The organism is Neorhizobium descurainiae, assembly GCF_051400715.1.
Lineage (GTDB): Bacteria > Pseudomonadota > Alphaproteobacteria > Rhizobiales > Rhizobiaceae > Neorhizobium.
This window is the reverse complement of sequence record NZ_JBLFFK010000015.1, coordinates 56440-113703: the sequence shown is the minus strand read 5'-3', so window position 1 is coordinate 113703 and position 57264 is coordinate 56440. Positions and strand designations below refer to the sequence as shown.

54 protein-coding genes and 1 pseudogene (2 of these 55 cut by a window edge) are annotated in these 57264 nt (G+C 62.5%); 39 read left to right on the top strand and 16 right to left on the bottom strand.

Going from position 1 to position 57264, the window contains the following annotated elements; translation table 11 throughout:
- From ACMGE0_RS22810 to ACMGE0_RS22760, 11 genes are all read left to right on the top strand, one after another.
- Window positions 1-2544, top strand: the 3' portion of a protein-coding gene (locus ACMGE0_RS22810; protein ID WP_436818182.1) for an ATP-binding protein. It extends 834 nt beyond the left edge of the window; the window shows 2544 of its 3378 coding nt (coding positions 835-3378); the start codon falls outside the window, past its left edge; it ends in the stop codon at window positions 2542-2544.
- The gene (locus ACMGE0_RS22805) at window positions 2537-3457 is read left to right on the top strand and encodes a response regulator (protein ID WP_436818181.1); all 921 of its coding nucleotides are present in this window, start codon (window positions 2537-2539) and stop codon (window positions 3455-3457) included. The genes ACMGE0_RS22810 and ACMGE0_RS22805 overlap by 8 nt, the downstream gene beginning before the upstream one ends.
- A gap of 493 nt (window positions 3458-3950) precedes the next feature.
- Complete coding sequence (locus ACMGE0_RS22800; RefSeq protein WP_436818180.1) at window positions 3951-4802, top strand: transporter substrate-binding domain-containing protein; 852 nt, start codon at window positions 3951-3953, stop codon at window positions 4800-4802.
- Window positions 4803-4865: 63 nt separating this feature from the next.
- Window positions 4866-5561 carry an amino acid ABC transporter permease gene (locus ACMGE0_RS22795; RefSeq protein ID WP_436818179.1) on the top strand — a complete coding sequence of 232 codons (696 nt, stop codon included), beginning with the start codon at window positions 4866-4868 and terminating at the stop codon, window positions 5559-5561.
- A 23-nt stretch (window positions 5562-5584) separates the two neighbouring features.
- The gene (locus ACMGE0_RS22790; RefSeq protein ID WP_436818178.1) at window positions 5585-6694 is read left to right on the top strand and encodes a hypothetical protein; all 1110 of its coding nucleotides are present in this window, start codon (window positions 5585-5587) and stop codon (window positions 6692-6694) included.
- Window positions 6695-6697: 3 nt separating this feature from the next.
- Window positions 6698-8239 (top strand): amino acid ABC transporter permease/ATP-binding protein, encoded by a 1542-nt coding sequence (locus tag ACMGE0_RS22785; RefSeq protein WP_436818177.1) that lies wholly within the window; start codon window positions 6698-6700, stop codon window positions 8237-8239.
- Window positions 8240-8507: 268 nt separating this feature from the next.
- A complete protein-coding gene (locus ACMGE0_RS22780) occupies window positions 8508-9281 on the top strand; it encodes a transporter substrate-binding domain-containing protein (RefSeq protein ID WP_436818176.1) in 774 nt (257 codons plus the stop codon).
- A 75-nt stretch (window positions 9282-9356) separates the two neighbouring features.
- A complete protein-coding gene (locus ACMGE0_RS22775; RefSeq protein ID WP_436818175.1) occupies window positions 9357-10058 on the top strand; it encodes an amino acid ABC transporter permease in 702 nt (233 codons plus the stop codon).
- Window positions 10042-10800, top strand: coding sequence for an amino acid ABC transporter ATP-binding protein (locus tag ACMGE0_RS22770; protein ID WP_436818174.1), 759 nt, complete (start codon window positions 10042-10044; stop codon window positions 10798-10800). The genes ACMGE0_RS22775 and ACMGE0_RS22770 overlap by 17 nt, the downstream gene beginning before the upstream one ends.
- A 14-nt stretch (window positions 10801-10814) precedes the next feature.
- The gene (locus tag ACMGE0_RS22765) at window positions 10815-11165 is read left to right on the top strand and encodes a hypothetical protein (protein ID WP_436818173.1); all 351 of its coding nucleotides are present in this window, start codon (window positions 10815-10817) and stop codon (window positions 11163-11165) included.
- Window positions 11166-11301: 136 nt separating this feature from the next.
- Window positions 11302-12396 (top strand): M14 family metallopeptidase, encoded by a 1095-nt coding sequence (locus tag ACMGE0_RS22760; RefSeq protein ID WP_436818172.1) that lies wholly within the window; start codon window positions 11302-11304, stop codon window positions 12394-12396.
- Here ACMGE0_RS22760 and ACMGE0_RS22755 read toward each other — a convergent pair whose 3' ends face one another.
- From ACMGE0_RS22755 to ACMGE0_RS22700, 12 genes are all read right to left on the bottom strand, one after another.
- Entirely contained in the window at window positions 12397-13371 is a 975-nt protein-coding gene (locus ACMGE0_RS22755; RefSeq protein ID WP_436818171.1) for a hypothetical protein, read from the bottom strand.
- A 32-nt stretch (window positions 13372-13403) separates the two neighbouring features.
- Window positions 13404-13769: a cupin domain-containing protein gene (locus ACMGE0_RS22750; protein WP_436818170.1), complete on the bottom strand. Its 366-nt coding sequence runs from the start codon at window positions 13767-13769 to the stop codon at window positions 13404-13406.
- A 33-nt stretch (window positions 13770-13802) separates the two neighbouring features.
- Window positions 13803-15749 carry an oxidoreductase gene (locus ACMGE0_RS22745; protein WP_436818169.1) on the bottom strand — a complete coding sequence of 649 codons (1947 nt, stop codon included), beginning with the start codon at window positions 15747-15749 and terminating at the stop codon, window positions 13803-13805.
- Window positions 15750-15762: 13 nt separating this feature from the next.
- On the bottom strand, window positions 15763-16917 hold the full coding sequence (locus ACMGE0_RS22740; RefSeq protein ID WP_436818168.1) for an NAD(P)/FAD-dependent oxidoreductase: 1155 nt from the start codon (window positions 16915-16917) through the stop codon (window positions 15763-15765).
- Window positions 16914-19160 carry a GMC family oxidoreductase gene (locus ACMGE0_RS22735; RefSeq protein WP_436818167.1) on the bottom strand — a complete coding sequence of 749 codons (2247 nt, stop codon included), beginning with the start codon at window positions 19158-19160 and terminating at the stop codon, window positions 16914-16916. Before ACMGE0_RS22735 ends, ACMGE0_RS22740 begins: the two co-directional genes overlap by 4 nt.
- On the bottom strand, window positions 19157-19963 hold the full coding sequence (locus ACMGE0_RS22730; protein WP_436818166.1) for an amino acid ABC transporter ATP-binding protein: 807 nt from the start codon (window positions 19961-19963) through the stop codon (window positions 19157-19159). Before ACMGE0_RS22730 ends, ACMGE0_RS22735 begins: the two co-directional genes overlap by 4 nt.
- A gap of 8 nt (window positions 19964-19971) precedes the next feature.
- Complete coding sequence (locus ACMGE0_RS22725; RefSeq protein ID WP_436818165.1) at window positions 19972-20640, bottom strand: amino acid ABC transporter permease; 669 nt, start codon at window positions 20638-20640, stop codon at window positions 19972-19974.
- Between the two features lie 3 nt (window positions 20641-20643).
- On the bottom strand, window positions 20644-21309 hold the full coding sequence (locus ACMGE0_RS22720) for an amino acid ABC transporter permease (protein ID WP_436818164.1): 666 nt from the start codon (window positions 21307-21309) through the stop codon (window positions 20644-20646).
- 23 nt (window positions 21310-21332) lie between these two features.
- The gene (locus ACMGE0_RS22715; protein WP_436818163.1) at window positions 21333-22217 is read right to left on the bottom strand and encodes a substrate-binding periplasmic protein; all 885 of its coding nucleotides are present in this window, start codon (window positions 22215-22217) and stop codon (window positions 21333-21335) included.
- Between the two features lie 60 nt (window positions 22218-22277).
- Window positions 22278-23156: a tripartite tricarboxylate transporter substrate binding protein gene (locus ACMGE0_RS22710; protein ID WP_436818162.1), complete on the bottom strand. Its 879-nt coding sequence runs from the start codon at window positions 23154-23156 to the stop codon at window positions 22278-22280.
- A gap of 280 nt (window positions 23157-23436) precedes the next feature.
- On the bottom strand, window positions 23437-24729 hold the full coding sequence (locus tag ACMGE0_RS22705; protein WP_436818161.1) for an NAD(P)/FAD-dependent oxidoreductase: 1293 nt from the start codon (window positions 24727-24729) through the stop codon (window positions 23437-23439).
- Between the two features lie 75 nt (window positions 24730-24804).
- Window positions 24805-25551, bottom strand: a complete 747-nt coding sequence (locus tag ACMGE0_RS22700; protein ID WP_436818160.1) for a GntR family transcriptional regulator — start codon at window positions 25549-25551, stop codon at window positions 24805-24807.
- Between the two features lie 360 nt (window positions 25552-25911).
- Here ACMGE0_RS22700 and ACMGE0_RS22695 point away from each other — a divergent pair, with 360 nt between their 5' ends.
- Genes ACMGE0_RS22695 through ACMGE0_RS22685 form a run of 3 tightly spaced genes read left to right on the top strand, consistent with a single transcriptional unit; the run spans window position 25912 to window position 28874 of the window.
- On the top strand, window positions 25912-26574 hold the full coding sequence (locus ACMGE0_RS22695; protein WP_436818159.1) for an aspartate/glutamate racemase family protein: 663 nt from the start codon (window positions 25912-25914) through the stop codon (window positions 26572-26574).
- Complete coding sequence (locus ACMGE0_RS22690; RefSeq protein ID WP_436818158.1) at window positions 26571-27935, top strand: dihydroorotase; 1365 nt, start codon at window positions 26571-26573, stop codon at window positions 27933-27935. The genes ACMGE0_RS22695 and ACMGE0_RS22690 overlap by 4 nt, the downstream gene beginning before the upstream one ends.
- A 12-nt stretch (window positions 27936-27947) precedes the next feature.
- Window positions 27948-28874: a dihydrodipicolinate synthase family protein gene (locus tag ACMGE0_RS22685; protein WP_436818157.1), complete on the top strand. Its 927-nt coding sequence runs from the start codon at window positions 27948-27950 to the stop codon at window positions 28872-28874.
- A 283-nt stretch (window positions 28875-29157) separates the two neighbouring features.
- On the opposite strand, the gene ACMGE0_RS22680 is transcribed toward ACMGE0_RS22685, so the two are convergent.
- Window positions 29158-29916, bottom strand: coding sequence for an alpha/beta fold hydrolase (locus tag ACMGE0_RS22680; RefSeq protein ID WP_436818156.1), 759 nt, complete (start codon window positions 29914-29916; stop codon window positions 29158-29160).
- Window positions 29917-29961: 45 nt separating this feature from the next.
- The gene (locus ACMGE0_RS22675) at window positions 29962-31737 is read right to left on the bottom strand and encodes a cytochrome c biogenesis protein DipZ (RefSeq protein ID WP_436818155.1); all 1776 of its coding nucleotides are present in this window, start codon (window positions 31735-31737) and stop codon (window positions 29962-29964) included.
- A gap of 242 nt (window positions 31738-31979) precedes the next feature.
- Between ACMGE0_RS22675 and ACMGE0_RS22670 the strand changes: the two genes are divergently transcribed.
- The 14 genes and pseudogenes from ACMGE0_RS22670 to ACMGE0_RS22605 all read left to right on the top strand — a co-directional run bounded on the left by ACMGE0_RS22670 (window position 31980) and on the right by ACMGE0_RS22605 (window position 44680).
- Window positions 31980-33026 (top strand): alpha/beta fold hydrolase, encoded by a 1047-nt coding sequence (locus ACMGE0_RS22670; RefSeq protein ID WP_436818154.1) that lies wholly within the window; start codon window positions 31980-31982, stop codon window positions 33024-33026.
- Window positions 33027-33134: 108 nt separating this feature from the next.
- Window positions 33135-33875, top strand: coding sequence for a response regulator (locus ACMGE0_RS22665; RefSeq protein ID WP_436818153.1), 741 nt, complete (start codon window positions 33135-33137; stop codon window positions 33873-33875).
- Window positions 33872-35215 (top strand): sensor histidine kinase, encoded by a 1344-nt coding sequence (locus tag ACMGE0_RS22660; protein WP_436818152.1) that lies wholly within the window; start codon window positions 33872-33874, stop codon window positions 35213-35215. Before ACMGE0_RS22665 ends, ACMGE0_RS22660 begins: the two co-directional genes overlap by 4 nt.
- A 160-nt stretch (window positions 35216-35375) precedes the next feature.
- Window positions 35376-35792, top strand: coding sequence for an organic hydroperoxide resistance protein (locus ACMGE0_RS22655; RefSeq protein WP_436818151.1), 417 nt, complete (start codon window positions 35376-35378; stop codon window positions 35790-35792).
- Between the two features lie 28 nt (window positions 35793-35820).
- Window positions 35821-35961: a hypothetical protein gene (locus ACMGE0_RS22650; protein ID WP_436818150.1), complete on the top strand. Its 141-nt coding sequence runs from the start codon at window positions 35821-35823 to the stop codon at window positions 35959-35961.
- 160 nt (window positions 35962-36121) lie between these two features.
- Window positions 36122-36334 (top strand): annotated as a pseudogene (locus ACMGE0_RS22645) (LysR substrate-binding domain-containing protein); the annotation flags it as partial.
- A 487-nt stretch (window positions 36335-36821) separates the two neighbouring features.
- A complete protein-coding gene (locus ACMGE0_RS22640; protein WP_436818238.1) occupies window positions 36822-37637 on the top strand; it encodes a DeoR/GlpR family DNA-binding transcription regulator in 816 nt (271 codons plus the stop codon).
- Between the two features lie 47 nt (window positions 37638-37684).
- The gene (locus ACMGE0_RS22635) at window positions 37685-39250 is read left to right on the top strand and encodes an ABC transporter substrate-binding protein (protein ID WP_436818149.1); all 1566 of its coding nucleotides are present in this window, start codon (window positions 37685-37687) and stop codon (window positions 39248-39250) included.
- Window positions 39251-39307: 57 nt separating this feature from the next.
- Window positions 39308-40255 carry an ABC transporter ATP-binding protein gene (locus ACMGE0_RS22630; protein ID WP_436818148.1) on the top strand — a complete coding sequence of 316 codons (948 nt, stop codon included), beginning with the start codon at window positions 39308-39310 and terminating at the stop codon, window positions 40253-40255.
- The gene (locus ACMGE0_RS22625; protein ID WP_436818147.1) at window positions 40252-41271 is read left to right on the top strand and encodes an oligopeptide/dipeptide ABC transporter ATP-binding protein; all 1020 of its coding nucleotides are present in this window, start codon (window positions 40252-40254) and stop codon (window positions 41269-41271) included. The genes ACMGE0_RS22630 and ACMGE0_RS22625 overlap by 4 nt, the downstream gene beginning before the upstream one ends.
- Window positions 41268-42185, top strand: a complete 918-nt coding sequence (locus ACMGE0_RS22620; RefSeq protein WP_436818146.1) for an ABC transporter permease — start codon at window positions 41268-41270, stop codon at window positions 42183-42185. The genes ACMGE0_RS22625 and ACMGE0_RS22620 overlap by 4 nt, the downstream gene beginning before the upstream one ends.
- 1 nt (window position 42186) lies before the next feature.
- Complete coding sequence (locus tag ACMGE0_RS22615) at window positions 42187-43053, top strand: ABC transporter permease (RefSeq protein WP_436818145.1); 867 nt, start codon at window positions 42187-42189, stop codon at window positions 43051-43053.
- A gap of 15 nt (window positions 43054-43068) precedes the next feature.
- A complete protein-coding gene (locus ACMGE0_RS22610; protein ID WP_436818144.1) occupies window positions 43069-43869 on the top strand; it encodes a glycerophosphodiester phosphodiesterase in 801 nt (266 codons plus the stop codon).
- 1 nt (window position 43870) lies between these two features.
- On the top strand, window positions 43871-44680 hold the full coding sequence (locus ACMGE0_RS22605) for an inositol monophosphatase family protein (protein ID WP_436818237.1): 810 nt from the start codon (window positions 43871-43873) through the stop codon (window positions 44678-44680).
- Between the two features lie 18 nt (window positions 44681-44698).
- Here the strand turns inward: ACMGE0_RS22605 and ACMGE0_RS22600 are convergent, their stop codons facing one another.
- Both ACMGE0_RS22600 and ACMGE0_RS22595 read right to left on the bottom strand, forming a co-directional pair.
- The gene (locus ACMGE0_RS22600) at window positions 44699-45190 is read right to left on the bottom strand and encodes a cupin domain-containing protein (RefSeq protein ID WP_436818236.1); all 492 of its coding nucleotides are present in this window, start codon (window positions 45188-45190) and stop codon (window positions 44699-44701) included.
- A 52-nt stretch (window positions 45191-45242) separates the two neighbouring features.
- Window positions 45243-45920, bottom strand: a complete 678-nt coding sequence (locus ACMGE0_RS22595) for a peroxiredoxin-like family protein (protein WP_436818143.1) — start codon at window positions 45918-45920, stop codon at window positions 45243-45245.
- A gap of 232 nt (window positions 45921-46152) precedes the next feature.
- Between ACMGE0_RS22595 and ACMGE0_RS22590 the strand changes: the two genes are divergently transcribed.
- The 11 genes from ACMGE0_RS22590 to ACMGE0_RS22540 all read left to right on the top strand — a co-directional run.
- Entirely contained in the window at window positions 46153-47337 is a 1185-nt protein-coding gene (locus ACMGE0_RS22590; protein WP_436818142.1) for an acyl-CoA dehydrogenase family protein, read from the top strand.
- 19 nt (window positions 47338-47356) lie between these two features.
- Window positions 47357-48475, top strand: a complete 1119-nt coding sequence (locus ACMGE0_RS22585) for an LLM class flavin-dependent oxidoreductase (RefSeq protein ID WP_436818141.1) — start codon at window positions 47357-47359, stop codon at window positions 48473-48475.
- Between the two features lie 124 nt (window positions 48476-48599).
- On the top strand, window positions 48600-49625 hold the full coding sequence (locus ACMGE0_RS22580) for an ABC transporter substrate-binding protein (RefSeq protein ID WP_436818140.1): 1026 nt from the start codon (window positions 48600-48602) through the stop codon (window positions 49623-49625).
- A 12-nt stretch (window positions 49626-49637) separates the two neighbouring features.
- A complete protein-coding gene (locus ACMGE0_RS22575; protein WP_436818139.1) occupies window positions 49638-50654 on the top strand; it encodes an ABC transporter permease in 1017 nt (338 codons plus the stop codon).
- On the top strand, window positions 50648-51445 hold the full coding sequence (locus ACMGE0_RS22570; protein ID WP_436818138.1) for an ABC transporter ATP-binding protein: 798 nt from the start codon (window positions 50648-50650) through the stop codon (window positions 51443-51445). The genes ACMGE0_RS22575 and ACMGE0_RS22570 overlap by 7 nt, the downstream gene beginning before the upstream one ends.
- A 22-nt stretch (window positions 51446-51467) precedes the next feature.
- Window positions 51468-51986, top strand: coding sequence for a YcnI family copper-binding membrane protein (locus ACMGE0_RS22565; RefSeq protein WP_436818137.1), 519 nt, complete (start codon window positions 51468-51470; stop codon window positions 51984-51986).
- Complete coding sequence (locus tag ACMGE0_RS22560) at window positions 51983-53644, top strand: copper resistance CopC/CopD family protein (protein WP_436818136.1); 1662 nt, start codon at window positions 51983-51985, stop codon at window positions 53642-53644. The genes ACMGE0_RS22565 and ACMGE0_RS22560 overlap by 4 nt, the downstream gene beginning before the upstream one ends.
- Window positions 53645-53732: 88 nt before the next feature.
- Entirely contained in the window at window positions 53733-55070 is a 1338-nt protein-coding gene (locus ACMGE0_RS22555; RefSeq protein WP_436818135.1) for an LLM class flavin-dependent oxidoreductase, read from the top strand.
- 43 nt (window positions 55071-55113) lie between these two features.
- Complete coding sequence (locus tag ACMGE0_RS22550) at window positions 55114-56088, top strand: ABC transporter substrate-binding protein (protein WP_436818134.1); 975 nt, start codon at window positions 55114-55116, stop codon at window positions 56086-56088.
- Window positions 56089-56105: 17 nt separating this feature from the next.
- The gene (locus tag ACMGE0_RS22545) at window positions 56106-56999 is read left to right on the top strand and encodes an ABC transporter permease subunit (RefSeq protein ID WP_436818133.1); all 894 of its coding nucleotides are present in this window, start codon (window positions 56106-56108) and stop codon (window positions 56997-56999) included.
- Window positions 56972-57264: the 5' portion of an ABC transporter ATP-binding protein gene (locus ACMGE0_RS22540; RefSeq protein ID WP_436818132.1), read on the top strand. Its footprint extends 472 nt past the window's final position; 293 of the gene's 765 nt are visible here — the first part of the coding sequence; the start codon lies at window positions 56972-56974; the stop codon falls past the right edge of the window. The genes ACMGE0_RS22545 and ACMGE0_RS22540 overlap by 28 nt, the downstream gene beginning before the upstream one ends.

The window sequence follows — 57264 nt, the reverse complement described above, 5'->3', positions numbered from 1 at the left end:
GCGGGCTCGTTCCTGGCCTTCTACGCCTTTCAGCACGGGGTCGGCTACGCCGATGCCGCCGACCCTACCCAGATGTATCTGAGCGTCTTTCGCGAGATGCTTGCCTCGCCGGAATTGGCCCTGGGGTTGACCGGCATCTTCGTCGTGGTCTGCCAAGTCAAGATCAACATCACCAACAGCTATGCCGGTTCGATCGCCTGGTCCAACTTCTTCTCGCGCCTGACCCACAGCCATCCGGGCCGCGTCGTGTGGCTGGTGTTCAACGTGCTGCTCGGCCTGCTGCTGATGGAATTCGGCGTCTACAAGGCACTCGAACAGACGCTCGGCCTCTACGCCATCGTCGCCGTTTCCTGGATGGCGGCGATCGTCGCCGATCTCGTGGTCAGCAAGCCGATGGGCCTGTCGCCGGCCACCATCGAGTTCAAGCGCGCCCACCTTTACGACATCAATCCGGCAGGCTTCGGTGCCATGTGCATCGCCGATCTCGCCGGTCTTCTCGCCTATCTCGGTTTCTTCGGCACTTTCCTGGCTCAGGTCTACATCTACGTGGCGCTTGCCTCGGCCTTCGTGTTGGCACCGCTGATCGCGGCCGCCACGCGCGGTCGCTACTATATAGCCCGGGAAACCAAGGCCGACTGGGCCAATCAGCCGATGATCCAATGTTGTATCTGCGAGCACAGCTTCGACCGCGAGGACATGGCCGGCTGTCCGGTCTATTCCGGGCCGATCTGCTCGCTCTGCTGCTCGCTCGATGCCCGTTGCGGTGATCTCTGCAAGACCGATGCCCGGCTCATGGACCAGGCACGCAGCGCCGCCGCCGCCCTGCTGCCGGCCCGTTTCGCGGTTTGGGTGGAGGGCCGGCTGATGCGCTATGCCGCCATCCTGACGATGGTCACGCTGCTGATCGGAGCGCTATTCTGGCTGATCTATTTCCAGAGTACGATCGACCGGTCACTGCCGGCCGGGCCGATCTCGGCGGTGCTGTGGAAACTGTTCATCATCGTCTTTATCATCTCCGGCATCATCGTCTGGCTTTTCGTGCTGGCCCAGGAAAGCCGGAAATTCGCCGAGGAGGAATCGCGCCGTCACACGCGCCTGCTCATGGACGAGATCAAGGCGCACGAGGAGACCGACAGGCTGCTGCAGAAGGCCAAGGAGGCGGCCGAGTCCGCCAACGTCGCGAAGAGCAAGTATGTGGTGGGCCTCAGCCACGAGCTGCGCACGCCGCTGAGCGCCATTCTCGGCTATGCCCAATTGCTGGAGCGACAGAAGAGCATGCCCGGCTATGTCCACAATGCCGCGCGTACCATCAAGCGAAGCGGCGAGCATCTGGCCGACATGATCGAGGGCCTGCTCGACATTTCCAAGATCGAGGCCGGAAAGCTGGAGATCTACCGCCACAAGATCGCGCTCGGCCCCTTCCTCGATCAGATCGTGGACATGTTCAGCCTGCAGGCGCAGGCCAAGGGCATCAGCTTCGAATTCCGCTCGACCTCGACCATGCCCGACTATGTCTACACCGACGAGAAGCGGCTGCGCCAGGTGCTCATCAACCTGCTCTCCAACGCCATCAAGTTTACCCATGCCGGCAGAGTTTGCTTCAGCCTGTCCTATCGCGGGCAGGTGGCGACCTTCGAGATCGAGGATACCGGTGTCGGGATAAAGGCGGGCGATATCGAGCGGATTTTTCTCCCTTTCGAGCGTGCCGAGGTTGCGGTCGGACATATCAGTCCGCCCGGCACCGGCCTTGGCCTGACGATCACCAAATTGTTGGTGGAGATTATGGGCGGCGAACTCATCCTGAAAAGCACGCCCGGGAAGGGCACGCATTTCACCATCCGTCTCATGCTGTCTTCGGCGGCCAAGCCAGACGACATGGCGGGATTGGCACTTGCCATCACCGGTTATGAAGGGCCGCGCCGGACGGTGCTGATCGCCGACGATGACCCGGCCCAGCGGGCGCTGATGGAGGACGTCCTGGTGCCGATGGGCTTCGCGGTCATCACCGTGACCGATGGACCTGCCTGCCTGTCGCAACTGGCGCTTCATCGCCCCGACATCGTCATCCTCGACATCGCTATGTCGACGATGTCCGGCTGGGAGGTGGCCCGGCGGATTCGGCAGCGCCTCGGCCGCGACCTGCCGATCCTCATCCTGTCCGCCGATGCCGGCACCGAGCGAACCAGGCCCGAGTACGCGGACCTCTATGATTCCTACCTGATCAAGCCCTTCGGCTTCGAGGAGCTCTTCGAACGACTGGCGGCGCTCGTTCCACTGAGCTGGACCTATGACGACGGACGGCCGGAGGAGGTCGAGGTGCCGCCGCGCTTCCTGGATGCGGAACTGCCGGACAGGCAGAAGCTGCGCCAGTTGCGCACCCTCGGCCAGACGGGTTTTGTCCGCTCGATCGAGGCCATGCTGAACGATCTCGAAGTCTCCGCGCCGGAAACGGTGCGGTTCTGCAGACACATGCGTCATCTGGCCACGAGTTATCGCCTGCGCGATTTCCTCGCCGTGATCGAGGAGACCAAGAACAATGCCTGAGACATCCGATTGCAGCAAAGTCCTGATCGTCGACGACTCCCCCGACGCGCTCGCCATGCTCTCCGACGCGCTGAGCCTCGAGGGCATGGACGTGGTTGTCTCCAGCAGCGGCAGGCAGGCGATCACGCTTGCCAACACCACAGCCCCCGATATTGTCCTGATGGATGCGATCATGCCGGGCATGGACGGGTTCGAGACCTGCCAGATCCTCAAGGCCGCGCGGGGGTTCGAGGACCTGCCGATCATCTTCATGACCGGATACAACGAGAGCGAACACGTGGTGAAGGCGCTGGCTTCGGGCGGCGTCGATTTCGTCAGCAAGCCGATCCTGCTCGACCAGCTCTTCGCCCGGATGCGGGTGCATCTCGGCAACGCCCGGCGCGCCCGGTCGGCCCGCAACGCGCTCGATTCCACCGGACGTTGGATCGTCGCCTGCGACGGCAACGGCCGCATCGGCTGGTCGACGCCACAAGCCAGCGAACTGCTCCTGCGGGTCGGGGTGCGGCCCGATGCCGGTGCCTATTTGCCGTGGGAGGTGGCCGGCTGGCTGAGTGAACCGCAACCCCAGGACGGACCGCCATTGCCGCAGGCATTGCGTTACTCCCGCCATTCCCAGGATGTCGAGTTCCGACTGTTGTCGCATAGCCGGGACGGGGAAGTCCTGCTCAGGCTCGTCGACCGTCACCGCGGCACCGACGAGGAACAGCTCGTCAGGGCCTTCGGCCTGACGCTGCGCGAGGCCGAGGTGCTGCTCTGGGTCGCGCACGGCAAGTCGAACAAGGAGATCGCCGACATCCTCGACATGTCGCCTCGCACGGTGAACAAGCACATGGAGCAGATCTTCAACAAGCTCGCCGTGGAAAAGCGTACTTCGGCCGCCACGCTGGCGGTTAAGGTCTTGTGGCGGGAGTGATGGCGATGTCAAAAAAGCCGGTGATGTCGGCGTCGCGAAAGCTGAAGCGTTGATCGGCTGAAGCCACCGTCGCGCATTGAACATGCGGCGGCGGCTGAACAGCTACACAGGGAAGGCGCCACAGAACCAATCAGTGGCGGCTTCAAACTCGCCTCATTCGAGACATTCATATTGGCGCAGGTTACGCCGCCAGCCCCTTAGGCGCACCACCCGGCCTAACAATCTTGCTGCTGCTCCGGAATTTCGGTTTCTTCAATTGGTCTTGAACGCCTGGGATGTGCAGGCCTTTCGGAGCATTGGCCGCTCAATCTTCTTTTCCGGCCTTGGCAAGTTCCGAACTACCATGAGTCGCTGAATTGATATCGAAGCCGGGATGACCCCATGAGTGACAGCGAAGGTCGCCATTGACATGCCTCATGATATATCACAAGATATTCCTCAGCATTTGGGCCGCCTTCAGGTGGATCACAAAGGCGATAAAAGGGGAACTTTCATGACCAAGCATTCCATGTATTTCGCGATAATTCTGACGATGCTTTCGGTAGCTTCAGCAGAGGCAGATGAGCTACCCAAGGGCGCGCTCCTCCAGTCCGGCGAGATCGCAATGGCCGCGGACTTCGCCGCAGCGCCGAACCAGTTCATCAACAAAGACGGCAAGATGGACGGTCTCAACTACGATCTTTGCGGCGGATTGGCCGAAAAGATGGGCCTGAAGATCCAGTGGACGAACCTGGCGTTTCCGGGTCTGGTGCCCGGCCTTCAGGCACGCCGCTTCGATGGACTTTGCACCGCGATATTCGTCAATCCAGACCGCTTGAAGATCATGAACATGGTGCCTTACGTCCAGTGGGGCGAGGGAATGATGGTCGCCAAGGACAGTGATCTCGGCAAATGCGACTTCAAGAGCGGCGACAACGCGTCCTACAATGCCTGCTTCGATACGCTGGCCGGCAAATCCGTATCCGTCGCTGCGAGCGGTACCACCAACAAGAACCTCAAGGATCATAGCCAGCGGATGGTCGCCAAGGGCCTCGCGCCCATCGACATTCGCGCTTTCGACAGCAATTCGGAAGCGATCCAGGCGATTGCGTCGGGCCAGACCGTCGCTGCATATCTCAATGATCCGCAGGCGGCTTACCACATCAACAACACCAACAAGAACTTCAAGCTGTCCTTCACCGGTTATGCCTCCAACCAGCTGGCACTGGCGGTGATGAAGGATAACACCGCGCTTGCCGATGCGCTGGTGAAGGGCCTCGAGGCCCTGAAGGCTGACGGCAGCTATGCCAAGATCCTGGCGAAATGGGGTGTAGCGGAAGTTCCGTCCTTCGCCTACGCAAAGTAAACAGCTCGGCAGAGCAGCGGTGGTCCGCGGTTTGCGAACCGCCGCCATGACCGGGGATTGCCCGTGATATGGGATTTCGATACTTTCTGGACCTACCTGTTCGACCGCGACATCGCGATGGCGGCGCTGGTGACCCTTGTGGTCGCCACCGTCGCCCAGCTTCTTGCGACCGCGCTCGGCTTCGTCATCGCCTTGATGCTGCTTGGGCAGCCGGTCTTGAGGCGGTTTGCCAGGGCCTATATCTGGGCATTTCGCGGCATTCCGCCGCTCGTACTCCTGCTGCTGTTCTATTTCGGCCTCGCCCAGCTCGGGTTTCGCCTTTCGGTGCTTCAGGCAGGGGTCGCCGGACTTTCCCTCTATGCGTCCGCCTACATGGCAGAAATCTTCCGGACGGCTTTCGAGACGATCGATCGCGGCCAGCGCGAAGCGGCCTGGTCGCTCGGATACTCGCGCTTCGAGACGATGCGATCGATCCTGCTGCCCCAGGCGCTGAGGATCATCCTGCCGCCGTTCGGCAATGAGTTCACCTCGATGATGCGAACCACGTCACTTCTGTCGGTGATCTCCTTCCAGGAACTGGTCCGCGTCACCTCGATGGCGATCAACGAGACCTTCCGCCCCTTCGAACTCTATTCGGTGGCTTCGCTCTATTATCTGGCGATGACCACGGGATGGATGGTGATCCAGCATGCTCTTGAACGCGCCGCCCTGCACGGCAATCGGCGCGCCGTTTCCCCCTTGCCCGCAACGCAGCATTGAGCAGAAAAATGACAGGCAATAAAATGAAGAAGGCAAACATCATCCTTTACGGCATCGGCGCGCTGGGAGGGCTCGTGATGAAGGCGCTGCAGACGGATTATCCGATGATCCGGATCGTCGGCGCGATCGACCACGATCCGGCCAAGACGGGCAGGAAGCTTCAGGATCTGTTTCCGGAGAACAAGGGCATCGAAGGCATCACCGTCGCCCCGGATTTTAAGTCCTGGCTCGCGGTCACCGGTGAGAAAGCCGACGTCGTGCTGCACATGACGGAATCGAAGCCCGCCGCCATCGAGGCCCAGCTCGGCGAAATTCTGGAAGCCGGCATCAACGTCGTCTCCGCTGCCGAATCCATGTTTTATCCGCGCCTGCGCTATGCGGGCTTCACCGAGCGGCTGAATGCTCTGGCTGTTTCCAAAGGCGTCACGATCACCGGCGCCGGCATCAATCCCGGCTATATCTTCGACGCCATCCCGCTGACGCTCGCCCGCGCGACCAGCGACGTGAAGAAGGTGACCCTGACGCGCGCGATCGACGTCACCGGTACCGGCCCCGGCGATATCGAACATGTCGGCTACGGTCTCTGGCCTGATGAATTCAAGCAGAAGATCGACGCCGGGCAGATCGAGGGGCATATGGGCATGCCGGAATCGATCGCGCTGATCGCCGAGCGCCTGAACATGGATATCGACACGATCGAAGAGCGATGGGAGACCGAAACGGCTTCCTTTCCGGTCGACTCCGGCGATGCCAGCCTCGGCATTCTGGAGCCCGGCCGCGTGATCGGCATCAGCCAGTTCGCTGAAGGCAAGCGCGGCGACGAGACCATGATTTCCATGAGCCTGATCATGTATTACCAGCCGGAAAAGTTCGGGCTGGAGATTGCGGACCGCATCGACATCCTCGGCGCTCATCACATCAGGGCAAGCCTCGTTCCGGCAGCCCTCTCGCTGTTCGGTGCGGCCAACACCATCGTCAATTGCGTGCATGACGCGCTCTCCGGGCCTCCCGGCATGGCGAACATCCTGGACTTCGGCATGGGCGGCGCAAACCGCAGCGGCTTCACCTACGTGCTTGATCCCGACCGGCCGCATCGCCCGGGCCGCATGGCCCTCGTCAAGGAGGCGATCTAGCGGATGGCCTGGGATTCGGCGTTGTTTTCCGGAATCTTGTTCTCGCCGACCATGGCCTGGGCGGCCTGGACGACGCTCTGGATTGCGACGCTTTGCCAGACGCTTGGAACCCTGATCGGATTCCTCGTGGCGCCGATGCTGATGGGGAAACCGCGCCTGCCGCGGTTCCTCGCCTTCCTGTATCTCTGGATCTTTCGCGGCACGCCGCTGCTGGTGCAGATCCTGTTCTTCTACGCCGTGCTGCCATTGCTGGGCATGCGGCTTTCGGTGCTGACGACCGGCATCCTCGCGCTGTCCTTGAACGAGGGGCCGCGCATGGCGGAGATCATCCGCGCCGGTCTCATCTCGGTTTCCCCAGATCAGCGGGAGGCGGCGGCATCGCTCGGCCTCAGAAAGCTGCAGACCTTCTTCCTGGTCGTCCTGCCGCAGGCTCTGCGCGCCATCATCCCGCCGCTCGGAAACAATTACAGCTACATGATCAAGGCCACGTCGCTGCTCTCGGCGATCTCGGTCAGCGAGCTGCTGAGAAACTCGCAGCAACTGGCGCAATCGACGGGCCATCCGCTGGAAATCTATGCTGCGGCCGCCTGCTGGTACATGGGCATGATAAGCCTCACGATGATCGGCCAGGCCTTCATCGAAAAGCGCCTGCATCGCTCCGAGCAGCAGCGGCACGAGGTCGTACGTGCAGAGCAGCCCGCAAGCCCGCAGGCTCCGGTACTGCATCCTCTCGACCTGCCGTCCAGCGCGCCGCTGCTCGAGGCGAAAAACCTCACCAAGCGCCTGGGCAACACGCTCGCCGTCGATGAGGTGAGCCTCAGCATCCATCAGGGCGAAGTGATCGTCGTCATCGGCCCGTCCGGGTCCGGCAAGTCCACCCTGCTGCGCTGCCTGAATTACCTGGAGCCGCCGGACAGCGGCGAAATTCGCCTGCAGTCGGAGCCCTTTGGCCCGAGCCGCCGGCCTGACGGAAAGACGGCAGCCTTCGATCGCAGGGCTTTCGAGCGGCAGAGGCGGCGGATCGGCATGGTCTTCCAGCGCTTCAATCTCTTCAGCCATCTGAGCGCGCAGGAAAACATCGCGCGAGGTCTCGTCCGGGTGCTTGGCCGCCCGCGCGCCGAAGCGCGAAAGCGCGCCAACGACCTGCTGCGCGACTTCGGCCTCGCCGGGCTTGAACACAAGTATCCTTCCGAACTGTCGGGCGGACAGAAGCAGCGGGTGGCGATCGCGCGTTCGATCTCGATGGAACCGGCGCTGATGCTGTTCGACGAACCCACGTCCGCGCTCGATCCAGAAACGGTCGGCGAAGTGCTCGGCACCATGCAGACGCTGGCGCGTCAGGGCACGACGATGGTCATCGTCACCCATGAAATGGGGTTTGCACGCTCCGTCGCGGATCGAATCATTGTGATGGATCGGGGGCGGATCATCGAGCACGGAACGGCCGCGCAGATATTCGCAAATCCGGTCCACAGCCGGACGCGCTCCTTCCTGGCGCAGCTGGAAGCGGTGGCGCCCAAAAGGCATGTGATACCTGCCGAATAAGGCAGCGAAAGATTATTCTTTGAGCCGTTTTTGACGTCGTCCGCAATCGCGGGCAGCGGCACTTCCAATGTTGCTAAACGCTTCGCTGCAGCGCAGCATAATCTTCATGGAATTGATATTTTTCGTTGGACAATAAAAAAATATCTTGTGATATTTTCTGTGCGTAAATTCCTCGACTGGAAGGGCCTCCGCCATGTCTCTCGCTCGTACAGGAAGTACATTCTCCGCAGCATTCATCTCCCTTTTCATGGGTTATACGACGACGGCCGTGGCAGTCGACTGCCCGATCAAGGTTGCCGATTCCAGCCTTCTCACTCCCGGCGAGGCTGTCGTTTCGATCAACCCCGTCTCCCCGCCCATGCAATATGTCGATCCCAAGTCCGGCGAATTGAAAGGCATGCGCGTCGAGGTGGGCGACGCCATCCTTGAAAGGCTATGCCTGAAGCAGAAAAAGATCCGCGTCGATGATTTCGGCACGATGATTCCAGGACTGCAGGCGGGCCGCTGGGACATGATCAACACCGGCGTCTTCTTCACCGACGCCCGTATCAAGATCATCTACATGGTGCGCTACGAAAACCAGGCGATCGCCGTTTCGACCCGCCCGGGAGACGCTTCCAAGTTCAAGACCGTCGAGGATCTCGCGGGCAAGACGATCGGCGTCGATATCGGCGGCTATGAGGAAAACAAGCTCAAGCAGCTCGATCAGGAGCTGCAGGCGAAAGGCCTGCCGGCGATCAAGATCGCCATCTTCAACGACACCAATATCGACTATCAGGCGCTGAAGGCCGGGCAGGTGGATGCGAACTTCACCATCGAAGCCGTCGCCAAGGAATATGCCGATCGCGGCATTTCCCAGGTGGCGTTGAAGGGCCTCTATCCGTCGCCGGTCGCACTCGCATTCCGCAACAAGGAATTCGCCCAGGCTGTCGCCGACACGCTGACGAAGATGAAGGCGGACGGAAGCTACCAGGCGATCTTCGACAAATACGGGAAGAGCATCTGGGATGGACCGTTCGACGTGAAGGGCCCCGGTATCTGACAAGGCCAGCCATCTGACAAAAGTTGAGCGGCGGGCCAGGGCTGCGCCGCTCGCTGATTTCCGGAGAACATTCAGATGACGGTTTGGAGCTGGTCCGCCTTCTTCGAATATCTGTTCAGCCCCTTTCTGCTTTACGGGGCCTGGACCACGATATGGCTGACCGTCGTTTCGGCGCTGCTGGGGCTTATGCTGGGGGCCGTTGTGGCCGCGGCCCGGATGAGCGGCAGAGGCTGGCTCGAGAAGATCGCCTTCTTCTATGTCTGGCTGATGCGCGGCACGCCGCTGCTCGTCCAGCTCGTCATCATCTATACCGGCCTGCCGCAGATCGGCATCAAATTCGAGGTGGTGACCTGCGCCTTGCTGGGCCTCGCGCTGAACGAGGCTGCCTATCTCTCGGAAATCATCCGGGGCGCGGTGCAGTCCGTCGGCATGGGCCAGCGTAATGCAGCCACCGCACTCGGCCTCACGAAGTTCCAGGCGATGCGCGACGTCATCCTTCCGCAGGCGACGCGCGTCATGCTGCCGATGCTCGGCAACAGCGTCAACGGGCTGCTCAAGACGACGTCGCTTACCTCGGCGATCTCCATGGAAGAGCTCCTGCGCCGGACCAACCTCCTCATTCAGGAGCGGTTCCTGACGCTGGAACTCTTTGTTGTCGCGTCGATCTACTATCTCGTCATGACCTCCGCCTGGTCACTCGTCCAGAACTGGCTGGAGCATCGTTTCGGTCGAGGTTTCGAAGAGGAAGCGAGGTTGGAAAATGCCGAACAGCGTTGATCCGGTCATTTCCGCCGAAAAGGTCGGCAAGCATTACGGCCACTTCCGGGTCCTCCAGGATTGCAGCTTCGAGGTGAAGAACAGCGAGGTCGTGGTCATCTGCGGCCCGTCCGGTTCCGGAAAATCGACGCTCATCAAGTGCCTGAACGGCCTGGAAGGGTTTGACCAGGGCCGGATCGTCGTCGATGGCGTGTCCGTGGGCGATCCCAAGGTAAACCTCACCAAGCTGCGCTCACGGGTCGGCATGGTCTTCCAGCAGTTCGAGCTATTCCCGCATCTGACCGTCGAGGGCAATGTCATGCTTGCCCAGCGGCGCGTGCTGGGGCGCAGCACTGCCGAAGCGCGCGAACGGGCGCGGATGCTGCTCGACCGGGTCGGCCTTCTGGAGCATTCGGCGAAATACCCGAAAATGCTCTCCGGCGGACAGCAGCAGCGGGTTGCGATCGCCCGCGGTCTGGCGATGGATCCCAAGGTCATGCTGTTCGACGAGCCGACCTCGGCGCTCGATCCGGAAATGATCGGCGAAGTTCTCGACGTCATGGTGAACCTCGCGAAGGAGGGCATGACCATGGTCTGTGTCACGCATGAGATGGGTTTCGCGCGCCATGTCGGCAGCAAGATCCTGTTCATGGATCAGGGCAAGATCGTCGAGACAGGCACGCCCGAGAGCTTTTTCAAGAATACGCAGTCCGAACGGGCGCAGCGCTTCCTGAAGAACATCCTTCACCCGATGGGTATCTGAACAGAGAGGGTTTCATGTCGCAGAAGATTCAATGGGTCCGCCAAGAGGACGTCGAAAAGATCTGGCTTTATCCGGACAAGGAATACAGCTACCGGCTGATTACCGAGGCGAAGAACGGTGCGCCGCTCTCCTTCCACCTGACGACTTACCTGCCTGATCTGGATTCGCTCGTCGAAGGCGACGGCCTGCACGATACCGTGCTGTTCTGCCTGAGTGGCTGGGCGCGCCACGTCGATCTCCTCGAAGAGCGCGAATGGGAGTTCCGCCCCGGACAGGTCGTCTATCTCCCGAAGGTCTACAAGTACCGCCGCATCGTCGGTTCCGCCGGAATGACCGTCGCGGTCGCCTGCACGCCTTCTCGGTAATGGTAAGGAAAATGCAGCGGCCCACACAAGTGTCGTTGCATAAAAATATTACGTGATATATCAAAATAGGTGGCCAATCCGGCCGCTTTTATGATCGAATTGAGCCGGGGTGGCGGGAATGATTGCTGGAATTCAAATGGATGTCGATGCGTGCTTTTCCGAGGACTACAAAGGAGCGCGTGCCCTTTTCCTGAAACGCGCCGCTGCGGCAGGGGGTAAGCTTACTTGCTACGAAAACCCCCATTCCGGCCCTTATGGCGAAGCTCTCGCGACGGATTGCGCGTGGTTCGGTCCGGAAGACGCCGAAAAGGTCATGGTGCTTGTTTCCGCCACCCATGGCGTGGAAGGGTTCTGCGGCTCCGGTGCCCAAATGGACTGGATGGCGACCGGCTGCGCGGGCCTCAAGCAGGCCGGCACGGCCGTGCTTCTCGTCCACGCGATCAACCCTTATGGTTTCGCCTGGCTGCGCCGCACCACGGAAGAGGGTGTTGACCTCAACCGTAACTGCATCCCGTTCGAAAATGGACTGCCGGCGAACGAGGGATATTCCGAGCTGGCCAACGCCTTTCTTCCCAGGACGCGGAATGAGGCAACGCTGAAAGCGGCCAAGGAGACGTTGGAAGCCTATCGCACGAAACATGGCGCCAAGGCTTTCTCGGTTGCGCGCAGCAGCGGCCAGTACACCCATCCTGAAGGTTATTTCTATGGCGGCACTGGCCCGACCTGGGCACTGCAGACGATCAATAAGATTTGCGATGATTTCCGGCTGTCTGAGCGCAAGAGCGTCGCCGTCATCGACTACCACACGGGCCTCGGCTCCTTCGGCTATGGCGAGCCGATCGTTGGCCATTCGCCGGGCACGAGCGGCCAGGCCCGCTGCCGCGCCTGGTATGGCACCAGCCTCGGCGAGCCTATGCTTGGCAAGTCGTCTTCAGTGGTCATTGCCGGCCTGACGCAATATGCTTGGGCGCGCAAAATCGGCGATGAGAAGCTGACTTTCATTGCCTTGGAATACGGCACGTTCGACGCGGAAACCGGCGCCGAGGCGCTTCGCGACGAACATTGGCTGCATGCCTATGGCAAGGTGGATTGGTCGTCGGAGGAAACGCTGAAGATCAAGAATGCACTCAAGCGTTTCTACCATCCCGACACGCAGGATTGGAAGGAACTCGTCCTGATGCGCAGCCGTCAGGTCATCGCACAGACGTTGGGCGGCCTGGCTGAACTCTGATCAGCCAAGCTCCATTCCCTTGACACCATTTGCTTCGGCGGCCTCGAGAACCAGAGAGGCCGCCGCAAGATCCTCGATGGGCCGACCATCCGAAAGGAAAACGCGTATGCCTTGGTGTGCCGTGGAAGCGCAGCCGGCTATCGCAGCTTGCATATCCACGAGATGATCAAAATGTCCGCCGAGTTCCGCGCTTGCGGCAGACCACTGGTCCTGCAGCCGCTTCGGCATGTCCGACATGACGGCCGTGGCCATGCGAACCAAGGCAGGGTCGATTTCCGTGTTGCCGGGATGAAAAGGTCCGACCGACGCTACGATCGCATCGGGTTTGACGTCTTCAGGGTGAACAAGAGGAACGTCCGACATGCTGGTCAGGACGATCGCGTCTGAACGGCGAAGCAATTCGGACCGCGATACCGCCTGAATAGGCCTTCCGAGAAGCTCGGAAATTGCCGCAGATGCGCCGCAGGCACGCTCCATGTCTTCATTGGCCGAGGCGATTAGAATGGTTTCCCATTCGGCGACGCAAGTCATAGTCTCGGCATGCGCCCGCATCTGCACGCCGGTACCGATCAGGCCAAGCACGCCGTTCGGCTTGATGCCCAGCGTCCGGCAGGCCAGCGCCGTGGTTGCGGCGGTGCGCAGCGCCGTGATGCGCCGCCCGTCCATCATGGCACGGATGCGTCCTGTCACCGCGTCCATGACGATGATGACCGCATCGATCTTGGGCAATCCCCTGGCGGGATTGCCGAGCACACCCGACAGAACCTTCGTCGTGGCGATACCAGCGGCGGGCCAGTAGGCCGGAAACGCTACATAATTGGCGCCATGCTCATGGGCATCGATGCGCAGCGGCCTTGGCTCGGTCAAAAGGCCGGAGTCCGCGTCTCTGAATGCGGCCTCCAGACGCGCGATGAGCGCAGCCGGCTGAAGCAGCCGGGTTACCTCCCGCTCGCTGAACCAGACGGGAGCACTCATCCAAAAAATCTCCTTGATGGAAGTGGGGGGCGTTACATGTCGCCCGCTTCCTTGCTGGGATTTGCGCAAACGGCGATCACCAGGCCGGCTTCGCCGATGATGTGGCGATAGCGGTAGTTGACGGGGAGATACATGGCGTCGCCCGGCTTGAAGATATGCTCTTCGCCGGTAGCCTCGACGATCTGCTTCGACCAGCCATGCAGGCAATAGAGAATGACCTCGTGCACGCCATCGCCTTCGACCATTACGTCGAAATGGGGCATGTAAGTGGTGATGTGGAAGGAGATCGAGGAGCCGTGCAGCTTCTTCGTGATCAGCCGGTGGCTGAATTCCTGACCGGGATGGACCCAGGTCAGCTTCACGTCTTCCTGTCTCGACCAGCGGATTGCGTCACCCATTGTCTGTTCCTTTCTGTTGTCCATCGATGAGGGTCAGGCCGCGGCCCCGGTTTCGAAGCCGTCGAGAATCGCCGCCTCGATATCACGCGCCGCATAGGCGTCGCCGATGATGGTGGTCTTGATCGATGCCGCCTTGAGAGCTTCCGCTAGGCCCGCCTGCGGTACGCCGGGTGCGGCGATGACGATCGTGTCGTAGCGCTCGGTGCGACAGTCCGTGCGGGTAAAGACATTGTGGAAGGTGACGTTGCCGCCATCGAAGCGGCGCGGCACTACTGTCGGTGTGAAGACGATCCCGGCGGTGAGCGCCTTGGCGTAGAAATAGGTGATGTTCTGGATCTCGAGCTTCTGGCCGACATGGAAGGATGCCGTGCTCATCTCGACGCTGTGGCCCATTTCCGCAAGCATGATGGCCGTAACCATCGCAGGCTGGCGGTCGAGGTAATCGACGACCAGCACCTTCCGACCTGCTTTTGCGGGATCGGCGACAACCTCGTCGACGGTCAGGATCGGGGCCGAGCTTGCACCCTCCACATCCAGCGGCTCGAATGACGTTCCGGTGGCGAGCACGACTTCGTCGGGTTGCAGCGACCGGATGAGATCCGGTGTCGCTTCGGTACCGGTGCGGATATCGACGCCCAAGCGGTCGAGAAGATCGAGCTTGTGAGCCAGCAGCTTCGACCATTCGTCGCGGCCCTTCGGCTTCATCGCAAGCTTCATGCGCCCGCCGAGTTGATCGGACTGTTCGATCAGCGTGACACGATGGCCGCGCCGGGAGGAGACGACCGCAGCCTCTATCCCGCTCGGTCCGCCACCGACGATGACGATGTGTTTGGGGGTCTGAACCGGTTGCAGCTGGGCGTAGGCCAGTTCTCGGCCTGTCACGGGGTTGCCGATGCAGCTGATGTGGCGGCCGCGGTAAAGCCGTCCGAAGCACGCCTGTTCGCAGCCGATGCAGGGCGTGATGTCATGCGCCTGGCCGGTGCGGGCCTTCTTCGGCAGGAAAGGATCTGCGATCAGAGCGCGGCACATGCCGGCCATGTCGGCATCACCCGCGGCGATCATCTCGTCCGCCAGCGCCGGAGTATGAATGCGCGTGCCGTGGATGACGGGCACGTCGATCTCATCCTTGATGCGGCGCGCCACGGATTTGAACGGCGCCGGCTCCAGCCCCATCGGCGGCTCGTGCAGCATGTTGCTGACCAGGTCGCCATCGGTCCCGGCACTGACGTCCACGTAATCGAGCGCGCCGGCCTTCACCAGCAACGGCACGATCTCGGCCATGTCGGCGGCCGTCAGCCCGCCTTCGACCAGTTCGTCGCCGGAGCAGCGGATGCCGACAGGGATATCGGGACCGACACGCTTGCGAACTGCCGCCAGCACCGCCTGCGGAAAGCGCACTCGGTTTTCCACCGAACCGCCATAGAGGTCTGTGCGCTTGTTTGTCAGGGGAGACAGGAACTGCTGGATCAGCAGACCATGGCCGCAATGCACCTCGATCCCGTCCATGCCTGCCTCGACGCAGCGAGCGGCGGCATCGGCATGGGCTTCGACCAACTCCTCGATTTCGTCCACGGTCATCGGGTGGGCGACCTCGCCGTATTTCTGTTCGTAGACCGCTGATGCGGACCAGAGCGCGGTGGGACGCGCCGAAGTCGCCAGACCCATATGCGACAGATAGCCGAAGATCTTGGTACCGTGCAGATGGACCGCATCCGACACGGCCCTGAGGCCCGGAATGATCGTATCGTCGTAGTTGCACAGCAGACCGGTAATGCCGGGCGAGGAGGGGTGGACCTGCTGCGAGCCCAGCATGATCAGGCCGACTTCGCCCTTCGCACGCTGTTCGTAATAGGCGATCATCTGCTCGTTCGGCCGCCCATCCTTGGGCATGCCGGTGCCGTGCCCTGTCAATACGACCCGGTTACGGATCTCGACCTTTCCGAGCTTGATGGGCGACAGCAGATGATGGAACGCGGTCATAGGCACTGGACTCTCAACAGGCGATCGGCTCGGCAACGAAGGTGGCGACCTTTGCAGGGTCGATGCCATCGTGGCGATGCGGTGCGAATGGCGCAAGCAGCGGCTCCTGCCCGGTGAGGATGTCACTTGCGACGCAGGCGCCGATCTGCGGCGAGATCTGGAAGCCGTGGTTCGAGAACCCGGCGGCGAGATAAAGGCCGCCGATGCGGGTGCGGCCGATGAAGGGAAGGCTGTCGATGGACTGCGCCTCGACGCCCGACCACGCCTGTGCGAGCTTGCGGCTCCGGAGCGCGGGCAGAACTGCTGCAGCGCCGCTCCATTGCCTTGCCACATGCGCGTCGACGCAATTGCTGCCGATGCCCGTTGGCGCAGGGGCGGCAATCCAGCGCCCACCGATCATGAATTCGCCCGATGGCGTCTGCTTGAGGGACAGATTGCGCCCGACAGCCGTCACGGTCGGCGCCAGCATCTTCTCTGCCATATCGGAGAGAAGCATTTGCAAGCCGCGCCAACGCAGCGGCAACGCAATGCCAAGCTTCGACAGAAGGTCGATGCTCCAGGCGCCTGTCGCGAGAATGAGTTGGTCGCTCGACAAGATCGTGCCATCGGCCAATACGACACCACTTGCCTTTCCGCCATCCATCTTCACCGTCGCGGCCTGGCCGAAGATCGTCTTCGTGCCGAGTCGTGCAGCGGCGCGGGCGAAGGCACGCGCCGTGCGGCCCGGATGTGCCTGACCGTCGCCGGCCGTATAAGCGCCGACGATGGCGTTTTCGGTCAGTGCCGGCGCGATCGCCCGGAGACGGTTTCCTTCGACCCTTTCGATGGGAAGCCCGGCAGCTGTATCACTTGCAAACCGCTGCTCGATGACCGGAACTTCACTCTCGATTTCGGCGATGTGCAGATGTCCGCCGAACGAAGCCTCAAGGTCGGCGTCGAGCTCTTCCGACAGGGTTTTCCAGCGCGCCGCAGCGAGCTTGGTGATGGGCTGGTCTTCCGCATGGCGACCCTGCGAACGCAGGCCGCCCGCACTCGCCCATGTGGCCGCCGGCTTGGTGGCGGCGTCAAAAGCCTGGTCCAGCAGCGTCACATTCGCTCCGTCGCGCGCCAGATGATAGGCGATCGAGGTGCCGATCACCCCGCCGCCGATGACGATCACGTCGCTCATGCCGCCGCTCCCGTGTTCTGACTGATGATGTGATCCGCAGCGCGCAGCGCGAGCGCAAGAATGGTCAGCGCCGGGTTGACCGGCGGCAGGGAGACGAAGCTCGATCCGCCGAGCACGACCAGACCGGGGGTGTCGTGCACTTCACCGAACCCGTTGGTGACGGAGGTCGCCGGATCGTTACCCATGCGCGTGCCGCCGACGTCATGCGTGCTGATCGGCCCGGTAAGGAACTGGCGGCGCCAGGTGCGGGTCGCGCCCATGCCGAGCGCGATCTTTTCGGCCCGGTCCTGCAGGTATTGCATCAGCTTGCGCTCGTTGTCGCCGATGTCGAACGTGATGCGGATCACCGGCCGGCCGAGCTTGTCCTTGACGTCCGGATCGAGATCGAGCCGGTTGTTTTCGTAAGGCAGGATTTCCGGGTCGATGAACAGCATCGCCGTGCTGTTGTAGGACGACAGGAAGAAATCGCGCCAGGCCTCGCCCCAGCGCGGCACATCCGGCGGCAGCACGCCCGATGCCTCGATGGGAAGATACTGGTTGAAGGCTGCGATGCGACCGCCGCAAATGAAATCGACGTCGCTATGGTCGAAATGGTCGCCGGAGAGATCGGCAATCGCCATGGCCTGCGCCGTGGGTCCGATGAAGCGGTTCAGCCGCTTGCCTTCGAAGGTCGCATAGACGGATGGCTGCTGCCGGGTCATGTAGTGGCGGCCGACCTGATCGGTCTCGTTGCCAATGCCGCGGCCGTGACGCCTGCTGCGAGACAGCAGAAGCAGGCGGCTATTCTCGAAGGCATAGGCCGCGACCACGACGGTACCGCCCGCCTGGAAGCGGGTCTCGCCGTCCAGGCCCAGATAGTTGACGCCGACCGCGCGGCCGCTCTCGTCGGTGACGATTTCCATAGCCCTTGCACCGGAAACGATATGCAGCCGGCCGCTTTCCAAGGCTTCCGGAAGCACCGTGTTCTGCGCGGAAGCCTTGGCGTCGACATGACAGCCGAACCGCGAGCAGAAACTGCAATAGGTGCAGGCGTGGCGGCCATTCCACGACGTGGTGGCGATGGCGGCGGGCAGGGGGAAGGGATGATACCCTTGCGCCTTCGCGCTGTCCGCGAAGAGCTGTCCGAGACCGCTCGTCCTCAGCGCCGGCATCTTGTAGGGATTGGCGCGCGGCGCCTCGAACGGGTTGCCGCGCGACCGCTCCGGGTTCTCCCGATTGCCGGCGTGGCCGGAGACGCCAAGCAGATCCTCGGCCTCTTCATAGAACGGTTCGAGTTCGGCATAGCTCATCGGCCAGTCGGCGAGCGTCGAACCTTCCGGAATGCGATGATCGCCGTATTTCGCGGCCGTCGCGGAGCGGATGCGGAAATCGTCTTCGTAGAAGCGCATCGCGACAGCGCCCCAGGCGATCGAGTTGCCGCCGAGCGCCGTTTCCAGGCCCTGGGACATGACGGCGCGCCGGGCCTTTTCGCCGGGGCGCGTGCGCCATGTCGGCACTTCGTCGTTGAATTTAGCCGCGCCGCCTTCGTTGCGGAAAGCCGTCGCCAGCAGCTCGTCCATGGAGCGTTCGCGGCCCGTGCGAGGAGGGCCTGCTTCGAGGATAACGACCTGAAGCCCGGCGCGCACGAATTTCAGGGCCATGAAATTGCCCACCGCGCCCCCGCCGACGATCAGCACATCCGGATTGGCGGGAATGCTGGCTGTCGAGGGTATCGTCCTCGGCAGGCCGGGAAGGCGGGCATCCTGCGAGACCTGTGTCAGGCTCTGCGGCTGGCGGTCAACCTTATAGTCCAGCTTCTGCTCGTCTTCCCGGAAGCCAAACTGTGCGCCGGGGAACCCGACGGCCTTCCAGCCGGCAAAATCCTTGTTGCCGCCGTGAATCGGGTCGGAGAACAGGCCTTCCCGCAGGTGACGGATGACAAGATCGAAGGTCGTGCGATCCGGATTGCGCAGGAGGCCGGGCAGTTCGTCGCGTTCGAAAGCAGCGACGACGGCAAGCTTGTCCGCCGCGCCGACGAAGGAGCCGCCGGCCGCCTGATCGAGGCTGCCCAGCATCGCGCGGTATTCGCTCACAAAGACAGCGTAGGGGCCTGCAAGGGCATGGTCGATATAATCCGAAGCGCCGATGGTCACAGCACCGGGCGTTGCCGCACCGGGCGGGAACAGACAGTCGCAGAGTGCGTCAAGCGTCGCGCGCTCGCCGGCGGTCAGCGCCGTGATCTTCGGCCCAATTCCCACGTTCATTGTCCACGCCTCAAAAGTCTCTGCATGAAGGCCTTGGTCCGCGGCTGCGCAGGATTGCGCAACACGTCGGCAGGCTTGCCTTCCTCGATGATCTTGCCCTTGTCGAAAAACATCAGCCGGTCGGCCACATCCTCGGCGAAGCCCATTTCGTGGGTGACGACCAACATGGTCATGGACTCACTCGCGAGCCGGCGCATGACGCGCAGCACCTCGTCGACCAGTTCCGGATCGAGCGCCGAGGTCGGCTCGTCAAAAAGCATGACCCGCGGTTTCATTGCCAAAGCCCGGGCGATGGCGACACGCTGTTGCTGGCCGCCCGACAGTTCGGATGGAAAGGCATCCACCTTGTCCGCAAGCCCCACGGAGGCGAGAAGCGCCTTCGCCATCTCGACGGCCTCGGCACGCGCGATCTTACGCACGGCCATCGGCGCTTCGATGAGGTTCTGCAGCACCGTGAAATGCGGGAACAGGTTGAAGTGCTGGAAAACCATGCCGATATCGGCGCGATGATGACGGATTTCGCGTTCGGTCGCCTTGCGGGTTCCATTGACGGTCTCGACCGCGCCCATGAGATGGCCGTTGACCCAGACATCCCCCGCATCGGGCGGATCGAGGTAGTTGATGCAGCGGAGCAGCGTGCTCTTGCCCGAGCCGGAAGCGCCGACGATCGCCACGACCTCGCCGCTTGCAACGGTGATGTCGACGTCATCGAGCGCCTTGACCTGTCCATAGGATTTGAACAGGCCTTTCGCCTCGACCATCGCGCGGTTGCTGCTCGGGTATTCTTGTTCGACAGAGGCCATTGTCATCCTTATCGGGGTGCCAGCCGGTAGGCGCGTGCGATCTTCGCTTCCGCCCAAGACTGCAACAGCGCCAGGAAGCCGCTGATCAGCAGATAGCCGAGCCCCGCGAAGACGATGAAGAGAAAGGGTTCGTAGGTGATCGACGTTGCCCGCGATGCCGCTGCCGTCAGATCCGCGACGGCGACCATCGAGGCGAGCGACGTTGCCTTCACCATGATGATGGCGCGGGTCATGTAGGGCGAGATCGCCAGGGGAAACGCCTGTGGAAGAACGATGCGTCTCAGCGTATGCAGATGCGAAAGACCGAGCGCCTTGGCCGCCTTGTACTGTCCCGAGTCGATAGCCGCGATGCAGCCACGGAAATCCTCGCTCATATAAGCAGCTCCCATGATCGACAGGCCGATCATGGCCGCCGTTAACGGCTGAAGCCGGTAGCCGAGCTGCGGCGTTGCGTAGAAAACGAAGAACAGCACGAGAAGCGCCGGTAGAAGCCGGATGGCATTGACGAGAATTGCGAGCGGTATCGCGACCCAGCGGCTTCCAGTCTCACGGATCAACGCGATGGCCAGCGCAAGCGGTGTCGCGATCAGAAGCGTCACGGCGGAGAGAAGCAGGGTCGTCCACAGGCCCTTGAGCAGGGAGGGATAATATTGAATGAAGAGGTCGTAGTAGCTCATGGGCTATCTCGCCGCTCTGCGTCTGGCGGCCCAACGCTCGCCATACAGCTGGAGAATGAGAAGGCCGGCATCGAGTACCGCATAGATCGCGCCGGCCGCGAGCAGGATCTCGAAAGGCCGGTAAGTAACGACGAAGACCTGCTTGGCCGCATTGGTGAGTTCCGGCACCGCGACCGCTGCCGCCAGCGCCGTCCCCTTCAATATCTCCGTCGCATGCGAGATATAGGGCGGCAATGCGGCGGGTATCGTCTGCGGCAGGATGATCCGGAACAGGGTGCGAGCCGGCGATAGCCCGAGAGCCTTGCAGGCCTGCCATTGGCCGCGCGCTACGCTCTGCAGCCCGGAATGAAAGACTTCACCGAAGTAGAAAGACATATAGGCCGTCATGGCGATCACCGCCGAAGGCATCGGCGGCAATGTCAGGCCGACGACCGGCAGGCCGAAGAAGGCCAGGAATAGCAGAAGAAGCGGCGGGATGCCGCGAAAGATCCAGCTCGCCGCGCGCACGATGGTACGCACCGTGGGCGACGGTGCGGACCGAAGCAGCGCGACGGCAATGCCGCCCGGCGTCGCGCAGAGGAGCACGATAGAGGTCAGGCTGATCGTGACCGTGGTCCCGCGCAGAAGCGCGGGCCAGACAGTTCCCAATATGCTGAAATCCAGTGTCACCTGCGCGTCCGATCCGGCTTGGCTTAGTAACCGATGCGGGTCAGCGCATCGACTTCCGCAGCGGAACCGCCGTACTTGACGACGAAGTTCTTCAGCGTGCCGTCGGCGCGGTAGTTGCCGAGCAGGGTGTTGACGGCGATCAGGAGATCAGGCTGCTTCGGGTTGACGCAGAGACCCTGCGGGAAGACCTGGAGGGCGGGGCCGACAAGCTGCAGCTCGGCCTTATTCGGCGCCGTGTTCAGGACGTTCAGCGCGTTGGACAGGTTCATCGCGACGAGCTTGACCTGGCCGTTCTGGAGCCCGATCAGGGATTCCTGCATGCCCGGGAATTCGGTCGCCGCTGCACCCGGAAGTGCCTTCTTGGCGCCTTCGAAATAGACTTCGCCGCGCACGCCGCCGAGGTCTGCGGACTTGGCGTCCGCAAAGGTCTTGATGTTGGTGTCCTTGCGGGTCACGGCCACGGTGGCGTTGACGGCGGTCGGCGAGGTCATGAAGAACTGGTCGGAGGCAAGGCGTTCCGCCGTCCAGGATGCGCCGTCGCAGGCGATGTCGAAGCGGTTGGCGGCAAGACCCGGAAGAATCCCGGCCCATTCCAGCTGCACGAATTCCGGCTGCAGATCGAGATCCTGTGCCAATTTGGTGAACAGCTCGACATAGCTGCCGGTCAGCTTGGATGTCGCCGGGTCAACGAACGTACGCGGCGGGGAGGCGCCGGTCGTTCCGATGGTCAGCTTGCCGGGATTGACGAGAGCGCGGAACTTCCAGGGCTTAGGAAGCGGCTGATATCCCTTGGTTTCACCCAGCACGGTGTTGAATGTGGAGGCATCCTGTGCCAGCGCCGGCGCATGGACGGCTGAGATGGCCAGCACGGCAGCGGCGACGGTGGCCTGCAAAAATCGTTTCATCATGTTGGTTCCCCTTTTTTGGTTTGCTGAACTCTTGTGGTCCGCCAAGACCGTCCGAAAGCGTCACTTCGGCAACAGGCCTGCCATTCCGAGATGCTTTTCGTACCAGTCCCATTCCCTATCGAGAAAATCCCGAAACGCCCGGCCGGGCAGGAAGGCGTCCGCCTGTCCGTTGCGGGCGAGATAGGCCTTCCACGCATCGGATGTGCGCATCTTCTCGATGATCGCGTGCCAGCGCTTCTGGTCGGCTTCCGGCAGATCCGGCGGCCCCATCAGCCCACGCCAGAGATGGAAGGTCACAGGAACGCCCGCTTCGGCAAGCGTCGGAACGTTCGGAAACGCCTCCGACCGCTCCTCGCTCAAAACGGCGATGACGCGCAGCACGCCGGATTCCACGTGCGGCAGGATTTCGGCCGCGACGCCGCAGCCCCAGTCGATCCGCCCCTCGATCATCGCCGTCCAGACGGCAGGTTCGCTTGGCACGACGACAAACTCGACATCGGCCTTGGCGCCTTCGGCGATCGAAAGCCCGAGCAGATGATTGATGCCGCCCTTGAAATAACCGCCGGTGCGGGTCGTCCGACCGGCGATCCCGGCGAGGAATTCCTTGGCGTCCTTCCACGGGCTGTCGGAACGCACGACGAGGAAAAAGCTGTCGGCGACAAGCCGCGCGACCGGCGTCAGCTGACGATGCGTCAGCGTCATTCCCCGCAAAAGAGGGGCCTGAATGAAGACGGGCGTGCAGGTGGAAATGCTGTTCGGATCACCGCTGCGGGTGATCAGCAGGTTCATCGCATCGACACCCGGATCATCACCCTTGGGGGTCGTGGACCATGCCCGATCGTCGGCAGCCGTCTCACGTACGCCCTTCAGCAGGGCTTCCGCAAGGACGGGCGGGGCGCTTCCGGGAGGGCCGTGGATGATGAAATCTACCGTGTCCATGGTCTGTAAAACGAGCTCCACTCCAAGATTTCCGTGATATTATTTCTGATATCTCAGTTGTCAATCGAAAGCCTGTAAGCACTTGCGATTTTTTGCAATTTTGCGAAAATCGGTATGTGGATTTTTTAGGCAATCGGGTGCCTTTTGGATCAGCACTTCACAGTGCCGATCCGCCCCGGGCGATCATCTTGCGGCATGCAATGTGCTGGGCCGCTTCACCAAACGGCCCAGCCGTCCTTCGTCAGAAATTCACGCATGTGCCTATTTTTGTAGCACATCATCAAACTGGGGCTCTGCCTTCCTGTGCGTCCCGGAATTCGCTCAGCGGCAGCCAGAAGCTCGGGCCAAGTTCTGCGAACCGTCGCATGGGGATGGCCTTCGGCTTTTCCCGCGGCAGGATGAAACCATCCTTGCTCTCGCCCGTATAGTGCCTGGCAAGTTCGCGTCCGAGCGCCGTGGTCAGCGCCACGCCGCGGCCGTTGCAGCCGATCACCGCATCCATGTTCGGTGCGACATCGAAATAGCGCGGATAGGAATCCATCGTCACCGCGATCGTACCCGTCCAGGAAAATTCCGCTTCCGGCTTTTCAATATCGGGAAAAAAGCTCTGCAGCCTGCTGCTGAATTTGCGTTTGGCCCGCTCCAGGGCGCGTGGGCCGAGCACGACGATCCCGCCCGTCAGCAGGCGACCATCCGGAGACCAGCGCACCGCAAAGGTATGACGGCGCGTATCGGCGACCGGCGAGCGGCTAGGCAGAATGCGCCTCTGCGCCTCGGCGTCGTAACGCTGCGTAGCGATCTGGAAAACGCGCGCCGGGATGATGCCGGCATTCACCTCCGGCACCAGCTTGCCGACAAGCCCGTTGGTCGCAAGCACGACCCGCTCGGCGCGGACGGTGCCGGCCGGCGTCCGGGCAAGCCACTGGCTCGTCCGCTCGAAGCCAAGAACGCGGGTCTTTTCGTAGATCTTGACGCCCGCCGCAACGCAGGCATCCGCGAGCGCTCGCGCATAGGCGAGGGGATTGATCTGCCCGCCGGACGGGACGAGAAAGGCCCCGTGATAGACATCCGTTCCGACCTGAGCGGCCGTCTTCCCGCGATCAAGCATCTCGACGTTCTTGCCAAGCCGATGCCATTCGGAGGCCCGGCGTTCGAGCACGGCGAGCATGGCTTTCGAGTGAGCCGGCTGCAGCCATCCGGTCTGCTCGGCGCTGCAATCGAACGAAAGCTCCCGGACAAGGTCGAAGAGAATATTGCCGGAGTCGCCGACGAGGGAAACGAGACGCTTCGCGTAGGTCTCGCCGAGGCGTGAGCTTACGTCGTCCGGCCCGATCATTGTCTTCAGACTCGGAACGACGAAACCGGTATTGCGGCCCGAGGCGCCGAAGCCGATCTGTTCGGCCTCGACAAGCACGACCCTCACGCCGCTTCTTGCCAGATGCAAGGCGGTCGAGAGGCCCATGAAGCCGCCGCCACACACCAGCACGTCAGCGTCCATATCCGCGGCAAGCGCCGCCGAAGGTTCGCGCGGCCGGGTCAGGAATGACCAAACTGACTGGTGGAAGGTATCCATGCGTACTCCGATTGGGTTTTCAGCTGCTTGCAGCATGCCCAACCGAAGCCTGCGCCCTGTCGAGGCGCGGATGGCTCAGAGTGCGATGCTGCTGATGTTTCGAGACGAGGCAAGGGCCTGGAAAAGCCCCTGTCGGGTAAGCTCGTTGTGGCGGATCATGACTGCGCGCGCCGCATCCGGATCGCGCTTGCTCAGGATATCGACGATGGCATGGTGGTCGCTCTGGGTTTCGCCGCTGACGTCGCGCAGGCGGGCGCCGAGATAGAAGAAGCGTTCAAGCTCGTCGATCTGCCGCGTCAGGAGCTGGTGAAGACGCTCGTTGCCGGAAGCCTTCGCGATGGCGACGTGAAAATCGCGGTTAGCCTGAATGAAGCGCTTCAGGCTCGGTTGCTCTGAACGGTCGTAGACGACGTCCGCCAGTCGGTTGAGATTGTCGATATCGGCGTCGGTGATGCGCTTGCAGGCGAGTTCCGCCGCGCCGGCTTCCAGGATCGTGCGCAGGTCGAACAGTTCGTTCATGTCGCCGAACGTCACTGGAACGATCTGGTAGCCGCGCCGCGGGAATGTCCGCACCAGCCCCTCGGAGCGCAGCGTTGCGAGCGCCTCGCGCACCGGCGTCTTGCTGACGTCGAAACGTTCCGCCAGTTCCGCTTCGGAAACTTCCTTGCCGGGCTCCAGAACGCAGGTCAGGATTTCGGTACGCAGCATCGTATAGACTTTTTCGGTCAGTGAACCGGACTTCTTCTTCCGGCGGCCAGCGGCATTTGCCTTTGCGTCGGACCGAGCCGGTTTGATCGTATCTTTTGCGACTGCTGTGGCCATCTGCTCTGCTTCCTCGATCTCGAACCGCTACAGTTTTTCTCCAAAACTGCCGCGTCTATAGACTTTTTTACATATCGCACGATCTTTGATTCGCATATCTGCTGATATTCCAGATGTCGAGATGCAGAGGCAGGAAGGGCATTGTTCCAAGCGCCCGTGGCATAGGCTTAAGGGCGTCTTTAAAATATCACGTGATATATGATAAGTATGCCGCTGGCAACCGGTTTTTCAAATGCGGTGGATAATTTCCATATCGTCCATAGAACATGACATTGCTTTGACAATCATATTTTCGTGGTATATCACGAAGAATATCTTTAAGTCTTTGCCTGCAGATGGCGCGTTCGCCGGGGAGGCCCTTTGGCTCGAATTCTCATCATCAATCCAAACAGTTCGGCTTCCGTCACGCGGTCGATGGAGACCTGCCTGGGGCCTGTGTTCGAGGCCACCCGGCACGACATAGCCTGCACGGAGCTCGCCAAGTCCCCGCCGGGCATCGAAACCGACGCGCATGTCGCCGAAGTCATTCCTCATCTGATCGAGCGGGTCGGCGAGGTTGATGCCGATGCGATCGTCGTCGCCTGCTTCTCCGATCCCGGCATCCGGCAGGTCCGCGAAGCCGCAAAAGTCCCGGTGGTCGGCATCGCCGAGGCCGCCTATCTCGCAGCGCTAGGCCTTGGAGAGAAGTTCGGCATCGTTTCGCTCGGCCAGTCGTCGATCGACCGGCACCTGCGCTATCTGAAGAGCCTGAAGATCGAGGAACGGCTGGCCGGCGACAGGTCGATCGACATGACGGTCGTCGAACTGATGGCCGGCAACGTGGTCGATACGATCGTGAAGACCGGCAGGCTGCTGCGCGACGAGGATGGCGCCGACGTCATCATTCTCGGATGTGCCGGGCTTGGCGGATATCGCGAAGCCCTCGAGGCGGAACTCGGCGTTCCGGTGGTCGATCCCGTTCAGGCGGGTGCGGCTCTCGCCTGCACCAATGTCGATCTCAAGTACCGAAAGAAAGCATCATGACTGCTGAACTTGTCATACGGGGAACGGTCGTTGTCCCCGACGGGCCAATCGAGCGCGGCTGGGTAGCCGTCAAGGACGGCAGGATTAGCGCGATCGGAAGGGGCGAAGCCCCTGACGCGGCCGAAAGTTTCGATTGCGGCGACAGCCTCGTGATCCCGGGCGTCGTCGATGGGCAGACCCACGCTGCCAGCTATGGCGGCCTGCCGGGCATTCGCTCGACGACGGCATCCGCCGTTGCCGGCGGCGTGACCACCATCGTCGACATGCCCTATGACAATCCGGCACCACTGAACACCGTGGAGAGGCTGGCGGACAAGGTCGCTGCCATCAAGGAACATGCCCACGCGGACGTCGCCCTTTATGGAACCGTCATGCCCGGACAGACCATGTCGGAGGTCGAGCCGCTGATCGACGGCGGTGTGGCCGCCTTCAAGATCTCGACGTTCGAAAGCAGCCCCACCCGTTTCCCGCGCATTGCCTCCGACCAGATCCTCGCCGTCTTCTCTGCCCTGTCGGAAAGCGTCATCCCGCTCGGCGTCCATAATGAGGATCAGGAAATCGTCCGCGCCTATATCGCGGCCGCAAAGGCGGCCGGCAAGGACGGTATCGAGGCGCATTCCGAAAGCCGCCCGCCCTCCGCGGAAATGGCGGCCACCGCACAGTTTCTCGAACTCGGCGCTGCGGCCGGTGCGCATGCCCATATCGTCCACCTGACAACCGCGCGCGGCTTCCAGCTCGTCGACAACTATCTCGCCGACGGCTTTCGGGCGACGGGCGAACTCTGCGTCCATTATCTCTGGTTCGACCCGAGCAAGGACGGCGCCGAACTCGGCGCCAAGATGAAGGTCAACCCGCCGATCCGGCCCGGCCAGATCGATGCGCTGTGGGAGGAAATCCTCGCCGGCCGGGTCGCCTTCGTCAGTTCGGACCATTCCTCATGGCCGATCGACAACAAGTTCACCCCCTCCATCTTCGATGCAGGCGCCGGCGTGCCGGGACTCGAAACCCTGCTACCCGCCTTCTATACGGCAGCCGAAAAACGGGGATTGGACCCCGCGGCGATTACCGTCGAGCAGCTTTGCGAACGGCCGGCCAAGTTCTTCGGTCTTTGGCCGCAAAAGGGTGCCATCCGCATCGGCGCCGACGCTGACCTTACGATCCTCTCGCCCGAGATATACACTTGGGATTCCTCCAAGGCGCATGATGAATTGAACTGGAGCCCTTTCGACGGCCGGGAATTCTCCGTCCGGGTCACGAGAACCTATCTCGGCGGCAAGCTCGCCTTCGACGGCAAGAATGTCGTCAACCGGCCGGGTTCGGGACGTTATGTCCGCCGCGGCATCTCCCACTGGTTCGAATAGAAAGCCCTCGCAATGCCGTTGATCCATTCGCACACCAAAGGCGTCTTCGTCATCGCCTGCACGCCCTTCAATGAAGACGGCTCCCTCGATACGCCGAGCGTCGGCCGCATGGTCGACTTTTATTACGACAAGGGCGCCGATGGCCTCACCATCCTCGGCATGATGGGCGAGGCGCCGAAACTGACCCAGGCGGAAGCGATCGAGGTCACGAAACTGACCTTGAAGCATTCCGGGGACCGGCCGGTCGTGGTCGGCGTCTCGGCAGCGGGCCTTGCCGCGATCGGAGAATTGACCAGGGCCGTCATGGATCTCGGCGCCGCCGGCATCATGGTCGCACCGCCGTCCTCGCTGAGGACCGACGACCAGATCGCCGCCTACTATCGCGATGTGGTCGAGACCGTCGGCACGGATGTCCCCATCGTGCTGCAGGATTTCCCGCTCTCGACCGGCGTCCAGATCCCCTCGAAGATATTAGGCATCATTTTCGAAGCGCATCCGAGCATCGTCATGCTCAAGCACGAAGACTGGCCGGGCCTGCAGAAGATCACCGATCTCCGCGAGGCCGAAGCCAAAGGCCGCCGCCGCACATCGATCCTCTGCGGCAACGCGGGCGTCTTCCTGACGGAAGAGATGCAGCGCGGCGCCGACGGCGCGATGACCGGCTTTGCCTATCCCGAAATGATGGTCGAGGTCGTCCGCCTCAGCAACGCCGGCAGGTTCGAGGACGCGCAGGACCTTTTCGACGCTTACCTGCCGCTGATGCGCTACGAACAACAGCCGGGCCTCGGCCTCGCCGTGCGCAAATACGTACTCGCCAAACGCGGGGCAATCGCCAGCGCAGTGCAGCGCCGTCCGGGTGCGGCACTGAATGCAACCGCGGTCCGGGAAGTCGAAAAACTCATCGAGCGACAGGAGCGTAAGCTCGCTCTTCTGAGGTAACGAATGACAGGTATTGTCTGGTACTCGGCATCAGCATCGTCCTCCGGTCAGTTTTTCGGAGGTGGTGTCCAGCCGAACGTCCTTTGGCAAAGGGTATGCGGTGCGGCATTATGGTGTGCTCTAGCTGTTTCGGGCCAAACTGCTGGCTTCGTTCAACAAATGAATAACGCCAGCGCTATGGCGCTTCATTGAAAGGTAGTGCGATGCCCAAGCGCTACGATCATCATTGAAACATGTTCTGGTTTAAGCGGACCGCCGGGTAACTGCGGTCCGCAGTCATGGATCAACGGCTGACCTCGTTCGCCGCTTGTTCGATGACCTCCGCCACCTTTTCCGGCTGCGAGGCGAAGACCGCATGGCTTGCCTTGATCTCGGTCACGTCGCTGCCGGCGCGCTTGGCCATGTCCCGCTCGAGGTCCGGATTGATCGAGCGGTCCTCGGTGGCGATGATCGACCAGCTCTTCTTCGCCTTCCATGCGGGTTCGCCGATCTTGGCCGAGAAAGCTTCCTTGGAGGCGAAGACCTGCGATTTCGCGAGGAATGCGGCCTCGTCCTTCGGCAGATCGGCGGCAAAGTCGTTCGGGAAGGCCACCGGGTCGATGTAGAGGTATTGGCCGTCCTTCGTCTCGCGGATGTTCATGCCGCCGGCGGGCTTCGAACTTGCCAGCCCGAGCAGGCTCTCGCCCTTGTCCGGCTGGAAGGCCGCGACATAGACGAGGCCCGCGACATGCGGGCTATGGCCCGCCTCGGTGATCACCATGCCGCCATAGCTGTGGCCGACGAGCAGGGTAGGGCCATCCTGCAGATCCAAAACCCGGTTGGTCATGGCGACGTCATCGGCGAGCGAGGTGATCGGCTGCTGGACGATCGTGACGTTGAAGCCTCGCTTTTCGAGGATTTCAGTCGCCTTGCGCCAGCCGGAGCCATCGGCCAGCGCGCCGTGCACGATGACGATGTTCTTCACGTCCGCGGCCTGGACCGCGAAGGCGATGACGCTGGTGGTGAATGCGAGTGCGAGGGTTGCGATATAACGGCGGTTCATGGGTTCAACTCCTATGGTTTGAGGGTGGTGTGAGGGAAGGGAAGTTCAGCCGAAGGTGAAGGCGTAGGCTTCGACGCCGGGGTCGAGGAAGCGGATATCGAAGTTCCGCGCCTCCACCTCGCCGGATTGGCGGACGAGCTGGTAGAGCCTGGTCGCGGTCACCGTGCCGTAGCCGTCCTGATCGGTATCGGCGCCGTGGTCTGCTCCGGGCGCCTTGCCGTCGATCGTCACCCGGAAGCGGACGGGCTTGCCGGAAGCGCCGGGCCCAAGGACCAGATGCAGGTCGCGGGCGCTGAAGCGGTAGGCGATGCCGCCATCCGCCTGGTCGAGGGTCGCCTGCTCGGCACCCACGGTCCAGGTGCCCGAGAGGCCCCATTCGTTGAGGTTAGGCTCCTCGACCGAGTATTCGCGGGGCGCATCGGCGCGCAGGGTTTCCCGCGAGGCGAAGTTGGTGGCGCGGCTGTAGCCGAGATAGGTTTCGGCCGAGCGGATATTCTTTACGTCGGGGCCTGCCTCCGCACCCTTCGCATCCGGCGTCACGGTCGAGCTTGCGGCCATCTCGCCGCCGGCCTCGCGCAGCAGATCCTGGATCGCCTGCTCGGTCTGGCGGTAGTTGCCCTCGCCGAATTGGTGGTAGCGGACCTGGCCCCTGGCATCGATCAGGTAGTGGGCCGGCCAGTAGCTGTTCTCGAAGGCGCGCCAGATCCTGTAGTCGTTGTCGATCGCCACCGGATAGCCGATCTGGAAGTCGCCGACCGCCTTTCTGACGTTGTCGATCTTCTTTTCGAAGGCGAATTCCGGGGCATGTACGCCGATTACCACAAGGCCCTGATCCTTGTACTTTTCGGCCCAGGCACGGACGTAAGGCACGGTGCGGATGCAGTTGATGCAGGAATAGGTCCAGAAATCGACGAGGACGACCTTGCCGCGCAGTTGCTCATTGGTCAGCGGTGGCGAGTTCAGCCATTCGACCGCGCCGGCGAGCGAGGGCGCGGGGCCTTCGACCGGCAGGTTGCTGCGGAACGGCCGTGCGATGTCGGCGGTCGCAACCATCGTGCCATTGCTGGCGACTTCCGATGGCGCGCCGGTGGCTTGATCGGCATGCAGCCGGTCGAGCACGGCCTGTTCGAAGGAAGCGGTGCTGGCATAGGAAAGCCGTGCCAGCAGGCCGGTATCCAGGCCGAGCGCGATGACCGCGACACCGGCAAGCACGGCGGTGCCGAGAGCCTGGCGGATGCGTTCGCTGACGCCGAGCGATCGCTTCATGCCGGCAAACACCTTGCCGCCGACCACTAGGGCTACGGCAAGCGAGGTTGCGGCGCCGGCGGCATAGGCGGCGAGCAGCAAGGTGGTCTGGAGGTTGGCACCTTGTAAAGCCGCGCCTGTCAGCACGAGGCCGAGGATCGGCCCAGCACACGGCGCCCAGAGCAGGCCGGTCGCGATGCCAAGGATAAGCGAACTTGCCGCGGTCGGTGCGGAACCGGGCTTGCCCGAGGCGCTCAGCAGCCGGTTGCCGAAATCGACGACCGGTTGGGTGATCGTAGCTGCCACGCGGGGAGAAAGCAGGCTGACGCCGAAGACGGCAAGGAGCAGGAGCGCCGCGAGGCGACCATATTCATTGGCGTGGATGGCCCAGCTTCCGCCGACCGCCGCAAGCGTCGCGACGAGCGCAAACGTGGCGGCCATGCCGATGAGCATGGGCAGCGTGCTGCGGGCAAACGGCTGCCCGGCGCGGGCAAAGACGAAGGGAAGGATCGGGAGGATACAGGGGCTGAGGATCGTCAGCGCGCCTCCGAGATAGGCAATGATAAGAAGCGTCATCATCGTTTCCTTTGAAACCGGGGTTCGGGCTCTGGACGGCGATGCGGCTCGGCCAGCGACGGGGCCAATCTGGTCGACCTGACGTATCCCGGATGTGTCCGGGTTCGGGGGGAATTGTATCGGAACGTATCCTGTCGGCCGGATGCTACATCCGCATTCAATAGAGGCGGCGCGGGACACATGAGGGATACATGCCGCCGGCTTTCTTCCGATCGTGGATCAACACGGATCGGAGAGAACCCATGTCCAACGAAATCAACCATCAGCGCCGCCGTTTCTTCGGCGTTGCCGCCATGACCGCCGCCGCCCTCGAATTCGGCGTCACCTCCCTGGCGAATGCGCGGCCGGCCGCGGCAGGGTCGAAAGCAGTTGCCAAGGCCGGTACGCACACCTCTTTCGAAGCGCTGAAGCAGATCGATGCCGGGGTGCTGAATATCGGCTATGCGGAGGCGGGTCCGGCGGACGGCCCGGCCGTCCTGCTGGTGCACGGCTGGCCTTACGACATCTACAGTTTCGTAGATGTCGCGCCGATCCTCGCATCGGCCGGATATCGCGTCATCATTCCCTATCTTCGCGGCTACGGCACGACGCGCTTCCTCTCCGAAGATACGCCGCGCAACGGCCAGCAGTCGGCGCTCGCCGCCGACATGATCGCGCTGATGGACGCACTCGGCATCGAGAAGGCGCTCGTTGCGGGCTACGATTGGGGCGCGCGTACCGTCAACATCATGGCGGCGCTATGGCCGGAGCGCTGCAGGGCAATGGTCTCGGTGAGCGGCTATCTGATCGGAAGCCAGGAGGCGAACAGGAAGCCGCTGCCGCCGGCGGCGGAGCTTTCCTGGTGGTACCAGTTCTATTTCGCCACCGAACGCGGCCGCCTCGGTTATGAAGCGAATACGCGCGAATTCGCCAAGCTGATCTGGCGGACGGCCTCTCCGACCTGGAATTTCGACGACGCGACCTTCGAGCGATCGGCTGCCGCCTTCGACAATCCGGATCATGTCGCGATCTCCATCCATAACTATCGCTGGCGGCTAGGGCTCGCGGAGGGCGAGGCGAAATATGACGCCTATGAAGAAAAGCTCGTGACGGGACCGGTCATCACCATCCCCACGATCACGATGGAGGGCGATGCGAACGGTGCGCCGCATCCCGATCCGGCTGCCTATGCCGGGAAGTTTTCCGGGAAATACGAACATCGCACCATCGACGGCGGTATCGGCCACAACCTGCCGCAGGAAGCGCCGCAGGCTTTTGCCCAGGCGGTTCTCGACGTCGCAAAATTCTAGGAGGTCATCGGCTGCCGCGAGGACATTTCTCCGCTTCGCGGCAGTCCCTTCCAAGGGTAAGAAGAGCGGAGTGCGCCGCGATATGAAGCGAGGATTTGAAGACCGTCCATGGAGCATGTCGACCACATCCTGATCGTCGATGACGACCGCGAGATCCGCGAGCTGCTGTCGTCCTACTTGAAGAAGAACGGCTTGCGGACGTCGGTGGCCGCCGATGGCCGCCAGATGCGCAGCTTCCTGGAAGCCAACGCCGTCGATCTGATCGTCCTCGACGTGATGATGCCGGGCGACGACGGGCTGGTGCTCTGCCGCGAACTGCGCGCCGGCAAGCACAAGGCGATCCCGATCCTCATGCTGACGGCCCGCAGCGACGAGATGGACCGCATCATCGGCCTCGAAATGGGCGCCGACGACTATCTCGCCAAGCCCTTCGCCGCGCGCGAACTGCTCGCACGCGTCAAGGCCGTGCTGCGCCGGACGCGCATGTTGCCGCCCAACCTGCAGATCAGCGAGGCCGGACAGGTGCTGGCTTTCGGAGATTGGCGGCTCGACACCGTCGGCCGCCATCTCCTCAACGGGCAAGGCACGGAGATCGCGCTGAGCGGCGCCGAATACCGACTGTTGCGGGTGTTCATCGATCACCCGCAACGCGTCCTCAACCGTGATCAGCTGCTGAACCTCACCCAGGGCCGTGACGCCGACCTGTTCGACCGCTCGATCGACCTTCTCGTCAGCCGGCTGCGCCAGCGGCTCGGCGACGATGCGCGCGAACCGACCTATATCAAGACAGTGCGGGCGGAGGGCTATGTCTTCTCCGTGCCAGTCGAGATTTCGGAGCCCAGGACATGACCGGGAGCATCACCGGCGGGGCAAGGGACAGCAGCACGTCCGGCCGTGGCTGGTGGCCGAGCACGCTTCGCGCCCGGCTTTTCCTCATCCTGTTCGCCGGGCTGGCGATCGCCTATGGGCTCTCCTTCAGCATCCTCTTCCTCGAACGCTACATGTCGGCCAAGGCCGTCATGCTCGGTACATTGGAGAGCGATCTCGCCACCTCGATCGCCGTCATCGACCGGCTGCCGGCCAACGAGCGGCCGGATTGGCTGGATCGCCTGAGCCGCGGCAACTACCGTCTCGTGCTGGGGCCGGGATTGCCCGGCGTGCCGGATATGTCGGGCCGCGGCGCCGAGATCGCGGAGCGGGTCCAGGAGGCCGCCGGGCGCAGGTTCCCCTTGCGCATCGAGTCCATTCCCGGCGACGGAAAGCGGCTGCAGGCTCATCTGACGCTTTCGGACGGCTCGCCGCTGACGATCGACGTCACGCCGAGGGGCGTGATGCCGATCGCCGAATGGCTGCCCTGGGTTCTGGCGGTGCAAATGGGTCTGCTGGTTCTTTTCACCCTTTTCGCCGTCCGCCAGGTGATACGCCCGCTCGGAGAACTCGCGGCGGCGGCCGAGGCGCTCGATCCGAACAGGAAGGGCTCCCCGATGAGCGAGGCCGGCCCCACCGAGGTCGCCCACGCGGCGCGGGCCTTCAATGCCATGCGCGAACGCATCGCCCATTATCTCGAGGAGCGGGTGCAGATCCTCGCGGCGATTTCGCACGACCTTCAGACACCCATTACAAGGATGAGGCTGCGCGCGGACATGGCGGAGGACTCACCCGAGAAGGACAAGCTCGTCAGCGATCTTGCCGAGATCGAGCGGCTGGTGCAGGACGGCATCGCCTACGCCCGCAGTTCGCATAGCAGCGGCGAAAAGACCTCCCGCATCGACCTTTCCTCCTTCATCGACAGCATCGCCTATGATTATCAGGATATGGGAAAAGCGGTCGCGGTTTCGGGTATCGTGCAGGGCACGGCCTCGACCAAGCCGCATGCGCTTCGCCGCATCCTCACGAACTTCATCGACAATGCCCTGAAGTTTGCCGGCAGCGCCGAGATTAAGGTCGACCGAAGAGAGGACGGCAGCATCGCCATTTCCGTGCTGGATCGCGGGCCCGGCATTCCGGAGGACATGCTGGATGCGGCGATGCAGCCCTTCTTCCGCCTGGAGCAATCCCGCAACCGCGAGACCGGCGGCACCGGGCTCGGGCTTGCGATCGCCCAGCAACTCGCCGGAACCATCGGCGGTTCGATCAGGCTCTACAATCGCTCCGGCGGGGGCCTTGCGGCGGAAGTCACCTTTCGCTGAGGAAATCCGGGTGCCATCTGTATGGGAACGTTTCCCGCCCGCCTATAGCTACGCTCCGATACATTTCGGATGCTTTGAGAAACATCCCGGATACGTCGGTCCTTCAAACCACTCCCCGTCAGCGGATGTCGCCGTGAGCGGCAGAACAAAGGAGTGTTCCATGACGAAGATCGAAAAGGTCCTCTACACCGGCAAGACCCACACGACCGGCGGACGCGACGGCTTTGCGCGCAGCGACGATGCCGAACTCGACGTGAAGCTGTCTCCCCCGGGCAGCGCTCAGCCCGGCACCAATCCCGAACAGCTCTTCGCGGCCGGCTGGTCGGCCTGCTTCATCGGCGCGATGGGGCTTGCCGCGGGCAAGCGCAAGCTCAGGCTCCCCGCCGACACCGCAGTCGACGCGGAAGTCGATCTCGGCACAACGGACGGCGCCTATTTCCTGCAGGCACGCCTGCATGTCAGCCTTCCGGGCCTCGATCCGGAACTCGCCCGGACGCTTGTCGAGGAAGCCCACCAGACCTGCCCCTATTCGAAGGCGACGCGCGGCAACATCGAGGTCGAGCTGAATGTCGCGTGACCTTCATTCCTCATCCAAGGAGGCTCCGATGAAGCGCATCATCATTGTCGGCATGCTGGCGATCGCTATTTTTGCGGCGCCTTGCGCTTATGATGCATTCTCGCCGGAACCGTCGCCACTCGCAGGTCTCGTCGCGATGTCGGCGATTTCCCGCAATTTACAGCAATAACCACGGCCGCTCCGCTTTGCGGAAAATGCTTCCGCAAAGCGGTATGATGTTGAATTAGGCGCTCTTGCCGATAGCCGCCTCATTCAGCTTTCTCATGCTTTGTCGCTAGGAATGGAGTTCACGGCAAGCCTGATTGAACTTGAAGCGGTTGCCGCGGTTTGCCTATGTCGGCGCGCATTCCGTGGCGCCGCACATCGCCGCCGGTCGGCTTATGGCGGTGCTGGAAGACTGGTGTCCAGCCTATCCCGGGCTTTATCTCTACTTTTCTCAACGCAGGCACATGCCGGCTAAACTGCGCGCCTTTGTCGATCTCATCAGCGAACAAAGGACGAGAATGACGTCGACCGACGGAGGCCCGGTTCTTGATCGTTGATTCTGCAGAGCGGCTGGGGCGCAGGATTAGCAATATCCCGAGGTTGACCCCAGAATGGCATTCCGCATCGACAGCGGTTCGGAGCTGGCAATATTGCTTGAATCCGCCGTTAGGCGCTCTCGTTCGGATACGAGTAAGAGCTGTCCGATACACCACGACCTTCGCAGTTTCAAACTACGCCATCACACGAAAAAGTCCAATTTGAAGGCTCGAAGCGAACTGGCCTCAGGGCGCTGCTCGTAGCAATAACACTTCCCCGTTCTGTCCCCGTCGATAGCTTGGCTAGAGCCTATTCAGGACTCGCAATGGCAACCGTTGCCCTGAATACGGGTCCGCCGAGCGTAAGTTGCCGCCCGCTATGTTGTGATCGATTTCGCTCAAATTGGCACTCGGTAGAGTCAATTTGCCAAAAATATTTGTTTCAATGGACAAACTCGCCAAATTTGTCACAGCCTTGTCACTCATCGGCGATAGATATCGCTCGCAGATGAGCGATATACGTCATTTCGGTGACAAAGGAGCCAGGCCATTGCTGACACAGGCGGAAGATCGTCAGGCAAAGATTGTCGAGCTGTTGAGCGAGCAGAATTTTCTCGACTTGCGTACGCTGACAGAGCGCTTTGACGTTTCGGTAGCGACAATCCGTCGTGACCTCGGCGATCTGGAGAGCGCCGGATTGCTCCGCCGCACGCACGGCGGCGCCGTGAGTATAAATCAGGTCGCGCAGGACAAGACGAATGCGGCCCGTTCCGTCTTGAACCAGGAGGAGAAGGCCGCCATCGCGGCCGTCGTATCGGGGATGATTGTCGACGGGGACACGGTGATTCTCGACGCCGGCACGACGGCGTTGGAAGTCGCGAAGAAACTGGCTGGACGCAAGAACCTTACAGTTATTTCGAACGGCCTTGATATCGTTGCCGAATTGACGCGTGAAGAAGGGCGCAGCATCTACTCGGTCGGAGGAGAATATACGGGAACGAACCGATCCTTCCGTGGGCCGCTGGCCGAGCAGTTCATCCGTCAGTTCAATGTCGACAAGCTGGTCCTCAATGCAGCGTCGATCGATGTCGATCGCGGATTGGTATGCACCGTCGAGCCCGTGAACGCGAGCATCGCCCGGGCCATGATGGAAGTGTCGCGGCGGGTCATCGTCGTCGCTGACCATTCAAAATTCACGAAATCCAGCATGTCGGTCGTCGCGAAGATCGAGGACGTCGGCGTCATCGTCACCGATAACGGCTCGAAATCCATCATCGACGCAGCCCCTGAAAAGCTGCGCAAGAAGTTCGTCATCGCGAACTGACCCGTTCACCTTTCCATCAACAGCATCTTCCAGGCAGGAGACAACAGATGCTCAAGACCAACCGCAGAAAGTTCATCATCGGCGCAGGTGTCGCGGCGCTGGCATCGACGACCAGCTTGAAGTTCGCCTTCGCGCAGGACCGGCGCGCATTGAGGATCGGCGTGAACGGCGTGCCCGCGTCGCTTGAACCAATCAATGCCATCAGCAATGTCGGCCCGCGTATCGTCAATCAGATCTTCGACACGCTGATCACCCGCGACTGGTTCGCCAATGGCGCTCCGGGCAACAGTATCGAGTTGGTGCCGCAGCTCGCCGAAAGCTGGGAACGGCTCGACGACAAATCGGTGCGGTTCAAGCTGCGCCAGAACGTCAAGTTTCATGACGGCGTCGAACTGACGGCCGACGATGTCGCCTACACTTTCTCGTCCGAGCGCCTTTGGGGCGACGAAGCCATCAAGACGGTTCCGAACGGCCGCAACTTTTCGCCGGACTGGGAAGAGCCTCTGGTCGAAGACAAGTACACAGTCGTACTGCGCACCAAGACTCCGTCCTTCCTGATCGAACGGTTCCTCGCCTCCTGGCTCGGCCGCATCGTCCCGAAGGAATATTACAAGAGCCTCGGCGCCGTCGCCTTCGGCAACAAGCCCGTCGGCACCGGCCCCTACAAGTTCGTCGAATTCGTCGCAAATGACCGCGTCGTTCTGGAAGCCAACGACGCCTACTGGGGCGAAAAGCCGACCGCGTCGAAAATCACCTACCAAGTGGTGGCCGAGCCCGCGACCCGCGTGGCCGGCCTCATCAGCGGCGAATACGACATCATCACGACCCTGACGCCCGACGACATGGCGCTGATCGACAGCTATTCGGACATCGAAACCCGCGGCACGCTGATCGAGAACTTCCACATGTTCACCTTCAACATGAACAAGCCGATGTTCAAGTCGAAGACCCTGCGCCGTGCGCTGGCACTCGCCGTCAACCGCCCGCTGATGGTCGAATCCCTTTGGAAGGGCAAGGCGTCCATCCCCGCCGGCCTGAATTTCCCGCACATGGGCAAGACCTTCGATCCCAATCGCCGGGCAATGGAATACAATGTCGAGGAAGCCAAGCGCCTGGTCAAGGAAAGCGGCTACGACGGCACGCCGATCACCTATCACACGATGGGCAACTACTACGCCAACGCCATTCCGGCGCTGATGATGATGATCGAGATGTGGAAGGAAATCGGCGTCACCGTCGAGCCGAAGATCTACGCGCCGGGCGCAAACCCCAAGGACGATGACGTCATGATGCGCAACTGGTCGAACGGCATGTCGCTGACGGACGCCTACACGACCATGGTTTCGGAATTCGGCCCCGGCCGCGGCGTCCAGAAACGCTGGGGCTGGCAAGCGCCGGCGGAATTCAACGAACTGTGCGTGAAGGTAGCCCAGCTTCCTGACGGTATGGAACGCTTCGATGCCTTCAACCGTCTGCGCGACATCTTCGAGGAAGAAGCGCCGGCCGTCATTCTCTATCAGCCGTTCGACGTCTACGCCGCGCGCAAGGACGTCAACTGGAAGCCGATCAGCTTCGAGATGATGGAGTTCCGCAACAACCTCAGCTTCTCATAACCACAAACCAGCGCATTGGCGGTGCGCATTCGTGCGCATCGCCCCTGGGAGAAAGCCATGCCAAGGCTATTGACCGTTCGCGACCTCGTCGTCGAGGTTCCGGCGCGAAACATGAAAATCATTGACGGCATCAGCTTCTCGCTGAAGGCCGGACAGACGCTCGGGCTGGTGGGTGAATCCGGCTGCGGCAAGAGCATGACCTGCTATGCCGTCGCCAACATGCTCCCGCGTGGCATAGTGCGCACCGGCGGCAGCATCGAGTTCGAACGCGACCCGACCAGATCCGGCAAGGCCGCCGATCCGACCATCGCGATGATCTTCCAGGATCCGACCAGCAGCCTCAATCCGGTACATACGATCGGTTACTATCTGGAATCCGCCCTCTATCGCCATCAGGGACTGCGGGGCAATGACGCCCGGCTCGAGGCGATGAGACTTCTGGAACGTGTCGGCATCGACCGCGCCAAGAGCCGGCTGCGCGCCTATCCGCATCAGTTTTCCGGCGGCATGAACCAGCGCGTGATGATCGCTCATGCCCTTGCGGCAAAGCCCCAGCTGCTGATCGCCGACGAGCCGACCACCGCGCTCGACGTCACCATGCAGGCCCAGATCCTGCGTCTGCTCGAGGAGCTGAAGGCCGAGACCGGCATGGCCCTGATGATCGTCTCCCACGATCTCGGCGTCATCGCCCGCCTGGCCGACCGTGCCGCCGTGATGTATTGCGGCAAGATCGTCGAGACGGCGCCCGTGGCGGAACTTCTGCAGCGTCCCGCTCACCCTTACGCCCGGGCGCTGATCGACTGCATGCCCAGCATCGATCCCTCCGAAATCGAGCCTCCGATCCCTATCCCCGGATCCGTGCCGCTTCTCGACAGCCTTCCGCAGGGGTGCCATTTCCATCCGCGCTGCTCGCGCGCGAGCAGCGAATGTTCCGCCCGCTATCCAGTTCCGGCCTATATCGACCTCGTTCACGAGGCCGCCTGTTTCCATCCGGTGGTGCCATGAACACGCCCCTGCTTCAAACCCGTGATCTGACGAAGGCCTACCGTCACAAGACCGGCTTCTTTGCCAATCCGACCAGCCAGCTTGCGGCCAATTCGATCAGTTTCGAACTCGCACCGCGGGAGCGCATAGGTGTCGTCGGCGAGTCGGGCAGCGGCAAGTCGACCCTGGGTCGTCTTCTTCTCGGGCTGACGACACCGACAGGAGGCGACGTATGGTTCGACGGGGTGAACCACAAGGACCGCAGCGCAAGGGACTGGACAGCATTCCGCAAGCGGACCGCCCTGGTGCAGCAGAACCCGCTTTCAGCCCTCAATCCGCAGATGACCATCGGAGAACAGGTCGCCGAGGGACTGCTGGTCCATCACGTCGCCGGCCGGGCGGAAGCCTATGAACGCAGCGCCGCCATGCTGGAGCGCGTCGGCCTGTCCAGCGCAATGATGACCCGATATCCGCATCAGATGTCGGGTGGCCAGCGGCAGCGCGTGATCATCGCCCGCGCCCTGATTCTCGACCCCGGACTGGTCGTTTTCGACGAGGCGGTATCCGCCCTCGACGTATCCGTTCAGGCCCAGGTTGTCGCGCTCTTGCGCTCGCTGTGGCAGGAACGCGATCTCGCTTATGTATTCATCACGCACGACCTGCGGATCGTGCGCCATCTCGTCGATCGCATCGCCGTAATGTATCTCGGCCGCATCGTCGAGACCGGCGACATCAGGTCGGTCTACGAACAGCCGCGGCATCCCTATACACGCGCGCTGCTGGCTTCCGTACCATCAATGGACCCGACGATCCGCAATATCGAGCCACCGATCAAAGGGGAGCTCGATGCCGCGAAAGTGTCGTATGGCTGTGCCTTCCGCTCCCGCTGTCCCTACGCCATTCAGAGATGTGCCAGCGAAACACCGGTGCTTCGAACCGTCGATGGGCAACAGGCGGCGTGTCACCGGGCCGAGGAGTTGGCCCGATCGGTCGCTTCGCAGACGGATGTGGCGCAACGGAAGGAAATGGCATCATGACGGGGTTCATCCTTGCTCGAGCGTTGCGAGCGCTCGCGGTGCTTGTCTTCACAGTCACGCTGGTCTTCATCATCCTGCGCCTGAGCGGTGATCCCGCCCAGCAGATGCTCTCGGACAACGCAAGCCCCGAGGCGCTGGCGGCGTTCAATGCAAAATGGGCGCTGGATCGGTCGATCCCCGAACAGTACCTTTTCTATGTCGCCAACGTCCTTCGCGGCGATTTCGGCGTCTCCTTCGCGGATGGCCGGGAAGTCTTCACGGTCGTCAGCGAAAGGATCCCGAAGACGCTCGCGCTGACGGTGCCCGCGTTTGTCCTGAGCCTGCTGATCGGCATACCGGCGGGGATCCTTGCGGCAGTGCGCCGTGAATCCGCCATCGACAAGGGCGTGATGGCGGGCGCCGTCCTCGGCTACAGCATTCCAAACTTCCTGCTCGGCCTCGTCTTCATCTTCGCGTTCGCGGTCTGGTTCAGGATGCTGCCAAGTTCCGGCAGTTCGACCTGGCGGCATGCGATCCTGCCGGTGGCCACCTTCGCGCTGTTCAACGCGGCCGCCGTCGCCCGCTTCATGCGATCGACCCTGATCGACGTGCTGGGCCAGCCCTATATCGCCGCCGCCCGTGCCGACGGCGTGCCGAACTGGGAGATCATCCTGCGCCATGCACTGCCGAATGCGGCAATCCCGATGGTGACGACGCTTGGCTTCGTCGCCGGCGGGCTGCTCGGCGGCGCTGTGCTGGTCGAGCCCGTCTTTGCCTGGCCCGGCCTCGGGAGCGGCTTCGTCAACGCGACCAGCACCGGCGATCTCCCTGTCGCGCAGGCGATGATCGTGCTGTTCACGGCCTTCATGGTCGTCATCAACCTGGCCGTCGATGTTCTCTATGTCGTCCTCAATCCGAAAATCAGGAAGAATTGACATGACGGTCGTGACCTCATCCCGTCCGATCAGGAGCTCGACATGGGCTCCGCTCCGCCGCATGCCAGCCAGCATCGGCCTGTGCTGCCTGTGGATCGGCATCGTTGTCGTCATCGGCATCACGGCGCGATGGATATCGCCCTTCGACTATCTCGATCAGGATCCGCTGGCCCGTTTCGCGCGCCCCGTCGGGTCGGCCAGCCACATACTGGGCTCCGACTATCTCGGCCGCGATGTGCTGAGCAACCTGCTGATAGCCACCCAGACCACGCTGATGATCGCGCTCGTTGGATCCATCATCTGCGCATTGATCGGTACCACGCTCGGCCTGCTTGCCGCACATTTCGGCGGTTGGCTCGACAATATCATCATGGGCTTCGCCGATGCCATGGCATCGGTGCCTTTCATCATCATCGCGCTCGGCGTGCTCGCCATGTTCGGTTCCAGCCCGCTTCTGTTCGTCTTCCTCGTCGGCTTCCAGAACTGGGAACGCTATGCGCGACTGACGCGCGGCCTCGTCCTCAGCGCGCGGGAAGAGGGCTATGCGGAAGCCGCCCGTGTTATTGGCGTCCCGCCGAGGCGCATCTACCTGCGCCATATGCTGCCGAACATCGCCGGCCCGCTCATCGTGCAATTCACCGTGAACTTCCCCGAAATCATTCTGCTGGAAAGCGGCCTGAGCTTCCTCGGCCTCGGCATCCAGCCACCGGCGACGAGCCTGGGATTGATGGTCGCCGATGGTCGGAACTATCTGGCGATCGCCTGGTGGCTCGCCGCCTTCCCGGGCGTCGTCATCGTCCTCACAACCCTCTCCATCAGCCTGCTCGGCGACTATCTGCGTGATCGTTTCGACGCGCGCCTTCGTTAAAACAAAGGAAAAAGAATGAATCCGCTCAGAATGACCATCGAGACGATCCGCCTTGGCGGTCACCGTGGCCACAGCGCCGGCGCGCCTGAAAACACACTCGCCGCCTTTCGCAAGGCTTTCGAGCATGGCGGCCCTCTCGTCACTTGCGAAACCGATCTCAGCATGACGAGCGATGGCGAACTGGTGCTGATGCACGACAAGACCGTCGACCGCACCACCAACGGTCGCGGCATCGTTCAGAACATGAGCTATTCGGAATTGTCCAAGCTCGACGCCGGCAGCTGGTTCAGCGAAGAATTTGCCGGTGAACGCGTGCCGTTGTTGCGGGACGCCCTTCAGCTCGCCCGCGAACTCGGCATTGTCTATCAGCTCGAACTCAAGATCTACGACCGCAACGAGGTAATCATCCCGAAGCTGAGCGCGATGATCAGCGAGTTGGGCTGCCCCGACCTGCTGCAATTCTCCTCCTTCGACTTCGTCCAGTTGAAGGCGGTGAAGGCTGCAATCCCGGAAGTGCCTACCGTCGGACTGATGCATTCCCGTCTGATCGACCCTGCCGCACTCGCCCGCCAGGCCGATCTCGACGCGATGAATGTCGAGGTCTATCACTTCGCCAGCGGAGAGGCGCGCCAGCTTCACGACGAAGGCTTCGCAGTCTTCACCTATCTGCCGGGCGGCTATCACGAGAAGCTGATGCAATATGGTGTCGATGTCGAATCCCAGATTGTCCAATGGGTTCGGGAGGGCCAACTGGACCAGCTCATGGGTGATGATGTCGCGCAGATGGCAAGGCTCAAGGAGCGTGCCCGTGGCTGACATGCATGCCACTGCTTTGGCGTCTCGTCCGTTCGAGGTCACCGTCGAAGACATCGCAAGGCAGGCCGGGAAACTGGCTTTGGCCCACTTTCGTTCGCTGGCAGACCTGCCGGTCGAGACGAAGGGACACCTCGACCTCGTGACCGAGGCGGACCGGCAGGTCGAGAGGCTCCTCATCGACCGGCTCAGGCAGGCTTTTCCCGAGGACGGCATATTCGGGGAGGAGGGTGGCGATATCCCCGGCAGGTCCGGACGCATCTGGGTCATCGATCCGATCGACGGGACGTTCAACTTTGTCCGCGGCGGCCAGAACTGGGCTGTGTCGATCGGTCTTTACGAGAACCGCCGGCCGGTATTCGGCGTGATCCATGCACCCGCCCGCGACCTGATGATTACGGGCGGGACGATGATTTTGGCCCAGCTCAACGGCAAGCCGATCAAGCCGCTTCCGGCACTCGACATGTCGCGGGCATCGACGGGCTTCAGCTTCCATCCCACGGTGTCGACGGCCGAGCGGCTCGAAGCCGTTCGCTTCATCTCGGAGGACCTCGGCATCAGTTTCCGGTTTTGCGGCGCCGCCACCATCTCGCTGGTCGAGGTCATGCTCGGCGAGACCGATGGCTACCTCTCCATCGGCGATTCGACCTGGGATGTGATGGCAGCGCTGCCGATACTCGCAAGTCTCGGTGTTTCGCACACCATCGATTGGGATCGAACGGAGCTTTCCCAGAAGCTGCGCTTCGCCTGCGGCAGTGAGGCGTTTCTCGACAGGGTAAGACCGCTGCTGCAGACCTTGTCGCTCGCCACCTGACCGCAGCCAGGCGGCTGATCAGCGATGGATGGGATCGATCCAGCGGACCTCTTCCGGCTTTTCGACCGGTTCGATATCGAGATTGACGACAACCGGTTCCTGGCCCGAGCGCACCAGGACGCATTCGAGGGTTTCATCGCGGCTGGCATTGATCTCCTGGTGAGGAACGTAGGGCGGTACGTAAATGAAATCACCCGGACCGGCTTCGGCGGTGTATTCCAGGTTTTCGCCCCAGCGCATGCGGGCCTTGCCTTTCACCACGTAGATGATGCTTTCCAGATCGCCGTGGTGATGGGCGCCCGTCTTGGCATTGGCATGAATCGTGACGGTGCCCGCCCAGATCTTTTCCGCGCCAGCGCGGGCCTTGCTGACGGCGGACGCCCGGTTCATGCCGGGCGTCTGGGCCGTGTTCGGATCGAGCGAATCGCCGGGGATGACCTTCACCCCGTTGTCGCGCCAATGGTCGGCATGCTGGTGATGATCGTCGTCGTGGTGATGGCCGTGATGGATATGGTCGTGGGTCACTTTGTTCTCGTCTGCTTGAGGCGTCTCTGGGTTTGGATCACGCGGCGGCGCGCTTGGCGAGCTTGCGGACCGCGTCGATGACGTCGCCGGGTTCTGTGCGGACCAGCCAGTCGGGGCTAACATCGGCAAAGCGCACCCGGCCGGTTTCATCGATAACGATCGTTGCCGGCATCGGCAGTTCCCATGTGCCCGTGCCGGTCACCTCGCCTATCGGCGAGCCGCTGGCGATCGATGACTGCTTCGATGGCTCGTCGAAAGAGTAGAGGATGCCGAAGCGGCGACCAAGCGCATTGTCCTTGTCGCTGGCGATCAGGAAATCGAGCTTGTGGCGATCCTTGATCTCGGCCAGCCGTTCCGGCACCTGCGGGCTGACGCCGACCAGCGTCGCGCCGAGCTTCGCCAGCTGCGGGGCGAGATGCTGATTGTAATAGGGCAGGGCGATATTGCATGCCGGGCATCCGGCAAAGCGGAAGAATATCAGGACAAGCGGGCCTTTCTGCAAAAGCGCGTCGCCTGTCAGCCGGTCGCCGCCGACTTCGTTCAATTCGAAGGGCTCGACCGCATCGCCTGCCTTGACGAAGCCGCCGCGGTTGCTCGTCTCCACCAGAAGGCGGCGCTGGTCGACATTGATCTTCAGCTTGTCGGGCGCCATCGTCTCCGCCCGTTTGGCCTGAAAGTCGGCAAGCGTCTTGTTCAGGGAATCCTTTGCCGTCACTTCGTTTCTCCTTCGTTTGCTTGTCACAATCGGATGAAGTTTAGCCCTCATCAAAGCGCTGTCGCCAGCGATACGGTTTCGAAGCGACCTTCCAAAACAGCAGTATTTTCCACCAAACACCGTCAATGCGACGCGTCTTTTCCTTTAGTCCATTAAATCAATAGATAATATAAATTATGAATGCGGGAGACCGCGAAGCTTTCGCTCCGGTCTGAATTGTCAGGGGAATGGAATGTCTCGTCCAAAGCTGGTGGGCCTTGCCGGAAGCTTCAGCCGGCCATCGAGATCTCCTGCCCTTGTTGAGACTGCCGCAGCGCTCGCGGTTCGTTTTGCGGAGACCGCGGCGGTTTATGATGAAAGCGCCGCCTTTCCCTCTGAGAATATACGGCTGCTGCATGAGGCCGGTCTTGTCGCGCTGACGGCGCCGGTCGAATTCGGCGGGGGCGGGGCCGGCTTTGCGGAGGCTGCGGAGGTAATCCGCACCATTGCCCGTGGCGAGCCTTCGACGGCGCTGATCATGATCATGCAGTACATCAACCTTGCAACCATTCCGACAGGCCGCTGGCCCGGGCATCTGGTCCGCAAGGTTCTGTCCGATGCGGTCGAGAACGGCGCGCTCATCAATGCCTTTCGTGTGGAGCCGGAGCTCGGCACGCCGGTGCGTGGCGGGCTGCCGGCGACGACGGCGCGGCGGACTGAGAAGGGATGGTCCATCAGCGGCCGCAAGATCTATTCCACCGGCGCTGAAGGCCTGACCTATGCAATCGTCTGGGCGCGGACCGACGAGGAACAGCCGCGGGTCGGCGGTTTCCTGGTGCCGCTGGATACACCGGGTTTCACCATTGAAAAGACCTGGAACCCGCTCGGCATGCGGGCGACCGGCAGCCATGACGCGGTGTTCGACAATGTCGCGGTACCGCTCGACCATGCCGTCGATATTCGCCTGCCCGAAGAGTGGGGCAGCCGCGGTGAAGGGCAGGCGGCCTGGTTCGGCATCCTTCCCGGCGCGCTCTACACCGGCATTGCCGAGGCGGCGCGAGACTGGCTGGTGGGCTTCCTCAAGAACCGGGTGCCGACCAATCTCGGCGCGCCGCTCGCCACCGTGCCGCGCATCCAGCAGGCCGTCGGCGAGATCGAGGAACTGATCGCCGTCAACTGCCGTCTCATCGCTTCGGCGACGCGCGATGTCGACGAGAACGCGCCCTTCAGCCAATCGGAAGCCGGCCTCATCAAGGTCGTCACCACCGAAAACGCCATCGCCGCGGTCGAGAAGGCCCTCAAGCTGACCGGCAATCACGGCGTTTCCCGCAACAATCCGCTCGAGCGCCATCATCGCGACGTGCTCTGCGGCCGCATTCACAGCCCGCAGGAAGATACGGTGCGCCTCGGTGCAGGCCGTCTTGCCCTCGGCATCTGACAACCGAACGGAGGATAGCATGCCTGTCGAATTCATCGGCTATATCGGAAATCACAATGCGTCCGAAACGATCGCCCGCAAGGGGCCGATCATCAACCTCGATCATATCGCGGCGGCGGCGGCGATCCATGAGAACGGCGGCTTCGACCGCGTGCTCTTCGCCTTCAATTCGACCTCGCCGGAAAGCATCCTAATCGCCCAGCATGTCGCGAGCCGGACGCGCAAGCTGAAGCTGATGATCGCCCATCGGCCCGGTTTCACCGCCCCGACGCTGGCCGCCCGCCAGTTGGCGACGCTCGATCATCTGACCGGCGGCCGTGTGGCGGTGCACATCATCACCGGCGGCAACGACCAGGAACTGGCGCAGGACGGCGATCACCTGACCAAGGACGAGCGCTATGCCCGCACCAGCGAATATCTCGATATCGTCCGCCAGGAATGGACGAGCGACAAGCCCTTCGACTATGCCGGCACGTATTACCAGGTCGAACAGGCCTTCGCCAATGTGAAGCCGCAGGGGCCGGACGGCATCCCGGTCTATTTCGGCGGCTCCTCGGAAGCGGCCTTCTCAGTCGCCGGCAAGCACGCCGATATCTACGCGCTCTGGGGAGAGACCTATGAGCAGGTCTCCGAGACCGTCCACAAGGTGCGCACGATCGCCGCGCAATACGGCCGCTCGCCGCGCTTCAGTCTCTCGCTCCGCCCGATCCTTGCCGACACCGAAGAAGCGGCCTGGGAAAAGGCGGCCGGCTTCCTCGAACGGGCCAAGGCGCTGCGCAACGATCCCGGCGCGGAAAAGCTCATCGACATCCGCCGCCGCGCCGGCAGCAATCCGCCGAACGAGGGTTCGAAGCGACTGCTTGCCGCCGCCGCCCGCGGCGCGCGTCTCGACAAGCGCTTGTGGACGGAAATGGCCGCGCTGACGGGCGCAGGCGGCAACTCCACCTCGCTGGTCGGCACACCGGACCAGGTGGCCGAGGCGCTGCTTGATTATTACGACCTCGGCATCACGACCTTTCTCATCCGCGGTTTCGATCCGCTGGAGGATGCATTCCACTATGGCCGCGATCTCATCCCGCGCGTGCGGGAACTCATCGCGGAGCGCGATGCGCAGGGCGCCGTGCAGGCGGCCGAATAGAGATTTCACCAATCTGCGGCGGCCCCGGGAAGGCATCCGCAGTCTCTTCAAGCTTTACCAAGGAGCTGGGACAATGGTTTGGAACGCAAGGACATTATCTGGGGCAGACGATGGAGTTTCCGGCATGGACCGCCGCTCCTTCCTGCGAACGGCAGGCGCGATCGGCGTTGCCGCGCCGCTCGGCGCGCTTTCGCTCGGCAGCATCGCCGCGCGTGCGGCGGCACCGGCCGTTGTCACGGGCGGTGGCTCGCTGAAGAAGATCAAGTTCGCGTCGAACGCGACCGCGATCTGCCTCGCACCGGGCTATCTCGCCAAGGAGCAGGGCATTTTCGAGAAATACGGGCTCGACGTCGAGATCATCAATTTCGGCGGCTCCACCGAGGCGCTGCTCGAAGCGATCGCGACCGGCAAGGCCGACGGCGGCATCGGCATGGCGCTGCGCTGGCTGAAGGCGCTGGAGCAGGGCTTTGACGTCAAGATCACGGCCGGCACCCATGGCGGCTGCTCGCGCCTCGTCGCGCTGAAATCCGCCGGCATTTCCAACCTCAAGGACCTCAAGGGCAAGGTGATCGGCATTTCCGACCTCGCAAGCCCCGGCAAGAACTTCTTCTCGATCCTGCTCCACAAGGAAGGGCTCGATCCGGTGGCCGATGTCGAATGGCGCCAGTATCCCGGCGAGCTTCTGCAGCTTGCCGCCGACAAGGGCGAGATCGACGCGATCGCCGACGGCGACCCGAAAGCCTATTTCTGGCTGCAGGACCCGAAATACGTCCAGATCGCGTCCAACCTCGACCATGGGTTCGAAAACCGCGTCTGCTGCATCGTCGGCCTGCGCGGCAGCCTCGTCCGTGACGATCAGCCGGCCGCGGCTGCGCTGACCCGCGCGCTTCTGGAAGCCCAGGACTGGGCGGTCGCCAAGCCGCAGGACGCCGCCAAGGCCTTCCTGCCGAATGCGCCCAAGGACAAGTCGATCGAGGATCTCGTCGGCGTGCTGAAGAGCCAGACGCATGACCACAACCCCGTCGGCGCGGACCTCAAGACCGAGATCGCGCTCTATGCTCAGGAACTGCGCGATGTCCAGGTGTTCAAACGCTCGACCGATCCGGAGGAATTCGCCGATCGCGTCTATGCCGACGTCCTGTCCGCATAAGGAGAAGCAGTTATGAGCTCTCTCGATCCAGCGCTCACAGGCGGCGCTGAAACTTCGGTCGGCAAAGGTATCCAGCGCATCGGCTGGAACGCCTCGCTGACCGGCATTCTGGCGGCGCTCGGCTGGACCGGTGCGGCAGCGCTCATCGAATACTGGCCGGAGATCATTCCCCAGCCATACGGGCGGGAGCTGGCGCTGATCTCTCTTGCCGTCGCCGTCGCCACGGCGTTCGTCGCCGTGACCGGCACGCTGCTCGGTCAATTCGCCTCCACCGTCCGTTACTACGGACCGTGGCTGGTGGTTGCCTCGCTCGTCCTCGTTGGCTGGGAGATTCTGACGGCAAAGACGGGCATCCTGCCGGTTCCGTTCTTCTCTTCGCCGCAGAGCATCCTCGAAGTTTACCTCGATGACTACGAACGGCTCGGCATCAGCGTCTGGTATTCGATCCTGCTGCTGGCGAAGGGGTATTTCTTCGGCGCGGTGACGGGTTTCCTGATCGGCACCACGATCGGCTGGTCACGCAGCGCCGCCTATTGGGTGCATCCGGTCCTGCGCCTCATCGGTCCATTGCCGGCCACCGCCTGGCTGCCGCTTGCCTTCTTCATCTTCCCGACCAGCGGTTCGGCGAGCGTTTTCCTGATCGCCCTCGCTACTGCCTTCCCGGTAACGATCCTCACGTGGTCGGGTATCGCCAGCGTCAACCGCGATTATTACGATATCGCCCGCACGCTTGGCGCCAAACCGTCTTTCCTCATCCTGAAAGTGGCGATCCCGGCGGCACTGCCGCATGTCTTCGTCGGCCTTTTCATGGGGTTGGGTACGTCCTTTGCCGTGCTGGTCGTTGCCGAAATGCTCGGCGTCAAGGCTGGTCTCGGCTGGTATCTGCAATGGGCGCAAGGCTGGGCGGCCTACAACAACATGTATGCCGCGTTGCTCGTCATGGCGCTGATGTGCTCAGGCCTCATCACCATGCTCTTCCGCGTTCGCGACTGGACACTCTCCTGGCAGAAAGGTCTCGTCAGATGGTAGCGGCAACCGCGCTGAAACAATCCGAGGCCGAGACCGTCGGCCAGCCGATCGGCGTCCGCAACGTCTCGCATCAGTTCGAGCTCGAAGGCGCGCCGCTGCCGGTGCTGGACAACGTCTCCTTTTCCGTCGAGCCGGGCGAATTCATCGCCCTGCTCGGTCCCTCCGGCTGCGGCAAGTCCACATTGCTGCGTCTCCTCGCCGGCCTCGACCACCCGACCAGGGGCGAACTCAGGGTCGGCGGCGAGGTGGTCGGCGAACCGGACCCGTCGCGCATCCTCGTTTTCCAGGACCCCACGCTGTTTCCCTGGCGGACCGTATGGGACAACGTCGCCCTGGGGCTCGAGGCGCAGGGCATCCTCAAGACCTCGCGCCACCGCGTCGATCGGGCCATCGAACTTGTCGGCCTCACGGGGTTCGACAAGGCCTATCCGCACCAGCTTTCCGGCGGCATGGCGCAGCGCGTGGCGCTTGCCCGGGCGCTCGTCAACGAACCGCGGCTGCTGCTGCTCGACGAGCCACTCGGCAAGCTCGATTCGCTCACGCGTCTTGCCATGCAGACCGAGCTCGTCTCGCTCTGGCAGCGGGCCGGGCTGACGGCGGTGCTCGTCACGCACGATGTCGAGGAGGCGATCTTCCTTGCCCAGCGCGTCATCATCTTCGGGCCGCGCCCGGCGAAGATCGTTGCCGATCTCGATGTCGATCTTCCCTATCCGCGCCATCGCGGCGATCCGCGCCTTGCCGAACTCAGGCAGCAGGCGCTTGGCCATCTCGGGCTTGCAGCGAATTGGTGAACTCATGCGAAAGAACAGAACGATGCGATCCATCTTCCGCGATCTTGCTCTGACCGCCGCTGCAATTTCCTTCGGCGTGCCGGCGAGTGCCCATGTCACCTTCGAGAACAGGGAGGTGAAGCCGGGAACGACGGTGAAATTCATTCTGCGCGTCCCACATGGCTGCGAGGGGGCTGCCACGACCGGCATTCGTATCGCACTGCCGGAAAGCTTCACCGAGGCAAAACCGCAGCCGAAACCCGGATGGACCCTGTCGATCGTCACCGGCAATGTCCAGAACGCAGCCGCCGCACCCGGCCACGGGCATGGCGAGGCAGGTAACATCAAAGAGATCGGCTGGACGGGTGGCAGGCTGGAAGACGCCTATTACGACGAATTCGTCTTTCGTGCCGCCGTTAGCAAGACGGCCAGCGGGAGGATATTCGTGCCTGTCGTGCAGCAATGCGAGAGCGGGACCGATCGGTGGATCGAGATTCCGACCGCGGGCGGTTCTCCCGACGATCTGAAGTATCCTGCGCCGTCGGTTCGTGTCGAGCCGTGAAGCTGACCACGCCTGCGGGTCGCCGTACCTTTTGGGCGGCGGTCTTCTGTATCCTCTATCTCGGGCCGCTCGCCGCTGCCGCCTTTGCCCATGCCAGCCTGATCGCGTCGCAGCCGGCCGCTGCGGCCGTGCTGCCGGAGGCGCCGAAGACGATCACCCTGCAATTCTCGGAGCCGGTGACGCCGCTTGTGGCGCGGCTGATCCATCCGAACGGCAAGACGGAAATCCTGAAGGGTGACGGCGGAAAGGGGCCGGCGGTCACCTATGCGCTTCCGGCCAATCTCGAACAGGGCACGCATATCCTTTCCTGGCGCGTGACCTCTTCCGACGGTCACCCTGTCGGGGGTGGCCAGGTTTTCTCGATCGGAGCACCAAGCGCTGCAGGCGCCTCCCTCAACGGCTCTTCCGATCTTTCCGTCCGCGCAGGATTATGGGCCGCGCGGCTCCTGCTGATGACCGGCGTGATCTTCGGCGCGGGCAGCGTGGCGTTTATCGCTTTCGCCGGCATCGACCTCCGGCCGACGGTCCGTAATGCGGTGTCGGGACTTCTCGTCCTTGCCATTCTGGCAGCACCGGCGCTCATCGGCTTCCAGGGCCTCGATGCGCTCGGCGAGACATTCGCATCATTGAGCCGACCGGATATATGGTCGGCCGGCCTGTGGTCGACGGCCTACGGCCGGGCGACGCTGACGGCTGCGGCCGCGCTGCTCACGGCTCTGGTCGCCCACTATTCCCTTCTGCGACTCAAGCGGTGGCTCGCGGCGATCGCCCTGCTGGCTGCCGGGGTCGCCTTCGCCAGTGCCGGCCACGCCTCCACCGCGCCGCCGCGGTTCCTGACGGCACCGGCGGTCTTCCTTCACGCCCTGTCGGTCATCGCATGGATCGGCGCGCTGATGCCGCTTGCCGATGTGCTCGGCCGCGGCGACGGTGCGGCTGCCGATGCGCTCCGGCGTTTCTCCTCGGCGATCTCCGCCGTCGTTTTCATGCTGGCGGTCAGCGGATTTTTCCTCGCCGCAGTCCAGATCGGTCATGTTTCGGCGCTCTGGACGACCGAGTATGGCGTTGTGCTGCTGACGAAGCTTGCGCTTGTCGCTCTTCTCTTCGCGTTGGCTGCTTTCAATCGCTACCGGTTGACCGAAGGCGCACTTGCGGGTGAGGGGCCAAGCCTGCGGCATCTGAAACGCAGCGTTCTTGCCGAAACGGCGATCGCGCTTGCCATCGTCGGCGTGCTCGGCCTCTGGCGCTTCACCCCGCCGCCGCGGGCGATCGCCGAGAGGGCCCCGTCGGCGCAGACCATCGCGGTCGCGAAGGATGGCTTGACGGCGCGGTTGACCTTGAGACCGGCGCTGGTCGGCCCGGTCACGATCGAGATCGACGATATCCAGCTGGACGGCAAGCCTTTCGAGCCGATGTCCATCAGCCTCGATCTGGAAAAGCCGGCCTATGGCATCGGCCCCTTCACCCATGATGCGGTCAGGGCGGGCGGCGGGCGCTATGTCGTCCAAGGCAATTTTCTGCCGATCGACGGTTTCTGGGTGGTGAGAGCAACGGTGCTCGTCGATGACTTTCGATCGATTATAGCCACCGACCTCTTCAATGTGCGTAAACCGGGCGCTGGTGGAAATCCTTTCTCACCTGAAGCCGCCAATACGCAATAAAATGCCTATTCTATAATTTTTATAGACAATAGTCTGGCAACAGCAAATGTGCCGCTGTTCGCAACCGGCGTTTCGTCAGGAGATTGCTATGCCACGCAAAAGGCAGTTGAAACTCGGCTTCATGCTGCATGGTGTCGGCATGGGATGGGGAGACTGGCGTCATCCGGATGCCGACCCGACGGCAAGCACCAGTTTCACCTATTACAAGCGGCAGGCTCAGATCGCGGAAGCAGCGAAATTTGATTTCCTGTTCGTCGCCGACAGCGTCTTCATCACCGAAAAATCGAGCCCGCATTATCTTAATCGCTTCGAGCCGCTGACGATCCTGTCCGCTCTTGCCGGCGCGACGTCGCATATCGGCCTCGTGGGAACGCTGACGGTGAGCTACAGCGAGCCGTTCAACGTCGCCCGCCAGTTCGCCTCGCTCGACCATATCAGCGGCGGCCGCGCCGGCTGGAACGTGGTTACGTCGTGGCTGGAGGGAAGCGCTTCGAATTTCAGCAAGCAGTCCCATCTCGCCCATGACGTGCGCTACAAGCTTGCCGGCGAGTATCTCGATGTCGTCCAGGGCCTCTGGGATTCCTGGGAGGACGATGCTCTGGTGCATGACAAGGCAAGCGGCGTCTTCTTCGACCCGAGGAAGCTGCATACGCTGAATCACAAGGGTGAGTTCTTCCAGGTGAAGGGGCCGCTCAACATCGCCCGCTCGCCGCAGGGGCAGCCGGTGGTCTTCCAGGCTGGCGCTTCCGAGGACGGCCGCAATTATGCGGCCCAGCGCGCCGATGCGATCTTCGTCCATCACGACAGTCTCGCGGAGGGCAGGGCCTATTATCGCGACATCAAGCAGCGCGCCGCCGGCTTCGGCCGCGATCCGGACGAGCTCTTCATCCTGCCGGGCATCCGTCCGGTGATCGGCTCCACGGAAGAGGAGGTCGAGCGGAAGTACCAGGATTTCGCCAATCTGACGTCGGTCGAGAATGCGCTTTCCATGCTAGGCCGGCCGTTCAACGACTACGATTTCCTCCGGCACGATCTCGATGCGCCGTTCCCGGATGTTTCCGCTCACGGCGCCAATTCGAACCAGAGCCAGTCGAACCGGATCATCGAAGTCGCCCGCAAGGGCAATCTGACGCTGCGCGAGGTGGCGCTCCGCTTCGCCACGCCGCGCACGGATTTCATCGGCACGCCGGAGCAGGTGGCCGATGCCTTCGAACGCTGGCTCGTCGAGCGCGGCTCGGACGGCTTCGTCGTCAACGTCTCGCTGCCGAAGGAGCTGGAAGTGCTGACCGAGACGGTCGTTCCGATCCTGCAGAAGCGCGGCGTTTTCCGGGAAGAATACGAGTCCGAAACCTTCCGCGGCAATCTCGGCATTCCAGTGCCGCGCAACCGCTATGCGGCAAGCGACGTTTCCGTCGCCGCCGAGTGATCCTCCCAAGATACGACCAGCGACCGGAACCGGGGCAACATCCATGACCATTCTTTCAAGACGCGCATTCAATCTTCTCGCCGGCGGTCTCGCGGCTTTCCTCTCCGCTGCTCCGCTATCGGCCTTTGCAGCCGAAGACTTCTCGAACGTGACGCTGCGGATCGGCGACCAGACAGGCGCAGTGCGCGCCAAGCTGGAGGCGGCCGGTCTGCTGAAGGACGTGCCCTACAGGATCGAATGGTCGGTCTATGCGGCGGCCGTCAACCTGCATGAGGCATTGAAGGCCGATGCCGTCGATATAGGCTCGGCGGCCGACAGCCCGACGGTCAGCGCCATTGCCGGCGGCTCGAAGATCAAGGTGGTCGCCGCCTTCTCCAACGGCGGGCGCGGCACGGCGCTGCTCGTCCCCGAAAACAGCCCGATCAGGACGATCGAGGATCTGAGGGGCAAGACGATTTCGCCGACGACGCGCGGCAGCGTCGCGCATTACCTGACGGTCGGCGTCCTGAAGAGGGCCGGTCTCAAGGCGGGCGACGTGAAGCTTGCCTTTCTGACGCCGGCGGACGCCAGCGCGGCATTCCAGACCGGCAGCATCGACGCCTGGGGCACCTGGGGCGTCTATCTCGCCCGCACGGTCGGGACGCAGAAGGCGCGCGTGCTGATCGACGGTCAGGGCATCAATACCGGCAACGGCGTGCTCAGCGCCACCGACAGCGCGCTTGCCGATCCGGGCAAGGTTGCAGCGATCGCCGACTTCGCCGCCCGGATCGAGCGCGGTTACAAATGGTCGCTCGAAAACAAGGACGCCTATATCGACTTCTATGCGGCCTTTTCCAAGCAGGACAGGTCGATCGTCGCCGAGACCTATGACGACGAGGCGGCGTTCAAGCGCGTGCCGCTGGACGATGCCTTCGCCGTTTCGCTGCAGAACGTCTTCGGCACCTGGAAGGAGGCCGGCGTGCTTTCCGGCGATCTCGACCTTTCGAAATACGTCTATCGCGACCTGCCTAGCAATTGATGCACGGGAGTTGATCGATGAACCGCATTGCGACGGTCAGGATAGAATCTGCCGAGAAACTGCACGATGCAGCGCTTGACGGCCGCCGCCAGGCATCATCGCGGGGCGTCGTGCTGAAGCGCATCGAGCCGCTGTCGGCGGCCCGCCGCGGCGTGCCGCGCTGGCTGCGGCGTGCCTTGGGGCCGGTGCTTCTTGTTCTTCTCTGGCACCTGGCCTCCATCACCGGCGTGCTGCCGGAGGAAGTGCTGGCCGGACCTGCCGTGGTGCTCAGCAGTGCGGCGAAGCTCATAGAGACCGGTGAGTTGCAACAGGCGATGTGGGTCTCGCTCGGCCGTGCGCTGGCGGGGCTAGCGATCGGCGGTACTGCCGGTGTTTCACTTGCCGTGCTTTCGGGTCTTTTCCGGCTCGGCGAGGATCTGATCGACGCTACTGTGCAGATGCTGCGAACGGTGCCGAACGTGGCGCTAATCCCGCTGCTGATCATCTGGTTCGGCATCGGTGAGGCGCCGAAGGTGGCGCTGATTGCGCTCGGCACGGCCTTTCCGCTTTATCTCAACGTCTATGCGGGCATCCGCAATGTCGATGCGACACTGATCGAGGCGGGGCGTACGCTCAATCTTTCCCGTCTCGCGATGATCCGTCACATCATCCTGCCCGGCGCGCTGCCCTCCGCGCTGGTTGGATTGCGCTACTCGCTCGGCATCGCATGGCTGGCGCTGGTCTTCGGCGAGCAGATCAACGCGACGGCCGGCATCGGCTATCTCATGGCCAATGCCCGCGAGTTCTTCCAGACCGACGTCATCGTCGTCTGCCTTGCCGTCTACGCCTTCCTCGGCCTTGCGGTCGATTTTATCGTCAGAACGCTCGAAAGGATATTCCTGTCATGGCGACCGGCATTCAGCGGAACCTGACCGCCGTAAGGGCGGTCGCGGCTCCTTCCGTCGTGAAGGTGCGCGGGCTTTCCCGCCGTTTCGGCGAGCGCGAGGTTCTCAAGGACCTCGATCTCGATATCGGCGCCGGCGAGTTCGTCGCGTTGCTCGGCGCGAGCGGCTGTGGCAAGAGCACGCTGCTGCGCATCCTTGCCGATCTCGACCGCGAGATCTCCGGCGAAGTCGAAGTGCCGCTTCGCCGTTCCGTCGCCTTCCAGGCGCCGCGGCTGATGCCGTGGAAAGCCGT

Bases quoted from the DNA above. Each gene is read 5' to 3' on its own strand.
- ACMGE0_RS22805 (WP_436818181.1), top strand. From the start codon at position 2,537: ATGCCTGAGACATCCGATTGCAGCAAAGTCCTGATCGTCGACGACTCC.
- ACMGE0_RS22800 (WP_436818180.1), top strand. From the start codon at position 3,951: ATGACCAAGCATTCCATGTATTTCGCGATAATTCTGACGATGCTTTCG.
- ACMGE0_RS22790 (WP_436818178.1), top strand. From the start codon at position 5,585: ATGAAGAAGGCAAACATCATCCTTTACGGCATCGGCGCGCTGGGAGGG.
- ACMGE0_RS22785 (WP_436818177.1), top strand. From the start codon at position 6,698: ATGGCCTGGGATTCGGCGTTGTTTTCCGGAATCTTGTTCTCGCCGACC.
- ACMGE0_RS22775 (WP_436818175.1), top strand. From the start codon at position 9,357: ATGACGGTTTGGAGCTGGTCCGCCTTCTTCGAATATCTGTTCAGCCCC.
- ACMGE0_RS22770 (WP_436818174.1), top strand. From the start codon at position 10,042: ATGCCGAACAGCGTTGATCCGGTCATTTCCGCCGAAAAGGTCGGCAAG.
- ACMGE0_RS22765 (WP_436818173.1), top strand. From the start codon at position 10,815: ATGTCGCAGAAGATTCAATGGGTCCGCCAAGAGGACGTCGAAAAGATC.
- ACMGE0_RS22760 (WP_436818172.1), top strand. From the start codon at position 11,302: ATGGATGTCGATGCGTGCTTTTCCGAGGACTACAAAGGAGCGCGTGCC.
- ACMGE0_RS22755 (WP_436818171.1), bottom strand. From the start codon at position 13,371: ATGAGTGCTCCCGTCTGGTTCAGCGAGCGGGAGGTAACCCGGCTGCTT.
- ACMGE0_RS22750 (WP_436818170.1), bottom strand. From the start codon at position 13,769: ATGGGTGACGCAATCCGCTGGTCGAGACAGGAAGACGTGAAGCTGACC.
- ACMGE0_RS22745 (WP_436818169.1), bottom strand. From the start codon at position 15,749: ATGACCGCGTTCCATCATCTGCTGTCGCCCATCAAGCTCGGAAAGGTC.
- ACMGE0_RS22740 (WP_436818168.1), bottom strand. From the start codon at position 16,917: ATGAGCGACGTGATCGTCATCGGCGGCGGGGTGATCGGCACCTCGATC.
- ACMGE0_RS22735 (WP_436818167.1), bottom strand. From the start codon at position 19,160: ATGAACGTGGGAATTGGGCCGAAGATCACGGCGCTGACCGCCGGCGAG.
- ACMGE0_RS22730 (WP_436818166.1), bottom strand. From the start codon at position 19,963: ATGGCCTCTGTCGAACAAGAATACCCGAGCAGCAACCGCGCGATGGTC.
- ACMGE0_RS22725 (WP_436818165.1), bottom strand. From the start codon at position 20,640: ATGAGCTACTACGACCTCTTCATTCAATATTATCCCTCCCTGCTCAAG.
- ACMGE0_RS22715 (WP_436818163.1), bottom strand. From the start codon at position 22,217: ATGATGAAACGATTTTTGCAGGCCACCGTCGCCGCTGCCGTGCTGGCC.
- ACMGE0_RS22710 (WP_436818162.1), bottom strand. From the start codon at position 23,156: ATGGACACGGTAGATTTCATCATCCACGGCCCTCCCGGAAGCGCCCCG.
- ACMGE0_RS22705 (WP_436818161.1), bottom strand. From the start codon at position 24,729: ATGGATACCTTCCACCAGTCAGTTTGGTCATTCCTGACCCGGCCGCGC.
- ACMGE0_RS22700 (WP_436818160.1), bottom strand. From the start codon at position 25,551: ATGGCCACAGCAGTCGCAAAAGATACGATCAAACCGGCTCGGTCCGAC.
- ACMGE0_RS22690 (WP_436818158.1), top strand. From the start codon at position 26,571: ATGACTGCTGAACTTGTCATACGGGGAACGGTCGTTGTCCCCGACGGG.
- ACMGE0_RS22685 (WP_436818157.1), top strand. From the start codon at position 27,948: ATGCCGTTGATCCATTCGCACACCAAAGGCGTCTTCGTCATCGCCTGC.
- ACMGE0_RS22680 (WP_436818156.1), bottom strand. From the start codon at position 29,916: ATGAACCGCCGTTATATCGCAACCCTCGCACTCGCATTCACCACCAGC.
- ACMGE0_RS22675 (WP_436818155.1), bottom strand. From the start codon at position 31,737: ATGACGCTTCTTATCATTGCCTATCTCGGAGGCGCGCTGACGATCCTC.
- ACMGE0_RS22670 (WP_436818154.1), top strand. From the start codon at position 31,980: ATGTCCAACGAAATCAACCATCAGCGCCGCCGTTTCTTCGGCGTTGCC.
- ACMGE0_RS22665 (WP_436818153.1), top strand. From the start codon at position 33,135: ATGGAGCATGTCGACCACATCCTGATCGTCGATGACGACCGCGAGATC.
- ACMGE0_RS22660 (WP_436818152.1), top strand. From the start codon at position 33,872: ATGACCGGGAGCATCACCGGCGGGGCAAGGGACAGCAGCACGTCCGGC.
- ACMGE0_RS22655 (WP_436818151.1), top strand. From the start codon at position 35,376: ATGACGAAGATCGAAAAGGTCCTCTACACCGGCAAGACCCACACGACC.
- ACMGE0_RS22650 (WP_436818150.1), top strand. From the start codon at position 35,821: ATGAAGCGCATCATCATTGTCGGCATGCTGGCGATCGCTATTTTTGCG.
- ACMGE0_RS22640 (WP_436818238.1), top strand. From the start codon at position 36,822: ATGAGCGATATACGTCATTTCGGTGACAAAGGAGCCAGGCCATTGCTG.
- ACMGE0_RS22635 (WP_436818149.1), top strand. From the start codon at position 37,685: ATGCTCAAGACCAACCGCAGAAAGTTCATCATCGGCGCAGGTGTCGCG.
- ACMGE0_RS22630 (WP_436818148.1), top strand. From the start codon at position 39,308: ATGCCAAGGCTATTGACCGTTCGCGACCTCGTCGTCGAGGTTCCGGCG.
- ACMGE0_RS22625 (WP_436818147.1), top strand. From the start codon at position 40,252: ATGAACACGCCCCTGCTTCAAACCCGTGATCTGACGAAGGCCTACCGT.
- ACMGE0_RS22620 (WP_436818146.1), top strand. From the start codon at position 41,268: ATGACGGGGTTCATCCTTGCTCGAGCGTTGCGAGCGCTCGCGGTGCTT.
- ACMGE0_RS22615 (WP_436818145.1), top strand. From the start codon at position 42,187: ATGACGGTCGTGACCTCATCCCGTCCGATCAGGAGCTCGACATGGGCT.
- ACMGE0_RS22610 (WP_436818144.1), top strand. From the start codon at position 43,069: ATGAATCCGCTCAGAATGACCATCGAGACGATCCGCCTTGGCGGTCAC.
- ACMGE0_RS22605 (WP_436818237.1), top strand. From the start codon at position 43,871: ATGCATGCCACTGCTTTGGCGTCTCGTCCGTTCGAGGTCACCGTCGAA.
- ACMGE0_RS22590 (WP_436818142.1), top strand. From the start codon at position 46,153: ATGTCTCGTCCAAAGCTGGTGGGCCTTGCCGGAAGCTTCAGCCGGCCA.
- ACMGE0_RS22585 (WP_436818141.1), top strand. From the start codon at position 47,357: ATGCCTGTCGAATTCATCGGCTATATCGGAAATCACAATGCGTCCGAA.
- ACMGE0_RS22580 (WP_436818140.1), top strand. From the start codon at position 48,600: ATGGACCGCCGCTCCTTCCTGCGAACGGCAGGCGCGATCGGCGTTGCC.
- ACMGE0_RS22575 (WP_436818139.1), top strand. From the start codon at position 49,638: ATGAGCTCTCTCGATCCAGCGCTCACAGGCGGCGCTGAAACTTCGGTC.
- ACMGE0_RS22570 (WP_436818138.1), top strand. From the start codon at position 50,648: ATGGTAGCGGCAACCGCGCTGAAACAATCCGAGGCCGAGACCGTCGGC.
- ACMGE0_RS22565 (WP_436818137.1), top strand. From the start codon at position 51,468: ATGCGATCCATCTTCCGCGATCTTGCTCTGACCGCCGCTGCAATTTCC.
- ACMGE0_RS22555 (WP_436818135.1), top strand. From the start codon at position 53,733: ATGCCACGCAAAAGGCAGTTGAAACTCGGCTTCATGCTGCATGGTGTC.
- ACMGE0_RS22550 (WP_436818134.1), top strand. From the start codon at position 55,114: ATGACCATTCTTTCAAGACGCGCATTCAATCTTCTCGCCGGCGGTCTC.
- ACMGE0_RS22545 (WP_436818133.1), top strand. From the start codon at position 56,106: ATGAACCGCATTGCGACGGTCAGGATAGAATCTGCCGAGAAACTGCAC.